Source organism: Streptomyces sp. NPDC051987 (assembly GCF_040680735.1).
Lineage (GTDB): Bacteria > Actinomycetota > Actinomycetes > Streptomycetales > Streptomycetaceae > Streptomyces.
In genome coordinates, this window is record NZ_JBFAXI010000011.1 from 1 (window position 1) to 54,915 (window position 54,915).

Annotated in this window: 49 protein-coding genes and 6 pseudogenes (1 of these 55 only partly in view); 24 read left to right on the forward strand and 31 right to left on the reverse strand. The window is 72.0% G+C overall.

Translation table 11 applies throughout. The features are described from left to right. The first annotated feature begins 422 nt into the window (after window positions 1-422). Window positions 423-2,786, forward strand: a complete 2,364-nt coding sequence (locus AB0M11_RS08820; RefSeq protein ID WP_365702905.1) for a protein kinase — start codon at window positions 423-425, stop codon at window positions 2,784-2,786. A 305-nt stretch (window positions 2,787-3,091) separates the two neighbouring features. Here AB0M11_RS08820 and AB0M11_RS08825 read toward each other — a convergent pair whose 3' ends face one another. Next, complete coding sequence (locus AB0M11_RS08825) at window positions 3,092-4,720, reverse strand: MFS transporter (RefSeq protein ID WP_365702907.1); 1,629 nt, start codon at window positions 4,718-4,720, stop codon at window positions 3,092-3,094. Window positions 4,721-4,901: 181 nt separating this feature from the next. Here AB0M11_RS08825 and AB0M11_RS08830 point away from each other — a divergent pair, with 181 nt between their 5' ends. Beyond that, on the forward strand, window positions 4,902-5,927 hold the full coding sequence (locus AB0M11_RS08830) for an Lrp/AsnC family transcriptional regulator (protein ID WP_365702909.1): 1,026 nt from the start codon (window positions 4,902-4,904) through the stop codon (window positions 5,925-5,927). Between the two features lie 77 nt (window positions 5,928-6,004). Here AB0M11_RS08830 and AB0M11_RS08835 read toward each other — a convergent pair whose 3' ends face one another. From AB0M11_RS08835 to AB0M11_RS08845, 3 genes and pseudogenes are all read right to left on the reverse strand, one after another. Continuing rightward, on the reverse strand, window positions 6,005-6,553 hold the full coding sequence (locus AB0M11_RS08835; RefSeq protein WP_365702911.1) for a MarR family transcriptional regulator: 549 nt from the start codon (window positions 6,551-6,553) through the stop codon (window positions 6,005-6,007). A gap of 254 nt (window positions 6,554-6,807) precedes the next feature. Continuing rightward, a complete protein-coding gene (locus tag AB0M11_RS08840) occupies window positions 6,808-7,602 on the reverse strand; it encodes a maleylpyruvate isomerase family mycothiol-dependent enzyme (protein ID WP_365702913.1) in 795 nt (264 codons plus the stop codon). A gap of 374 nt (window positions 7,603-7,976) precedes the next feature. Then, window positions 7,977-8,216: pseudogene (locus AB0M11_RS08845) on the reverse strand (aldo/keto reductase); the annotation flags it as partial. 319 nt (window positions 8,217-8,535) lie between these two features. On the opposite strand from AB0M11_RS08845, the gene AB0M11_RS08850 reads away from it, so the two are divergent. Then, the gene (locus AB0M11_RS08850; RefSeq protein ID WP_365702915.1) at window positions 8,536-9,438 is read left to right on the forward strand and encodes an aminoglycoside phosphotransferase family protein; all 903 of its coding nucleotides are present in this window, start codon (window positions 8,536-8,538) and stop codon (window positions 9,436-9,438) included. 33 nt (window positions 9,439-9,471) lie between these two features. Here the strand turns inward: AB0M11_RS08850 and AB0M11_RS08855 are convergent. The 7 genes and pseudogenes from AB0M11_RS08855 to AB0M11_RS08885 form a co-directional block, all read right to left on the reverse strand. Further along, window positions 9,472-9,588, reverse strand: a pseudogene (locus tag AB0M11_RS08855) (hypothetical protein); the annotation flags it as partial. 165 nt (window positions 9,589-9,753) lie between these two features. Then, entirely contained in the window at window positions 9,754-11,121 is a 1,368-nt protein-coding gene (locus tag AB0M11_RS08860; RefSeq protein WP_365702917.1) for a nucleotide pyrophosphatase/phosphodiesterase family protein, read from the reverse strand. Next, complete coding sequence (gene eboE, locus AB0M11_RS08865; protein ID WP_365702919.1) at window positions 11,118-12,275, reverse strand: metabolite traffic protein EboE; 1,158 nt, start codon at window positions 12,273-12,275, stop codon at window positions 11,118-11,120. The genes AB0M11_RS08860 and eboE overlap by 4 nt, the downstream gene beginning before the upstream one ends. A gap of 2 nt (window positions 12,276-12,277) precedes the next feature. Beyond that, a complete protein-coding gene (locus AB0M11_RS08870) occupies window positions 12,278-13,132 on the reverse strand; it encodes a TatD family hydrolase (protein ID WP_365702921.1) in 855 nt (284 codons plus the stop codon). A gap of 2 nt (window positions 13,133-13,134) precedes the next feature. Beyond that, the gene (locus tag AB0M11_RS08875; protein WP_365702924.1) at window positions 13,135-13,902 is read right to left on the reverse strand and encodes an EboA domain-containing protein; all 768 of its coding nucleotides are present in this window, start codon (window positions 13,900-13,902) and stop codon (window positions 13,135-13,137) included. A 52-nt stretch (window positions 13,903-13,954) separates the two neighbouring features. Beyond that, window positions 13,955-14,800 carry a sugar phosphate isomerase/epimerase family protein gene (locus AB0M11_RS08880; protein WP_365702927.1) on the reverse strand — a complete coding sequence of 282 codons (846 nt, stop codon included), beginning with the start codon at window positions 14,798-14,800 and terminating at the stop codon, window positions 13,955-13,957. Between the two features lie 22 nt (window positions 14,801-14,822). After that, window positions 14,823-15,845, reverse strand: a complete 1,023-nt coding sequence (locus AB0M11_RS08885) for an SCO3242 family prenyltransferase (protein ID WP_365702929.1) — start codon at window positions 15,843-15,845, stop codon at window positions 14,823-14,825. 212 nt (window positions 15,846-16,057) lie between these two features. Here AB0M11_RS08885 and AB0M11_RS08890 point away from each other — a divergent pair, with 212 nt between their 5' ends. Continuing rightward, a complete protein-coding gene (locus AB0M11_RS08890) occupies window positions 16,058-16,180 on the forward strand; it encodes a hypothetical protein (RefSeq protein WP_365702931.1) in 123 nt (40 codons plus the stop codon). 76 nt (window positions 16,181-16,256) lie between these two features. Next, window positions 16,257-16,859 carry a hypothetical protein gene (locus tag AB0M11_RS08895; RefSeq protein WP_365702933.1) on the forward strand — a complete coding sequence of 201 codons (603 nt, stop codon included), beginning with the start codon at window positions 16,257-16,259 and terminating at the stop codon, window positions 16,857-16,859. Window positions 16,860-17,017: 158 nt separating this feature from the next. On the opposite strand, the pseudogene AB0M11_RS08900 reads toward AB0M11_RS08895, so the two are convergent. The 3 genes and pseudogenes from AB0M11_RS08900 to AB0M11_RS08910 form a co-directional block, all read right to left on the reverse strand. Further along, window positions 17,018-17,176, reverse strand: a pseudogene (locus tag AB0M11_RS08900) (NAD-dependent epimerase); the annotation flags it as partial. 213 nt (window positions 17,177-17,389) lie between these two features. Beyond that, window positions 17,390-18,628: a 4-hydroxybenzoate 3-monooxygenase gene (locus tag AB0M11_RS08905; protein ID WP_365702934.1), complete on the reverse strand. Its 1,239-nt coding sequence runs from the start codon at window positions 18,626-18,628 to the stop codon at window positions 17,390-17,392. A 506-nt stretch (window positions 18,629-19,134) separates the two neighbouring features. After that, window positions 19,135-21,939: a lectin gene (locus tag AB0M11_RS08910; protein ID WP_365702936.1), complete on the reverse strand. Its 2,805-nt coding sequence runs from the start codon at window positions 21,937-21,939 to the stop codon at window positions 19,135-19,137. A 451-nt stretch (window positions 21,940-22,390) separates the two neighbouring features. Here AB0M11_RS08910 and AB0M11_RS08915 point away from each other — a divergent pair, with 451 nt between their 5' ends. After that, window positions 22,391-23,527: an acyl-CoA dehydrogenase family protein gene (locus AB0M11_RS08915; protein WP_365702938.1), complete on the forward strand. Its 1,137-nt coding sequence runs from the start codon at window positions 22,391-22,393 to the stop codon at window positions 23,525-23,527. 61 nt (window positions 23,528-23,588) lie between these two features. Here AB0M11_RS08915 and AB0M11_RS08920 read toward each other — a convergent pair whose 3' ends face one another. Continuing rightward, window positions 23,589-24,176 (reverse strand): helix-turn-helix domain-containing protein, encoded by a 588-nt coding sequence (locus AB0M11_RS08920; protein ID WP_365702940.1) that lies wholly within the window; start codon window positions 24,174-24,176, stop codon window positions 23,589-23,591. A gap of 121 nt (window positions 24,177-24,297) precedes the next feature. On the opposite strand from AB0M11_RS08920, the gene AB0M11_RS08925 reads away from it, so the two are divergent. Continuing rightward, window positions 24,298-25,251: an NADP-dependent oxidoreductase gene (locus AB0M11_RS08925; RefSeq protein WP_365702942.1), complete on the forward strand. Its 954-nt coding sequence runs from the start codon at window positions 24,298-24,300 to the stop codon at window positions 25,249-25,251. Window positions 25,252-25,616: 365 nt separating this feature from the next. Here AB0M11_RS08925 and AB0M11_RS08930 read toward each other — a convergent pair whose 3' ends face one another. After that, a complete protein-coding gene (locus AB0M11_RS08930) occupies window positions 25,617-26,015 on the reverse strand; it encodes a VOC family protein (RefSeq protein WP_365702944.1) in 399 nt (132 codons plus the stop codon). 93 nt (window positions 26,016-26,108) lie between these two features. Here AB0M11_RS08930 and AB0M11_RS08935 point away from each other — a divergent pair, with 93 nt between their 5' ends. Continuing rightward, on the forward strand, window positions 26,109-27,098 hold the full coding sequence (locus AB0M11_RS08935; RefSeq protein ID WP_365702946.1) for a YafY family protein: 990 nt from the start codon (window positions 26,109-26,111) through the stop codon (window positions 27,096-27,098). 120 nt (window positions 27,099-27,218) lie between these two features. Here the strand turns inward: AB0M11_RS08935 and AB0M11_RS08940 are convergent, their stop codons facing one another. Beyond that, complete coding sequence (locus AB0M11_RS08940; protein WP_365702948.1) at window positions 27,219-27,962, reverse strand: helix-turn-helix domain-containing protein; 744 nt, start codon at window positions 27,960-27,962, stop codon at window positions 27,219-27,221. A 309-nt stretch (window positions 27,963-28,271) separates the two neighbouring features. Between AB0M11_RS08940 and AB0M11_RS08945 the strand changes: the two genes are divergently transcribed. Both AB0M11_RS08945 and AB0M11_RS08950 read left to right on the forward strand, forming a co-directional pair. Next, window positions 28,272-28,934 carry a Tat pathway signal sequence domain protein gene (locus AB0M11_RS08945; RefSeq protein ID WP_365702950.1) on the forward strand — a complete coding sequence of 221 codons (663 nt, stop codon included), beginning with the start codon at window positions 28,272-28,274 and terminating at the stop codon, window positions 28,932-28,934. Between the two features lie 284 nt (window positions 28,935-29,218). Next, the gene (locus tag AB0M11_RS08950; protein ID WP_365702952.1) at window positions 29,219-29,701 is read left to right on the forward strand and encodes an MSMEG_6728 family protein; all 483 of its coding nucleotides are present in this window, start codon (window positions 29,219-29,221) and stop codon (window positions 29,699-29,701) included. 184 nt (window positions 29,702-29,885) lie between these two features. Here AB0M11_RS08950 and AB0M11_RS08955 read toward each other — a convergent pair whose 3' ends face one another. After that, on the reverse strand, window positions 29,886-31,076 hold the full coding sequence (locus tag AB0M11_RS08955; RefSeq protein ID WP_365702953.1) for an amidohydrolase: 1,191 nt from the start codon (window positions 31,074-31,076) through the stop codon (window positions 29,886-29,888). Window positions 31,077-31,268: 192 nt separating this feature from the next. Here AB0M11_RS08955 and AB0M11_RS08960 point away from each other — a divergent pair, with 192 nt between their 5' ends. The 5 genes from AB0M11_RS08960 (at window position 31,269) to AB0M11_RS08980 (ending at window position 34,031) form a co-directional block, all read left to right on the forward strand. Further along, window positions 31,269-32,351, forward strand: coding sequence for a YihY/virulence factor BrkB family protein (locus AB0M11_RS08960; protein WP_365702955.1), 1,083 nt, complete (start codon window positions 31,269-31,271; stop codon window positions 32,349-32,351). A gap of 255 nt (window positions 32,352-32,606) precedes the next feature. Beyond that, window positions 32,607-32,993: a phage holin family protein gene (locus AB0M11_RS08965; protein ID WP_365702957.1), complete on the forward strand. Its 387-nt coding sequence runs from the start codon at window positions 32,607-32,609 to the stop codon at window positions 32,991-32,993. Beyond that, window positions 32,990-33,361, forward strand: a complete 372-nt coding sequence (locus AB0M11_RS08970) for a DUF3618 domain-containing protein (protein WP_365702959.1) — start codon at window positions 32,990-32,992, stop codon at window positions 33,359-33,361. Before AB0M11_RS08965 ends, AB0M11_RS08970 begins: the two co-directional genes overlap by 4 nt. Before the next feature lie 5 nt (window positions 33,362-33,366). Further along, window positions 33,367-33,633, forward strand: a complete 267-nt coding sequence (locus tag AB0M11_RS08975) for a DUF4235 domain-containing protein (RefSeq protein ID WP_365702961.1) — start codon at window positions 33,367-33,369, stop codon at window positions 33,631-33,633. Between the two features lie 224 nt (window positions 33,634-33,857). Beyond that, a complete protein-coding gene (locus AB0M11_RS08980; protein ID WP_365702963.1) occupies window positions 33,858-34,031 on the forward strand; it encodes a hypothetical protein in 174 nt (57 codons plus the stop codon). A gap of 10 nt (window positions 34,032-34,041) precedes the next feature. On the opposite strand, the gene AB0M11_RS08985 is transcribed toward AB0M11_RS08980, so the two are convergent. Together AB0M11_RS08985 and AB0M11_RS08990 are read right to left on the reverse strand one after the other, a co-directional pair. Then, complete coding sequence (locus AB0M11_RS08985) at window positions 34,042-35,160, reverse strand: Gfo/Idh/MocA family oxidoreductase (RefSeq protein ID WP_365702965.1); 1,119 nt, start codon at window positions 35,158-35,160, stop codon at window positions 34,042-34,044. Then, a complete protein-coding gene (locus AB0M11_RS08990; protein WP_365702967.1) occupies window positions 35,160-35,960 on the reverse strand; it encodes a sugar phosphate isomerase/epimerase in 801 nt (266 codons plus the stop codon). The genes AB0M11_RS08985 and AB0M11_RS08990 overlap by 1 nt, the downstream gene beginning before the upstream one ends. An 82-nt stretch (window positions 35,961-36,042) precedes the next feature. Here AB0M11_RS08990 and AB0M11_RS08995 point away from each other — a divergent pair, with 82 nt between their 5' ends. Further along, window positions 36,043-36,672, forward strand: a complete 630-nt coding sequence (locus tag AB0M11_RS08995) for a TetR/AcrR family transcriptional regulator (protein ID WP_365702969.1) — start codon at window positions 36,043-36,045, stop codon at window positions 36,670-36,672. Between the two features lie 88 nt (window positions 36,673-36,760). Here AB0M11_RS08995 and AB0M11_RS09000 read toward each other — a convergent pair. From AB0M11_RS09000 to AB0M11_RS09015, 4 genes and pseudogenes are all read right to left on the reverse strand, one after another. Beyond that, a pseudogene (locus AB0M11_RS09000) lies at window positions 36,761-37,211 on the reverse strand (hypothetical protein); the annotation flags it as partial. 72 nt (window positions 37,212-37,283) lie between these two features. Then, the gene (locus tag AB0M11_RS09005; RefSeq protein WP_365702971.1) at window positions 37,284-37,541 is read right to left on the reverse strand and encodes a DUF2630 family protein; all 258 of its coding nucleotides are present in this window, start codon (window positions 37,539-37,541) and stop codon (window positions 37,284-37,286) included. A 559-nt stretch (window positions 37,542-38,100) separates the two neighbouring features. After that, entirely contained in the window at window positions 38,101-40,182 is a 2,082-nt protein-coding gene (locus AB0M11_RS09010; protein ID WP_365702973.1) for an NAD-binding lipoprotein, read from the reverse strand. Between the two features lie 156 nt (window positions 40,183-40,338). After that, window positions 40,339-40,539, reverse strand: a pseudogene (locus AB0M11_RS09015) (TetR family transcriptional regulator); the annotation flags it as partial. Window positions 40,540-40,609: 70 nt separating this feature from the next. Here AB0M11_RS09015 and AB0M11_RS09020 point away from each other — a divergent pair. Beyond that, a pseudogene (locus AB0M11_RS09020) lies at window positions 40,610-40,879 on the forward strand (MFS transporter); the annotation flags it as partial. 12 nt (window positions 40,880-40,891) lie between these two features. Here AB0M11_RS09020 and AB0M11_RS09025 read toward each other — a convergent pair. After that, window positions 40,892-42,205, reverse strand: coding sequence for an amidohydrolase family protein (locus tag AB0M11_RS09025; RefSeq protein WP_365702975.1), 1,314 nt, complete (start codon window positions 42,203-42,205; stop codon window positions 40,892-40,894). A gap of 349 nt (window positions 42,206-42,554) precedes the next feature. On the opposite strand from AB0M11_RS09025, the gene AB0M11_RS09030 reads away from it, so the two are divergent. Next, on the forward strand, window positions 42,555-42,899 hold the full coding sequence (locus tag AB0M11_RS09030) for a hypothetical protein (RefSeq protein ID WP_365702977.1): 345 nt from the start codon (window positions 42,555-42,557) through the stop codon (window positions 42,897-42,899). A gap of 577 nt (window positions 42,900-43,476) precedes the next feature. On the opposite strand, the gene AB0M11_RS09035 is transcribed toward AB0M11_RS09030, so the two are convergent. The 4 genes from AB0M11_RS09035 to AB0M11_RS09050 form a co-directional block, all read right to left on the reverse strand. Beyond that, window positions 43,477-43,932 carry a carboxymuconolactone decarboxylase family protein gene (locus AB0M11_RS09035; protein ID WP_365702979.1) on the reverse strand — a complete coding sequence of 152 codons (456 nt, stop codon included), beginning with the start codon at window positions 43,930-43,932 and terminating at the stop codon, window positions 43,477-43,479. Window positions 43,933-44,053: 121 nt separating this feature from the next. Next, entirely contained in the window at window positions 44,054-44,536 is a 483-nt protein-coding gene (locus AB0M11_RS09040; protein ID WP_365702980.1) for a cupin domain-containing protein, read from the reverse strand. Continuing rightward, window positions 44,533-45,471, reverse strand: coding sequence for an NADP-dependent oxidoreductase (locus AB0M11_RS09045; RefSeq protein ID WP_365702982.1), 939 nt, complete (start codon window positions 45,469-45,471; stop codon window positions 44,533-44,535). The genes AB0M11_RS09040 and AB0M11_RS09045 overlap by 4 nt, the downstream gene beginning before the upstream one ends. Before the next feature lie 170 nt (window positions 45,472-45,641). After that, a complete protein-coding gene (locus AB0M11_RS09050) occupies window positions 45,642-46,280 on the reverse strand; it encodes an HD domain-containing protein (RefSeq protein WP_365702984.1) in 639 nt (212 codons plus the stop codon). 137 nt (window positions 46,281-46,417) lie between these two features. Here AB0M11_RS09050 and AB0M11_RS09055 point away from each other — a divergent pair, with 137 nt between their 5' ends. After that, window positions 46,418-47,395 (forward strand): DJ-1/PfpI family protein, encoded by a 978-nt coding sequence (locus AB0M11_RS09055; RefSeq protein ID WP_365702986.1) that lies wholly within the window; start codon window positions 46,418-46,420, stop codon window positions 47,393-47,395. A 128-nt stretch (window positions 47,396-47,523) separates the two neighbouring features. Here AB0M11_RS09055 and AB0M11_RS09060 read toward each other — a convergent pair whose 3' ends face one another. Further along, window positions 47,524-48,087 (reverse strand): helix-turn-helix domain-containing protein, encoded by a 564-nt coding sequence (locus AB0M11_RS09060; protein WP_365702988.1) that lies wholly within the window; start codon window positions 48,085-48,087, stop codon window positions 47,524-47,526. 85 nt (window positions 48,088-48,172) lie between these two features. Between AB0M11_RS09060 and AB0M11_RS09065 the strand changes: the two genes are divergently transcribed. Then, on the forward strand, window positions 48,173-49,087 hold the full coding sequence (locus AB0M11_RS09065; protein WP_365702990.1) for an SDR family oxidoreductase: 915 nt from the start codon (window positions 48,173-48,175) through the stop codon (window positions 49,085-49,087). A gap of 176 nt (window positions 49,088-49,263) precedes the next feature. Here AB0M11_RS09065 and AB0M11_RS09070 read toward each other — a convergent pair whose 3' ends face one another. Continuing rightward, window positions 49,264-50,508: an MFS transporter gene (locus tag AB0M11_RS09070; protein ID WP_365702992.1), complete on the reverse strand. Its 1,245-nt coding sequence runs from the start codon at window positions 50,506-50,508 to the stop codon at window positions 49,264-49,266. Window positions 50,509-50,943: 435 nt separating this feature from the next. Between AB0M11_RS09070 and AB0M11_RS09075 the strand changes: the two genes are divergently transcribed. The 4 genes from AB0M11_RS09075 to AB0M11_RS09090 all read left to right on the forward strand — a co-directional run. Continuing rightward, on the forward strand, window positions 50,944-52,299 hold the full coding sequence (locus AB0M11_RS09075) for an RICIN domain-containing protein (RefSeq protein WP_365703119.1): 1,356 nt from the start codon (window positions 50,944-50,946) through the stop codon (window positions 52,297-52,299). Between the two features lie 144 nt (window positions 52,300-52,443). After that, entirely contained in the window at window positions 52,444-53,361 is a 918-nt protein-coding gene (locus AB0M11_RS09080; protein ID WP_365702995.1) for an NADP-dependent oxidoreductase, read from the forward strand. A 119-nt stretch (window positions 53,362-53,480) separates the two neighbouring features. Next, entirely contained in the window at window positions 53,481-54,338 is an 858-nt protein-coding gene (locus AB0M11_RS09085) for a DMT family transporter (protein WP_365702997.1), read from the forward strand. Between the two features lie 213 nt (window positions 54,339-54,551). After that, a protein-coding gene (locus AB0M11_RS09090; RefSeq protein ID WP_365703121.1) for a universal stress protein crosses the window boundary here: on the forward strand, window positions 54,552-54,915 show its 5' portion. It continues 68 nt past the right edge of the window; 364 of the gene's 432 nt are visible here — the first part of the coding sequence; it begins with the start codon at window positions 54,552-54,554; its stop codon lies off the right edge, out of view.

Genomic DNA, 54,915 nt, shown 5'->3' on the forward strand with positions numbered 1-54,915 from the left:
GGCCGGTCGTCAGGTGGGGCCGGTCGTCAGGTGACCGGCCCCGGTTCAGGCGCCAAGGGAGCCGATGTGCTTGTACGCCGCCGACCCCCTGGAGCTGGGGTGTGACGCGGACGGAATGGGTGAGCTTCAACACATCGGGGGTCTTTGGCGTATACAGGCAATCCCCACCGGCGCTGTTGCGTATCGCGCACTGTTCCCGCAGTACAAGCACGTGTCACCAACGACATGACGTCCCGTCATACAGCGCTCAGGGAAAGAGAGAAGGGCTGGTCAACTACTTCCGCGTAGCGGAGAGCGGCTGTCGATGTGAACCTCAGCTGTCACTCCAGCCTCTACTGTGTTGCCAGACCCGTCCCGGGCCTCTCCCCCACTCAGCGGGCGGGACTCCCGTCTGCCACCACTCAGAACAGGCAGCCGCGGGTATGAAGCCACTGCGCCCAGAAGATCCCCAACGCCTGGGCCCCTACCGCCTCGTGGCCCGGCTGGGAGCAGGCGGAATGGGACGGGTGTATCTGGCCACCTCACCAGCAGGTCAGACCGTCGCGGTCAAGGTCATCCGCCCGGAGATGGCCGAGGACAAGAACTTCCGCATCCGCTTCCGGCGCGAAGTGGCGGCCGCTGCGGCCGTCGGCGGCACCTACACCGCATCCGTTGTCGACGCCGCTCCGGACGCGGAGACCCCGTGGCTCGCCACCACCTACATACCCGGCCCCACCTTGGCCGAGTCGATCGCCGAACACGGGCCGCTGCCGGTGGAGTCGGTTCTGGCCCTCGGCGCGGGCATGGCTGAGGCGCTCATCGCGGTGCACGCCCAGGGACTGGTGCACCGCGACCTCAAACCCTCCAACGTGCTGCTCGCCGCCGACGGACCACGCGTCATCGACTTCGGCATCGTCCGCGCCCGCGACGGCTATCAACTCACCGCCACCGGGGGCGTGTTCGGCTCCCTTGAATACATGTGCCCGGAACAGGCCACCGGCGATCCGATGGGGGCGGAGGGGGACGTGTTCTGTCTCGGCTCGGTGCTGGTGTTCGCCGCCTGCGGGCGCCCACCCTTCAGCGGCGCCGCGGCAGCGACTCTCCTCTACCAGGTGGTCCACGGGTGGCCCGACCTGACGGGAGTGCCCGAGCCGCTCGACAAGATCATCGGTCTCTGTCTGGTCAAAGACCCCACCTTGCGCATCAGCCCCGAGCGGCTGTCCGCGGCGTGCGCCCCGGGCGGCGTCGAACAACTGCTGACCGCGGCCTGGCTGCCCGCTCCGGTGGCGGCGACCGTCGCCCGCTATCAGGCCGCCGTCATGGATCTCGTGCCGCGACCCGCCGCAGCCCTGCCGTTCGCTGCCGACACGGACACGGACACGGAGACGGACACCGACATCGCCACCGAGAGCGAGGACGGGTCGAGCGGCACCCACCTACTCGAAGACGACTCCGACAGCAGCGGCAGCGGCAGCGGCAGCGGCAGCGGGGAAGCGTGCGACAGTGCAGGGTCCGCCCTCTCCGTCGCGCCCCGGGCCGATGCGAACTTCCTCGGCGCCCCGGCACCGGAGAGGTCCCCCACCTCGGAGTCGACAGGCCGAGAGACGGCGTCTTCGCGTGTGCACCGTCGCTCCCCCGCGTACTCCGGTCCCTCCCGACGCTCCGTCCTCGCCGCCGGCACGGGGCTGGCGGTGGTCGGCGGTGCCGCCGCACTCGTCGCCGTACGAAGGAAGCCCCGCGCCCGCCCCACGACGTCCACCGCCTCGGCGCCCGAACCCAACTGGGTATACCGCAGCGCCCCGTTGCTGCAGACCCCGGCGGTCTTCAACGACGGCACCGCCCTGCTCAAGGCTCGTCCGGGCACGATGATCTGCCTCGGCCTCGCCGACGGCTCCCGTCCTCAGTGGATCTACGAGGGCATCAGCCTCTCCCCCACTCCCGTCCTGCTGACCGACGGCGCGGCCGTCGCGCTCGGTACGGGCGCCACGGTGATCGGCGTCGATCCGGGCAGCGGGGCCGAGCGGTTCACCCTCGACTTCGGCACCGGCTTCCAGTTCACCCAACTGCTGGGCGCCTACGACGGCTTCGCCGTCTCCGTGCTCGGCGCTCGGTTGGAGCGCCAGTCGTCGGAACAGGGCGTCGCAACATCCACCGACGCGATCTTCGGCGTCGATCTCCGGGCCCGCCGAGCCGAGGTCATCCCGGTCAGCCCGGAAGACGTCGGGATACCCCTGCAACCGGTCGTCACGTCCGAGTACTTCGTCTACGCCGACGGCCTGCGCAACGTCTCCGTCCGCAGCATCCACGACGCCGGCTCCCTGCGGTGGAGACACCCGGTCGGCTACGACCTCCGGCCAGGTCTCGCCGTACTCGGTCAGACCGTTTTCGCCATCGGCTCCGAACTCATCGCCCTGGATCTCGGCACCGGCACGCTCCGCTGGCGGGCCAAGCCGGAACACGGCCTGTTCGCATCCCTCGGAGCGGGCGGCGACACCGTCTACGCGGTCGGCAACGACCCGTACGGCATCTACGCCTTCAACGCGGCGAACGGCGCACGGCGCTGGTTCTGCGCAACGCCCCAGCTCGACGGCGACCGTCCCATCACCGTCGGACCGCACGCCGTCTACGCCGCCGCCCTCCAGAACAAGGACGGCTTCTTCGCCATCGACGCCGCCACCGGCCGCCTGCGCTGGAACTTCACGGACGGCCGGGACACCGGCCTCAACGGCTGGCAGATCTCCTGCGACCCCGCCGGACATCTGGTGGCCCACCACTACGACCGGGTCTACGGGTTGCCGAGCATCTGATGCGCGGCGTGTCTTCGTGGGGGAACGCCGGCTGCCGGTCCGGCAGGGAGAAGCGGACGGCAGCGTCGTCACACACAGCGGCTTGCCCGGCTCGGCCCTGGGTACCCCCATAGCCGGTTCGAGCCGGACATGAACTCCCCCATCGCCCTTCGCCGCCGCGGCGGCCATGGTGCCGGGCCTCCGCACCGCGTCCGGTCTGCAGGCTCCCGCATCGCTCGCGGAGGGGATGGCCGGAGCGGCAGCCTGCACCGTGCGCAGGCCACCCGCGTCCGCGGGCGGCCCGGCAGGGTCCTCGGTCTGACGGGCTACGCCGTGCGGCCGCCAGGATCGGCGGTGGCCTGGCTCTGGGCACGGTCCGGTGCGGGTACGGCCGGGGCACCGTCGCCGTGTGCCGTCGCCGTACGGGGCTGCGGGCGTAGCAGGATCAGGACGATCAGACCGCCGAGCGTCGCCGCGGTCGCCGCCAGCAGGAACACCCGGTCCAGGCCTGCCGCGAAGGCCTGGTGCACCAGATGGCGTGCCGCGTCACGGTGTGCGGGCGGTGCCGCCTGGACCAGGCGCTGCGCCTGGCCGCCGGCCAGCGCGGAGGCGGCCCGGTCGGTGTCCGGCACCGTGCCGGGACCGGCCAGTACCGCGGCCGTCCGGCTGGTGAAGACCGCGCCGAAGACGGCGATGGCCAACGTCATGCCGAGTTGGCGGAACGTGTTGACCGCCCCGCCGGCCACACCCGCCTGACGTGGGGGCACGGCGGAGGTGGCGGCCGACACCAGTACCGGTGTGGCAAGGCCGACACCCACACCGCTGACCACGAGGCCCCACATGAGCGCGGCTCGTCCCGCGTCGGCCGTCATCCCCGCGCGCAGCAGCAGCATGCCCGCCGCGACGAGCAGCAGCCCCACGCCGATCGGAAGGCGCGGGGCGAGTCGCTGGATGTGGCGGCCGGCCACGGCGGACACCAGGAACGACGCCCCCGCCAAGGGGGTCAGCGCGAGGCCGGCCGCGACCGGGCTGAGGTCGAGGACGGACTGCAGCCACAGGGAGACCAGGACGAGCCAGCCGAACGCACCGGCCTGCAGCAGCAGCGCACCGCTCATCAGGCCCGCGAAGGACGGGCGGCGCAGCAGCGCGGGATCCAGCATCGGGGCGCCGCCGTGCCGCGCCGTGCGGTGCTCGATCACCACGAAGGCGGCGAGAGCGAGAGCGGCGACGGCGAAGGCCGCCACTATCCCGGACGAGGTCCAGCCCGCGTCCGTGCCGCGGATGAGCCCGTAGGTGAGCGCGCCCGCGACGGTGGTGAAGGCCGCCGCGCCGGGGACGTCGACACGCCCCGGTGTACCGGTGCCGGACGCCTTGCCGGTGCCGGACGCCTTGCGGGTGCGGGGCCGGTCCGGGCCCACCGCACGCAGCGTCAGGGCGATGGCCACGGCGGCGATCGGCAGGTTGACGAAGAAGATCGCGGGCCAGCCGATGTGTTCGGTGAGCAGGCCGCCGAGCAGGGGGCCCGCTGCCGCGGCGGCTCCGTTGACCGCGCCCCACACGCCGAAGGCCGTGCCCCGGTCCTTGCCCTGGTAGGTGGTGATCAGGAGAGCGGGCGAGGTGGCGAACATGGCCGCGCCGCCCACGCCCTGCACCACACGGGCGCCGATCAGCACCCCGGCGTCGGGGGCCAGGCCGCACACGAGGGAGGACAGGGCGAACAGGACCAGACCGTAGACGTAGAACCGCCGGTGGCCGAACCGGTCCGCCAGGGAACCGGAGGCCAGCAGCAGGGCCGCGAGGGCCAGGGCGTAGCCGTCGATCACCCACTGAAGCGAGGTGAAGGAGGCCTGGAGGCCGTCGGCGATGCTGGGCAGTGCCACGTTCACGATGGTCACGTCCACCAGCAGGATGAAGGCGCCCAGGCAGACCGCCGTCAGGGGCCACCACTTGCGCATGTCGGGTCTCCGTTCGGAGTGCGGGATTCGGAATTCGGAGTGCGAGAGTCGGCGTGCGGGATTCGTCGTGCGGGAGTGAGTTCGGACCAGACGTGCTGTCCGGCACCGAGCGTTGGCGACGTTCAGGTGTATCTGTTAGCCAGAGCCCGCTCTCTGCGCGGATCCGACAGGATGGAGTGCTGTGAAGACGTATCTCGACATCCCTCGCCGCGCCGACCGCACTCTGTCGGAGGAGGAGGTGGCGCTCGCGCAGGCCCTTCAGATCAACGGACGGGCCTCGTTCCGGGAGATCGCCGACGTCCTCGGCGTCTCCGACCAGACCGCCGCGCGCCGTTGGGCACGGCTGCGGTCCTCCGGGAGGATCCGGGTCCTGGGGCTGACCGACCCCCAGCGGATGGGGGACTCCGGCTGGCTCGTACGCGTACGCTGCACGCCCGACGCGGCCTCTTCCGTCGGGGAGGCGCTGGCGCGGCGTACGGACACCACCTGGGTCCATCTCAGCTCCGGCGGCACCGAGATCAACTGTCTGGTGCGGACCCGCGGATGGGGTCTGGACGACTCACCGCTCCTGCAGAAACTGCCGCGCACGCCCCAGGTGGTGGACGTGTCGGCGCACTGCCTGCTGCACGTCTTCTTCGGCCGGGACCTGAGCCCGATCAACAAGCGCGGACCGCTGACGGCCGCACAGATCGAGGCACTCACCCCACGGGTGACGCCGGAACCGGCGCGGGACGACACGCCTCCGGTGACGCTGGACGACAGCGACCGGCACCTGCTCGACCTGCTGGCCCGGGACGGCAGGGCGGCAGCCGGAGACCTTGCCGCTGCGACGGGTCTGTCCCCGTCGACGGTGCGCCGCCGCATCGCCGAACTCACCGCGTCCGGCGTTCTGTACTTCGACGTCGACCCCCCGGATGTCCTGCGGGAGAACTTCCGGGCCGCCCTGTGGCTGGAGATCGACCCGGCCCACCTCGCCACCGCGGGAGCCGCGCTGGCCGCACACCCCGAGGTGGCCTTTGCCGGCGCCGTGACCGGTACGACGAACCTCTACGCCAGCGTCGACGTCCCGACCGCGCACCTCTTCTACCGCTACCTCACGGAGTCGGTGGCGGCCCTGCCCGGCCTGCGCCACACCGCGACCACCCCCATCCAGCGCACCATGAAGGGCGCGGGCCCCTACCTCCCGGCAGGAACGCCCGCTGCGTGACCCGCAGGCGCGCCGAGAGAGGTCCATCGGCGACTCCGCGCAGGCGAGCGGCCGGGCCGGCGTGACCGCGGCTGCCCTCAGGGCCGGCACTGGGCTCGGGCGGCCCTGACCGCCGCGTCCCGGGACAGCAGAGCCGGGCAGGAGGTGATGAGATCCCGCAGCGCGACGGTCGCCGCCTCGATGACCTCCGCCGGCGCCTGTTCGAAGAGGGCCTCGTGCTCGGTCGAGGTGGCCAGGACCGCACTCTCGGCGAGTGCGACGCCGTCCGGTGTCAGCTTGAGCCAGGTGCTGCGGGCGTCGGCCGGGTCGTCCTCCCGCTCGACGGCGCCGCGGGCCACCAGGCGGTGGGTGACGTTGGTGGTGCCCCCGGTGGAGAGCATCAGGGAGCGCGCCAGCTGATTCGGCTTCAGTCGATACGGCTCACCGGCCCTGCGCAGGGCCACGATGACGTCGAACTCGGCCACCGTGAGCCCGAGTTCGCCCAGTTCGCGCCGGGTACCGCGCTCCAGGGCCGCGGCGAGGAACATGATCCGCCTGCTCAGCTCGGAAGAGGCGACGATGACCTCGGGCAGTTCCGCACGCCAGGTCTGCAGCACTGCGTCCACGGGATCTGAGGGAGCTGTCACGCCGTACACCATAGGTCACTAGATGGATAGCTTCATGGAAAGCTTTATTGGGCCGGCCGCCGCCGGTGCAGGGGCCGCGGCGTTGGCTGTAGCCGTCCCCGGTCAGGTCCAGCGCGTTGACACGGTGATCGCGGCGCCGGCCTCCGAAGGCCGGAGTTCGGCCGGCACGCCCTGCAGTTCGGCATCCACGTCGATGTCCTGTCCGTCCCCCGTCGGCGGTCCGACGACTCCTCTCGGCGCCGTGACGCCCCGGCTCAGAACCCGGGGAAGACGCGTCGCAGGTCGTCCAGGGTCACCGCGTCCCCGGTGAGGGTCACGCTCGTCGGTGTGTACGCGGGCGCGTGACGGCCTGTCGTGAGGCGCAGCCACCACTCGGCGGGCGCGCTCAGCACCGCGTCGGGCCGGGCCGGCTCGTCGCCGAGCGCGACCGCCTCACCGACGACGAGTCCGAAGGACCTCTCGGGCGCCGTGGTACGGATCGCGAGGTGGACCGGACGGCCGTCCAGGGCGTCAGCCCTGGCGATGCGTCCGAGGAGCAGACCGGACTGGTCGAGCAGCGGACCGGTCGCGTCCGGCGCGAGGGCGGCCGCCGGATCGAAGGCGACCTCGACGTCCCAGGTGTGGAAGGTGAACTCGCTCAGCCGCAGGCCCGCCAAGGTGGGCACGTCCACGGGCATCGGCAGGAAGCCGAGGTCGATCCGCAGATCCTCACGGGTCTGCGCATCGAGGCCTTCGTAGCGGGAGACCAGCGCCTCGTCTGCGGCGACGAAGCCCTCGGCCCGCTCCTTCGGGGACATGGCGTCCCAGCGCGCCCAGACGGACTTGTTGAAGTCCCCGTCCTTGGGGCCGGTGCCGTCCAGCGCTCCTTCGAGAGCGGCCAGGCCGATCTCCGCGCCGCTGCCCAGGTGGCTGAGCACCTGCGACACGTCCCATTCCGCCGCCCCCGACTGCCGGCCGAGGTCGGCGGCGTCCAGGCCGCGCACCAGCGAGGTGAGGTGGTCGTGTCCGCTGCGCAGGGCGGCGATGATCCGGTCGGCGCGTTCGCTCATGAGCGTCTCCAAGGTGGTGGGCAGGCAGCCCGGCGGCGATGGCGTGTCCAGCGCATCCAGACAGCTTTTCGTAAAGCTATACGGGAAGTGGTTGGGGTGCAATCAAGGTACGAGCCGGGTGCAACCAAGGAGGCGTGATGACTCGGCCGCCGCCGGCAGCAGGGTGCCAAGGCATGGCCGGCGCTCGGCGGAGCCGTGAAAGCTGGGGGGTGCGCGCGCCGAGTCCGCCCGCTCCCCGAGGAGCCGCGTGGCTCGATCAGGGATTCCTTGTGCAGTGATGCCCGGCACCGGGCAAGTCGTCCACACGGCGGCCGGGCACCCGCGACGTGCTACGCCACCTGCAGCTGCGCCCCCTGCGCAGGCCGTGTGCCGTGTCAGCCCAGGTTTCCCAGTCGGGCGTCGCGCCACAGATCCACCCCGCCGTCAGTGGCGTCGAGGTGGTGGAGGGCGGCGACGTTCTGCTCCAACTGCTCGGTGCTGGACGCGCCGATGACGAGGGAGGTGACCCGCGGGTCGCGCAGGGCCCAGGCCAGGGCCATCTGGGCCAGGGTCTGGCCGCGGCGGGCGGCGATGGCGTTGAGGGCGTTGAGGCGGTCGCGCATGTCGTCGGTCAGACCCCGGCGCCCGGACCGGCTTCAGGCCGCCCCCGCACGCCACTTGGGCGGCGTACCGGGTGGCGGTGGTCGGCGTGCCGGCCGCCACCATGGCGAGCCTCGTCGCGGGGACACCGCTGCCGAACCACCCCGGGCCTGCGCGGACCCCGTCCGCATGGCTCGACCGCCCCTGACTGAGGTCGCCCGGCGGGGTGACCGACCTGCCGGGCAGCGTCACGGTAGGCAGGGACCGCCGTCACCCTCAATGGACATGTTCGTTGGACGAACAAGCCGCCTCCGGCAGACCCGAGGCACCACCTGGCCGAGTACGGTGACGTCGATGACCGACGTGGAGATCGAGATCACCGCAGACCTGGTCCGCGAGTTGCTGCGGGAGCAGCATCCGGACCTGGCAGGACTGGCCCTGCGCGAAGTAGCGGGCGGCTGGGGCAACCAGATGTGGCGTCTCGGGGAGAAGTTGGCCGTGCGCATGCCGCGCCGGGAAGGCGCCCAGGATCTGCTGCGCAAGGAGTGCCGGTGGTTGCCTGCCCTGGCCCCGCGTCTTCCGCTTCCGGTTCCGACTCCGGTGCGGATCGGCGAACCGTCCGCGCGCTTTCCGAGGTCCTGGAGCGTCATGACGTGGGTGCACGGCGAGCCGCTGGACGTCAGCTCGATCAGCCGCGGCGTCCACGCGGCCGACGCCCTGGCGGGCTTCCTCCGCGCGCTCCATGTCGAGGCGCCCGCCGAGGCGCCCACCATGTGGGACCGCGGCGCTCACCCCAGGGAGTGCACGGACGGCTTCGAGGGGTTCTTGCAGGGCATCGCCCCCGGCGGCATCGCCGCCGATGTCCGGGCCGTCCGGGAGGTCTGGGACGATGCCGTCTCGGCCCCCGAGTGGGACGGCCCGCCGGTATGGCTGCACGGTGACCTCCACCCCGCGAATGTCGTCGTCTCGGACGGGACGCTTGCGGGTGTGATCGATTTCGACGCCATGTTCGCCGACGATCCGGCGTGGGACCTGGCGGCCGCGTGGTTGCTGCTTCCCGAGGGCGCGGGTGCACGGTTCTTCGAGGGGTACGCGCATGCGGACGAGGCGACGGTCCGGCGGGCCCGCGGACTGGCCGCCATGAAGAGCCTCTTCCTCATCCTCATGGGCCAGGCGGGAGACCGGGGCCTTCCGGGCGGCAAGCCTGCCTGGGGTCCCGCGGGCCGGGCAGCGCTCGGCCGTGTGCTGGCAGCGTGATGTCGCTGTCTCGCGGGCCGGGGAAGGCAGCGGTCAGTCGGTGACCGCCGGGTGCTGGAACCGGCCCGGACATGCGGTCAGTTCCCGTCCGTCGGGCAGGACGACGGTGGCGGTGCAGGTGGGCGGTACGTCGACCGTGAGGTGCAGCGTGTCGCCCTCGGTGCGTCAGTCGACGGCGATGGTGCCGCGCGGGCTGTCGAAGGCGCCGCGGGCCCAGCCGATCGACGGGCGGTTCGGCCGCGGGCCCGCCGTGTCGACGGCCGCACTGCCCGCATCGAGTGGGACGCCACGACCTGGGCCGCAGGCGCGGCCGCCTCATCTCCCTGCCAGCTGCAGGAGCAGCGACTTCACCTCGGCGGCCGCGTAAGCCTCCTGCTTCAGCTCCGGTTCCGAGCAGAGGAGTACGGGGGCGTGGTCGGGGTTCGTCGGCAGGAGCCCGTGGCTTCCGCTGACGCCCGAGGGGTCCAGCGGTACCGTGCGGATCCGGTAGCGGAAGCCGGCCTTCTTGCGCAGCACGGAGCCGACGGCACGCAGTTTCACCGCGGGGACCGTGTCGTCGTAGAGCAGCTCGGCCGGGTCGTAGCCGGGTTTGCGGTGGATCTCGACCTGGCGGGCGAAGTCCGGGGCGCGGGCGTCGTCGAGCCAGTAGTAGTACGTGAACCAGGCGTCGGGGTCGGCGAGTGCGACGAGGTCGCCGGAACGCTCGTGGTCGAGGCCGTGGGCTGCCTTGCCGTCGGCGTCCAGCAGGTGCTCGACGCCGTCGAGTTCGCCGAGGAGCTTGGCGACGGCGGCGGTGTCGGCGCGGTCCTTCACGTACACGTGGGCGATCTGGTGGTCGGCGACGGCGAAGGCGCGGGAGGTCCAGGGGTCGAGGTACTCCATGCCGTCCTGGGTGTGCACGTGCAGCAGGCCGGCTCGGCGCAGGGCGCGGTTGACGTCGACGGGGCGGGAGGCGGGGGCGATGCCGTACTCGCTGAGCGCGACGACGGTGGCGCCGGCGCGCTGGAAGTGGTCGATCAGCGGGCCGAGCGCGGCGTCCAGTTGGCGGGCGGCGCGGAGGGTCTCGGGTGAGTCGGGGCCGCTGCGCTGGGGTTCGTAGTCGAGGTGGGGGACGTAGACGAGGGTGAGGTCGGGATGCTTCTCGTCGAAGATCTGGCGGGCGGCGCCGAGGATCCACTGGGTCGACGGCAGCCCGGCGTTCGGGCCCCAGTAGGTGAAGAGGGGGAACGGGCCCAGGCGGTCGGTGAGTTCGTCGTGCAGTGTGGGCGGCCAGGTGTAGCAGTCGGGCTCCTTCGCCCCGTCCGAGTAGTAGATGGGGCGCGGGGTGACGGTCCAGTCGACGTCCGCGCCCATGGCGTACCACCAGCAGACGTTGGCGACGGTGTATCCGGGGTCGGTCCTGCGCGCCGTCTCCCAGAGCTTCTCGCCGCCGACGAGTGCGTTGTGCTGCCGCCACAGCATCACCTCGCCGAGGTCGCGGAAGTACCAGCCGTTGCCCACCACGCCGTGCACCGAGGGGAGTTCGCCGGTGAGCAGGGTGGACTGGACGGTGCAGGTGACTGCGGGAAGCACGGTGTCGAGTCGGGCCCGGGAGCCTCGTTCGCCGAGCGCGGCGACGGACGGCATGTGCCGGAGCAGATGTGGGGTGAGACCCACGATGTCGAGGACGACGAGGCGTTTCACGAGTGGTCCTCCTTGAGACCGAGTCCGGTCAACCGCTCGCGTGCCCAGGCGAGTTCGGTGGCGATGCCGCCGGTGAGGTCGGCGGGGGGTTCGGGGAGGACGGACCATGTGTAGGTCTCGACCTCGATGTGGTCGCAGCGGGCGGTGAGTCCGCCCAGCAGTCCGGTGAGCACGTCGGTGAGATGGCCGGCGGTGGTGCGCAGCGGCGGTTCGGGGTCGGCGTGCAGCGGTGCGTGGAAGTGGGTACGCCAGGGGCCGGAGCCGGTGGGCAGCCCGCCGTCCAGGGCGTCACCCAGGTCGTCCACGCCGAGCACCGCACCCAGGTGGGTGGTGCGCGTCTGGTGCAGGAAGCGGGGTTCGGCGAGTCTGCGCAGAGCCTTGCGGGCCACGGGGTCCGCCGGGTCGGCCGCCTCGACGGCGCAGGATGCCTGGAGCTTCACCACGGGGAGGCCGGCGGCGGACAGCCGGTCGAGCGCGGCCCTCGGGTCCTCGAACTGCACGGCGAGGTGACAGGCGTCCAGGCAGACTCCGAGCCGCTCCGGGTCGAGCCCGCCCAGCTCCCGTACCGCCTGTGCGGTGGTTTCCACGACGCAGCCGGGCTCGGGCTCGAAGCCGACCCTGATACGGCGGCCGGTGTCGGACTCGATGGCGGCGAGCCCGTCGGCCAGCAGGTCCAGGGCGCGTCGGGCGGTGTCGGCGCGCTCTCTCGGCCAGGGCTCTCGCCAGGCCAGGGGCAGTGTGGACACGCTGCCCCGCTCGGCGTCCTGGGGCAGCAGTCCCGCGAGCACGCGGGCGCAGTCGAGGGTGTGCCGCAGCCGGGTCTCGTCGGCCCAGTCGGGGAGGTAGACGTCCTTCTTGACGACGTCGTCGTGGAAGCCGGCGTAGGGAAAGGCGTTGAGGGTGACGGTCTCCAGGCCACGGAGGTGCAGCTCGCGCTTGAGCCGCTCCACCGTCGCGTCGTCCGTGCTGAGCCGGGTGACGACGTCCCGGGCCAGCCACAGCCCGATGCCGAGCAGGTCGACGCCGAGACGCTCGCGCACCGGCTCCGCGTACTCGGCGAGTTGGGAGATGACGCCCTCCAGGTCTTCGGCCTGGTGGACGTTGCTGCAGTAGCCGAGGTGGACGGTGGTGCCGTCCGGGTGGCGCAGGCGCACGGTCACTCTCCCCCACGGCGGATGGAGTTGCCGCGGAACGTCGAGCCGTCGTCCGGTTTGGGTTCTTCGAGGTCGAGGCGGCCGCTCTGCCCGTAGAAGGTGACGGGGTTGCGCCACATGACCTGGTCGACGGTGTCGTCGCCGAAGCCGGCGGCCAGCATCGCGTCGGCGGTCTTCCGGGTCTTGAGCGGATCCGAACTTCCCCAGTCGGCGGCGGAGTTGACCAGAACTCTTGCGGTGCCGTGCTTCTTGAGGATCTCGACCATGCGGTCCTCGCTCATCTTGGTCTTCGGATAGATCGAGAACCCGGCCCAGCAGCCGCTGTCGAGAGCCATGCGGACGGTGAGTTCGTTGAGGTGGTCGAGGAGGACGAGGCCGGGGTCGATGCCCGACTCCCGTACGACGTCGAGCGTCCGCTTCGTGCCGGCCGCCTTGTCGCGGTGCGGGGTGTGGACCAGGGCGGGCAGGCCGTGGTCGAGGGCGAGCTGCAGCTGCCGGGCGAGCGCCTCGTCCTCCTCGGGAGTCATGGAGTCGTAGCCGATCTCTCCGACGGCCACGACCCGGTCCTTGGCGAGGTAGCGGTCGAGCTGGTCCAGCACCGGTGTGCAGCGCGGGTCGTTGGCCTCTTTGGGGTTGAGCGCGATCGTGCAGAAGTGCTGGATGCCGAACTGGGCGGCACGGTAGGGCTCCCAGCCGAGCAGCGTGTCGAAGTAGTCGTAGAAGCTCTCCGGGGAGGTACGGGGCTGGCCCAGCCAGAAGGCGGGTTCGACGACGGCGCGCACCCCGGCGGCGTGCATGGCCTCGTAGTCGTCGGTGGTGCGGGACGTCATGTGGATGTGCGGGTCGAAGATGCGCATGGTCAGACTCCTTCCTGGGACGGTGTGCCTGCCGGGCCCTCGCCGAGCGCGGTCAGGGCGCGGGCGACGGCTTCGGGGCGGGTGGGTGCCAGTAAGCGGGCCTGGGTGGCGAGGGTGTCCGCGAGGTCGGGGAAGCGGCGGACGAGGGGCCAGACGTCCGTGGGGACGGTGCGTCCGGCGGCGATGCGTTCATGAGCGAAGTCCGCGAGCATGCGCGCGAGTTCGTGGTCGGCGCGGGCGTCGATGCCGGTCACCCGGTCGAGCGGTAGGCCGAGGAAGACGCACTTGAGGACGGCCTGGCGGTACTCGGATTGCGGGAGGCTGACGGCGGCGTAGGGGCCGAGGGCGGCCTCGATGACGCGGGGGTCGTTGGCGCGCAGGGCCTCGCGGACCAGGGACAGGGCGAGGTCGCCGTGGGAGCCGTCCGCGGCGAGGCCGTCGAGGAGAGGCAACGCGCGCAGCACCGCGCGCTGTTCGGCGGGGTCGCCGTGCCGGTACAGGCCGGCCACCTCGTCGGCGAGGGCCGTGCCCCGCAGGGGCAGGGCCCTGATCAGGATGACCCGGACGGCCTCGTCCGTGCTCCAGTGCTCGTCCAGCGGCGCCCGACCGCAGTGTCGTCGAGCCGCGGGTAACAGGGTCCGGATGGCGGTGGGTTCCACGGCGACGCGCGCCACGGCTTCGTCGAGCCACGCTCGTGCTGCCGGGGTCAGGACGTCGAGGGAGAGGCGGGGGTCTGGGGGTACCGGGGGCAGCGGTGGTGCGGAAGGCATGAGGGACCGAGCCTCCTGTGGGGTCTGAGGAGTGGAGTGCCGAACGGGAGCGCTACGCCGCCGCGGTGCGCAGGAAGTCGAGACAGCGCCGGGCGACTTCGGGGGCGTCCAGGGCACCGCCCTGGATCTCCACCGAGACCAGCCCGCGATGCCCGAGGGCACGCAGTTCCGCGAGGACGGGCGGGAAGTCGATCTCACCGGAGCCGAGTTCGAGATGTTCGTGGACACCGCGCCGCATGTCCTCGATCTGCACGTTCAGCAGCCGCGGCGCGGCCTGCCGTACGCATTCCAGCACGGGCCGCTCCTCCGTGCAGTGGGCGTGCCCGACATCCAGGGTGATCCCGAACAGCTCGTGCCCGCCGAGCAGTTCGGCGAGACGCAGGCAGCGCTCCACGGAGTCGACGAACATGTACGGTTCCGGCTCGAAGGCCAGCGCCACTCCGTGCTGCTCGGCCGTCTCGAGCACCGGCCCGAGCCCGTGGGCCAGTTGCTTGAAGGCGTCCGCTTCGGACCACCCGTCCGGCGCGGGGCCGCTGCACAGGTGCACCGTGGGCGAGCCGAGGTCGGCGGCGATGCGAACCGCCCGGCGCAGCAGGTCCGTTCTTCGCCCGTGCTCGTCCGCCATCAGTGTGGGGAGGTGCTTGCCGGTGGGGTGGAGCAGATACGGCGCGCCGGTCTCGACGGTCACGGCGAGGTCGTACCGGTCCAGCGCCCGGGCGAGGCCGGCGACGCGGCGGGGCAGGTCGTCGGCGTACGGGTCGAGGTGGATGTGGTCCAGGGTGAGGGCGACGCCGTCGTAACCGAGGTCGGCGAGGATGCCGAGCACGGCGTCGAGCCGGTGGTGGGTGAAGCCGTTGGTGCCGTAGCCGAACTTGAGGGGGGTGGAGGGTAATTCCATGAGGTGGTTCCTCACACAGCGTTCAGGTGGGGGATATACGGCGGGTGAGCCGTCGCGCGAGGGGGTGGGCGGCACCGAGGGCGGTGGCCGCGGCCGGTGACCCGGCCCGTGCGGTGAGCGCCGCCTGCAGGGGCATGAGGGCGAGGATCCCGGCCCCCACGGCGCGCCGCACGTTCTCACCGGAGGGCTTGGACACGGCCTTCACCTGGGCGGCGCCGTAGGTGCCGAGGTAGGCGAGGGCGGCGCCGGCCGTGGCGAGTGCGGTGTACCGACCGGCGCCGACGAAGCCGGGACGTGCGGGAGTCGGAGGTGGTACGTCGCCGACGGCGGGCGTGGAGACGGACGTCGAGCGCTGTGTCGGTTGCCCGGTGCCCACGGGCCTGGGACGCCGCAGGACGGCCGCCACGGCCGGGGCCGCGGCCGCCAGGGCGGTGGCGGTGGAGGCCGCGAGGGTCATGGCGGGCAGCCGGGCCGAAGCGCCCTGGACCTCGTGCCGGCTCAACTCGGTGAGGGTGTAGGTGTGCGCGCCGATCAGCGCGGCCGGAACCGCTCCTCTCAGGAGTGCCGTGCCGGTCCTCTCGCCCCGGCTCGCCACCAGTGCGCCCGCGAGGACGTCCAGCGCACGTGCGCCCGCCATGGCGGCCGGGCCCGCCGGGGTGGCCTTCAGCCCGAGGTCGTACGCCCAGACAGCGCCCGCCAGGGCACCCGCCCCGACGAGGCCGCGGCGTCCGCCCGCCACGGCGGCCAGGCCCAGGCCCGCTGCGGTCAGGCCGCCGGCGACGGCGAGGGCGGTACGTCGGGGCACGCGGCCCGACGGCACGGGCCGTTCGGGGCGCTCGACGGCGTCGACGGTGGCGTCGGCGTAGTCGTTCAGGGCCATGCCCGCCCAGTAGAGGCAGACGGACGATCCCATGATGCCGAAGGTCCGGATGTTCGCGGGGGTTCCTGCGGCGGCCGCTCCTGCGAGCACATCTCCGGGGACGCTCAGCGCGGCTGGGGCCCGGACGAGAAGCGCGAGGTCGGCGAGGCGCCTCCGTTCTGTCATGACCGCACACTAGTCCAAATTTGGAACTCATACGTGTGCCACACCTCGTCGACCGACGTGACAAAGAAGACACAGGAAGCACTTCCCAAATCTTCAACTCTGTGACTACTAAGGCGAGTTGACGGCGCGATCCCTGGCTGCCCCCGCACACCTGACTCACGTGACCGTGACCTTGATCGCGCGCCAGCGGTGGCACCGCCGGGAAGCGGCTCGTGTTCCTGGCCGGACCCCGCCTCACCCGCCCCCGTGCCGACCACCTGCCCGCGGCCGGCGTGTCGATCCGTGACCGTGTCCTCACGGGAGCCTTCTCCGCGCAGCCCCGCCCCGACCTGTGAGACGCCTTGACTCACAACCCATCTATAAGACATGCTGTCTCACAGATTCGACGCAGGAATCCCGAGGAGGGACACCATGTCCATGAGCGAGAACGCCGTCGTCCTTCGCTTCGCCGACCGCTCCGCCGCCTACCGGGCACTCAGCGACCTCAAGCACCTCATGTCCACCATGGTCGAGGTCCGCGGCGCCGTTCTCCTCGAACGCCTGGAGGACGGCACGGTGCGCATCCCGGAGGGCCTGGAGACCGAGGCCGGACGCAACACGGCCGTCGGCGGACTGGTGGGTTCGCTCGTCGGTATCCTCGGCGGCCCCCTCGGCGTCCTGACAGGCTGGGGCATCGGCGCGGTGATCGGCAGCGGCTACGACTACAAGCGGGCCGAGGAGGCCACCGGCACCGTCGCCATCGTCACCGCGCACATGCCGCCCGGGGGCACCGCGATCCTCGCGGAGGTCCGCGAGGCCGACCCCCAGCCCCTGGACCTGCTGGCCATGCGCTACGACGCCGTCCTGGAACGCCGCCCGTCGGACACGGTCCGCTCCGAACTCAAGGCCATGGAGAAGGCCGCCGAACAGCTCAAGAAGGACGAGGCGAAGGAGAGGCGCGACCGCAAGCGCGCCGAGGCCGAGAAGAAGATCAAGGACGGGGCCGCGCAGCTGAAGCAGAAGATCGCCAGGTAGCCGGCCACGACCGCGGGGTGACAGCCTCCCGGCCCCGCACGGCGGGGGTGAGCCGGTTCGGCCCGCCCCCGCCGGAGTCACGGTCCTGCCGACGCCGCCGCCTCGGTGCCCCGATCCGGGTGGCTCGGCCGCCGGTCGGGAGCCGGTCCCGGCCGGGATCACTGGGCGACGGTGAAGCGGGTCCGGTGGTGGGCCGGCTTGTCGATCTCGTCGACGAGGGCGATGGCGTAGTCGGCACCGGAGATGAAGGACTTGCCGTCGGCGTCGGAGAGGAGCACGTCGTCGCCGAGGCGGAAGGTGCCGGTGCGCTCGCCGGGGGCCCAGGAACCGAACCCGGCGGCGAGGCCCGCGAACTCGGCACCCCGCACGAGATCGCCGGCACGGTGCCGCGCCTGCGCCGGCGGGCCCTGGAGCGCTCCGGACCCGTCGACGGCGAACTTCTCGCCGTGGCCCTGCTGGAGGAGGCCGCCGGCATCTGGCTCCGCCCGTGACCGGCCGGACGAGGCGTGGTGCGTCCGCTGTCGTGCCGGTCAGCGGTCCGTGGGCACGGCGTGGTCCTGGGCCGGGTCCAGGCCTGCCATCAGTTCCGCGAAGGCCTGCGCGGCCCCGGGGGCGGTGAAGAGGCGGTCGAGGCGGGCGCGGGCCATATGACGCAGGAAGGGTCCGGAGTGGGTGTCGTCGCCGGCGTCGTGGACGGTCCGGGTGAGCCAGTGGGAGAACTCCTGGTCGCTCCAGACGCGCCGCAGGCAGCGTGCCGAGTAGGTGCGCAGGGCCGTGTCGTCCTGCTCTCGGACGTGGTCACGGACGGCGCGGGCGAAGACGTCGGCGTCGTGCAGGGCGAGGTTCATGCCCTTGCCGCCCATCGGGGACAGGATGTGGGCGGCGTCGCCGACCAGGAACAACCGGCCGTACTGCATGGGGTCGTGGACGAGGCTGCGCAGCGGGAAGGTCTCGCGGTCGGTGATGGGGCCCGCGGTCAGCGCGGGGTCGCCGAGTCTCGTGCGCAGCGCGTCCCAGACCCGGTCGTCGGGCCAGGCGTCGGGACGGTCGCCGGGCGGGCACTGCAGGTAGTAGCGGCTGCTGTGCGGGCCGCGGGGGAAGTGCGCGGCGAAGCCCTGCGGGCTGACGGCGAGCAGCGGGTGGGCGGGGGGCGGGGCGTCGGCGAGGACGGTGAGCCAGCCGATGCCGTGGTCGAAGGCGTGGGCGGTGAGGACGCCGTCGGGAACGGCGGAGCGGGCGACGCCGTGATCGCCGTCGCAGCCGGCGACGAAGGCGCAGGAGATGGCGTGCCGGGTGCCGTCGGCGGAGCGGTAGCGGACGGTGGGGCGGTCGCCGGTCAGGTCGTGCAGGGAGACGTCGGCCGCCTCGTAGCGCAGGTCGCCGCCGTCGGCGAGATGGGCGGCGGTGAGCTTCTCGACCAGGACCTGCTGGGGACACAGCCGCGCCCCGGAGCCCGCGGAGCCGTCGCTGTCGTCGACGAGGTGGCTCTCGCCGTCCACCCGGAACTCCAGGATGCCGTCGTGCGGTGGGCCGGCCAGCACCAGGTCGGCCAGCCCCCAGGCCTCGAACATCCGCACCGCGCGGCTTTCCACGATGCCCGCGCGCTGTCGCTTCGTCACGTACTCGCGGCTGCGGCGCTCCAGGACGACGCAGTCGATGCCGCATCTGCGCAGCAGGTTCGCGACGGTCAGCCCGGCCGGGCCCGCGCCGATGACCACGACCGTCGTGGACTCCCCCGCCACCTCCACGTCCCGTTCGTCCACCGTCACTCGGCACCTCCTGGAGCAGCCTAGCCGAGCGCGGACGAAGGTGCGGCGGCACGCAGCGGGCACGAGCGGCGGGCCGGAAACGGGGCTCGGCCGCCCCGAGCGGGACGGCCGAGCCGTGATGCGCCGGGGGGTGGTGAGGCGTCACGGCTTCACGCGGACGATCTGCGGGTCGTGGTCGCTGGTCTGCGCGGCGAACTCGCTGTTGGTGTGCACCGCGTCGTACTCGGCGTGGCGGCTCAGCGACGGGCTGGTCACTGGTAGTCGTTCAGGTCGCCCAGGACAATCAGGTCGGCCTTCGGGTCCGCCTTCTCCAGTGCTGCGAGGAAGTCCCGCTCCCCCGGCTGGAAACGGCTGTCGATCGACTGGTCGCCGCCCTTGCTGTGGGTCGCAGCAGGCGGGAGATGAACTCTGGGACACGAACGGAGGTCCGGGATTCCGGCTGGCGTATGCGAGGCCGACGGCGCTGCGGGGGTGCCGTCGAGGCCGCCGGCACTCCCGCCGCCGCCTCAGCCCGGCAGCCTCCAGTTCTGGGCCGCCGTACCGTTGCAGGTGTACAGCTGGAGCTGGGTGCCGTTCGCCGTCGAGGAGTTGGGGTCGTCCAGGCACAGCTTCGACTCGGGGTTGACCAGCGACCCGGCCGCTCCGGCGGTCCACTGCTGGGCGCCGGTGCCGTTGCAGGTCCACAGCTGGATCAGCGTGCCGTTGGTGGTCCCGCTGTGATCGGCGTCCAGGCACTTGCCGAGGGCCCGGATCGTCCCGTCGCCGGCGACGATCCAGTCCTGGGCGTAGGTGTCGTCGCAGCCCCAGATCTGGACGTGGGTGCCGTCGGAGGTACCGGAGGACGCGTCGTCCACGCAGAGGCCGGAGCCCACCGCGGAGGCGAGGGTTCCGATCCGTGGTGAGGCCGGTGCCGTGGTGTCCCCCGCGTACGAGGGCGGGGCGGCGGAGGAGGCGGACGCCCATGACGTGTCGGCCGTGCTGCCGAGCGTGAAGTCCAGCGTGCCGCCGGCGGTGATCGCTGTGGTGGGAGCGTAGGCGTTGTTCCACGCGGCGCCGTTCCACGCCGCGGACTGGACATAGGGAGCGTTGTCGGCTGCGCCGGACCCGTTGACCGTCAGCGTCCCGCCCGAGGGAAGGGTGACCACGGCCTGGGTGAACAGCGGTGAGCCCAGGGCGAGATCGGAGGTCCCGGGCGTCTCGGGGAACATCCCGAGCGCCGACCACACGTACCAGGCGCTCATCGCGCCGAGATCGTCGTTGCCGTCGGCGAGGCCGCCCGGGGTGTTCGACCAGATCTGGTCCTGGATGGCGCGCACGGTGCCCTGCGTCTCGTAGGGCCGGCCCGTGTAGTCGTACTCCCACGGCAGTTCGATGCTGGGTTCGTTGCCGACCCAGGCGTAGCCGTCGGCGCCGGTGTAGCTGCGCAGCACGGTGTCCAGGTAGTGGTTCATCGCGGTGTTGCCGCCCTTGGCGTGCGCCAGGCCGCCGATGTCGAACGGGACCATCCCGGTGTAGATCCACGAGTCGGCCTCGACCATGTCGGTGCCACTGGTCGGGTCGAAGCCGCCGGTCCACGAGCCGCTCGCGTTGCGGGGTTCCACGAACCCGGATGCCGGGTTGATGACGTTGCGCCAGTCCTGTGCCCGGTTGGCGTACGTTTTCTGGTCCGCGGTGTCGCCGAGCGCCCCGGCCAGCGCGGAGATCGCGAAGTCGGCGGTGTCGTACTCCAGGGTGGTGGCGACCGGGCCGTAGAAGTTGCAGCAGCCGTAGCTGCCGTCGTGCGGCAGGTATCCGGGCGAGTTCAGGTAGCCGAGGCCGGGACGGTCGTTGTTGGCCGTGCTCGCCTGTCGGACCATGTCGGCCAGGGCGGTCGTGGCGTCGAAGGCCCGGGCACCGAAGGCGTAGTAGTCGGCGAGGACGGCGTCCGCCGGGTCACCGACCATGACGTACGACTCGCCGTTGTTCTCGGACCACTTGGGGAAGATTCCGGTCTGCGCGTAGTCGTCGACCATCGACTGTGCGGTGTCGGAGGCGACCTGGGGAGCGACCAGGGCTTCGAGCTGGGCCTGCGAACGGTAGATGTCCCAGCCGGAGTAGTTCGCGTACACGGCGCCGTGTCCGGCGTCCACGGTGTGCGTCTTCCCGTCGAAGCCGGCGTACTGGCCGTTGGAGTCGCTGATCACGTTCGGGTGCAGCAGCGAGTGGTAGAGCGCGGTGTAGAACGTCTGCTGCTGCGCGGCGGTCCCGCCGCCGATCCGCACCTTGCCGAGCGCGCCGTTCCACGCGTTCTGCGCCGCGGTGCGCGTCGCGTCGAAGTCCCAGCCGGGGTTCTCCGCGGCGCGGTTGGCGACCGCGTTCGCGACCGACACGTAGGAGATGCCGACCTTGGCCTGCACGACCGGGTTGACGGTGGTGTTGAAGGTGACGTAGCCGTTCGAGGCGGCGACGGCCGGGGAGGCACCGTCCTCCGGGGACCGCGAGGACCGGGTGGACGTCGAGGACCGGGTGGACCGGGTGACCGGGGCGGGTCCGTGCAGCACCGGCCTGTTCGGCTTCTCGGCGGCGTTCTTCGACGCCCCGGCGGGCGCCGGGGTGGGGGCGGCCGACGCCTTGACGGCCGAGCTGCCCTGCGCGGCGAACGGCTGGTCGAAGACCATGTCGAAGTACACGGTGTACGTGTTGGCGGCGCCGCAGAAGTGCCCGCTGGTCACCTGACCGCTCACCTCGGTGCTCGACACCTTGGTGAACTGCGTCGCGGTGGCACCGTTCTGGCTGCCCGTCAACTTGAAGATCAGGTTGGCCTGGGCGGTCGGGGGGAAGGTGAAGCGCGCCATGCCGCTGCGCGTGGTGGTGGTCAGCTCGGTGGTCACCTGGTTGGCCAGCGCGACCTTGTACGACCCGGCGGTCGCCGACTCGTTCGCGTGCGAGAACGCGTCCGTGGCGGCGGTGTTCACGGCACCCACCGTGGGCAGCACCGGTATGTCACCGGCCGCACCACAGCCGGGGCCGGCGATGTGGGTGAGGCTGAAGCCGGTGATCGAGGAGTCGTTGTACTCGTAGCCACCGCCGTCCGGACGCGAAGGGGTGTCCGGGCTCCACTGCACCATGCCGAACGGGACATCGGCCCCCGGGAAGTCGTCGGCCTGGTTCGACGTGCCGATGAGCGGGTTGACCAGAGTCGCCGGCGCGGTGACGAGTGCGGCCTTTCCGGCCGCCCACGCGGGCGTGCACAGCCCGGCCGCGGCCAGCGCCGCGGCGGCGAGAAGACCGATCGCCACGGTTCCGGGAGGTCTCGACTGACGTGTCGTCACGGGTTTTCTCCTCTCCAGGAGACGACGTGGACAACGTTGTCTACGTGGGACGGGCGCGTACGGGCGACGTACGGACCGACGGATGACCGACCGCACAGGGCGCGGCGAACCCGATCGTGACAACGTTGTCCACCATGAAGACGAGGAGCTTGGGAGGAACTGCCCGTGAAGCTAGCTACGAGGCAGGGACATGTCAACGCCGCCGGCCCGTGAACCATCCCCGACCGTCGGGAACAGGCCCGACTCGCACCTGGGGCGCGGCGGGCCCGCCGCTGTCATTCGCAGCGTGCGGTATCTCCGCCTGCGGGTGGATCAACTGCCTTGTGCTGGGGGCGCGTTGACAGTGGACGCTATCGGCGCGACGGTGAGGGCTGCTGCTGGACCCCGGAGCGGAGGTCGTCCCTTGGCCGGTTCGTCGGTACCTCGCTCGGACACCGATCTCGTCGAACGCGTGCGTGCGCTGCACCCCCTCATCCGCGCGCACGCCTTGCGTGCGGAACAGGACGGGAGGGTGACCGGGGAGGTCGTCGAGGCTCTCACGGGTGCCGGGATCCACCGCATGAACGTCCCCAGGCGTCACGGGGGTTACCAGAGCTCGCTGCGGACGCAGGTCGACGCGCTGAGCGAGGTCTCCGCCGCGTGCGGTTCGGCCGGGTTCATGGCGTTGATCCAGGCCGGATGCGCGTTCATCGCGGCACTGTTCCCGGACCAGGCCCAGGACGAGATCTTCACCCGTCCCGATGTGCGGGTGGGCGGCACGCTCATCCCGGGCTCGAAGGCCGCTGCGGTGGACGGCGGTTACCTGGTGAACGGCAACTCCCCTTTCGCGACCGGCTGTCAGGACGCCGACTGGCATCTGCTGACCGCGTCGTGCGACACCGGACAGGGGCCGCCGGAGTTGCTGTGGCTGGCGATCCCCATGAGCGATCTCAAGGTGCTTGACGACTGGAACGTCTCCGGCCTGGCCGGGAGCGGCAGCAACACCGTCGTCGCGCAGGACGTTCACGTACCCGCTCATCGTGTCCTGCCGGTCGGGCCGTTGCTGGCGGGCACGTCTCCGTCGCGGCGCGCCGGGGCCGATCCCTTCTACCGCATGCCGGTGCTGCTGCTGTTCTGCGCCTGGACGGCCGCGAACGCCCTCGGTCTGGCACGGGCGGCTCTGCAGGAGTTCAGCGAGCGCATCCATCAACGCGGGATCACCTACACCCTCTACGAACGTCAGCACGAAGCCGCGGTGACTCACCTCCAGTTCGCCGAGGCGGCGATGAAGGTCTCCTCCGCGGAACTGCTCGCCGCCGACTTCGTGGGCCTGATCGAGTCCCGGGTGACCGACGGAACGCCCTGGACCACGCGGGAGCGGGCCCGGATCAGGGCGCAGTGCGGGTATGTGGCGCGGTTGTGCAAGGAGGCCGCGGACCTGGTCGGGTCCGCGTCGGGTGCGTCGTCCCTGCGCCGCGAGGTGCCGATCCAACGGATCGTGCGGGACCTCAACGCCCTGAACCTGCACTCGTTCGTCAACCCCGCCGCCAACCTGGAGCTGTACGGAAGGGTGCTGTCAGGGCTCGACGCCGGGACCCCGTTCTTCTAGAGATCTTCAACGGCGCGGGTGACGCGGAGGCGTGACGGTTGTCGTGGGCCGCGCGGGACGGTCAAACGAGTCGACGTGCACGGAGAAGTCGTGCGCTGATCTCGGGGGATGTACTGTCGTCCGCTGCCAGACCGATCAGGAGGAGTTCGACGAGTCGCTGAAGGTCTGTGGCGGAGTGCGCCAGACGGAACGAGGCAATGGCGCCGAGGCATACGCGTACGTCCTCCACTGTTACGTCCGGACGCACTGCACCGGCCTCGCGGGCACGGTCTACGAGCTGCTCCATTGCCCGTGCCTGTTCGCGGCGGTCGACAGCGAAGGCGGCCGCCGCCGGGTGGGAACCGAACAGAGCCTCGTTCAGCCCGCGGTCCTGCAACCGGTGCTCCGCGAAGCTGTGTATGACGCCGCTGAGCGCGCGCCAGGGATCGGGCTCGTCCAGAGACGCCTGCATGTCCCCACGGCATTCCGCGACGAGCTCAGCGAGCGCCGCCGTGACGAGGTCGGTGCGTGCGGGGAAGTGCCGATGGACCGTGGCAATGCCCAGACCGGCACGGCGGGCGATCTCCCGCATCGGCAGGTCGAGCCCTTCGTCGGCGAAGGCGGCGCGGGCGACGGCGATGATACGGCGGCGGTTGAGCTCCGCGTCCATGCGTGGTTTCCGAGTCACTTCGATCTCCGCGATTCTCACTTCAGCCTGATACGGAACACCTGCTCCACATCCATGTCTACCGTAAGGCGGCGCCCGGAAGTTCCGGGCCGGAGAGGTGATCATGCAAGCCGTACAGTTCGACCGTTTCGGTTCTCCCGACGTACTCGGCGTCCGCTCCGCGCCCGAGCCGCACGCAGGCCCGGGCGAGGTGCGCATCGCGGTCCGCACCAGCGCGGTGGCGCCGGTCGACCTCGCGCTGCGGGCCGGTGAATCACCCTCACGTGACAGCCTTCCCCTGCCCCACATCCCTGGCGTGGACGCGGCCGGCGTGATCGACGAGGTCGGCGAAGGCGTCGAAGGCTTTGCCATCGGGGACGAAGTGTTCGGCGCCGTCGATGTCGCCCGACTGGGCGGGGCCAGCGCGCAGTTCGCCGTCCTGGCCTTCTGGGCGGTGAAGCCGGCCGCTTTGTCCTGGGAGGAGGCAGGTGCCGCCGGGACCAGCGTGGAAACGGCCACCCGTGCTCTGGACCTGCTCGGCGTGCGCGAGGAGACGGACACGACACTGCTGATCGACGGCGCGACGGGTGGAGTCGGGAGCATCGCCGTGCAACTGGCCGTGGCTCGCGGAGCCCGTGTCGTCGGAACCGGCAGCCCCGGCAGCGAAGAATTCCTCTCCGGTCTCGGCGCGACCCCCCTGCCCTACGGGCCTGGCCTGCCCCAGCGGGTTCGCGCGCTGGGCATCTCACGCATCGACCGCGCGCTCGACGTGGCCGGAGCCGGCTCGCTCGATGAACTCATCCATCTCACCAACGGACCTCAGTCGGTGGTCACCCTGGCGGATTTCACCGGCCCCAGCCGTGAGGTGCGCCTCTCCCTCGGCCAGTTCGGCGGCCAGGCCGACGGGCGTCACGGACTCGCCGTCGCCGCAGATCTCGCCGAAAAGGGACTGTTCCACGTGCCGATCCAGGCGGTCTTCCCTGCCAGCCGGGCGGCCGAAGCACACGCGGCGGCGGGGACAGGCCCCCGCCGCGGGAAGACCGTCATCGATCTCACGACACTCACGCCTGGCCTCTGACGCCGGTCAGGCGGGACCAACCGCCGTAATTCCCGCCAGCAAGGATCTCGGTCGACATGGACATTGCTCTCGTCGACCTCGGTCGGCCAGTGTGTCCGGGGTACGTGCTGATCTTGTTCCTGACGACCTGCGGCAGCGGGTTGCTCCGCTGCTGCCGCCCGCTCCCGGACCGAGGCCGGTGTATGGCCTCGTCTGCACGCCGCCCTGCTCAGCGAGTTGTCGGCTCCTCCTCGTAGGTCTCGTTCTCGTGGTCCAGTCCGGCCGCCGTGATGAGGGAGGCCGGCTGGCGCACAGAGCCGCCACTCGCACCGATACGGGCTGGACGGCGTTCGCGATGCGCGCGACCGGGTCAGTGCCCGACCAGGTCAGCGTGCGAATTTTTCGATGGCTGCTGGGGTGACGGGGGTGAAGAAGTTGACGAGGTGGCCGTCGGGGTCGCGGAAGAGCAGGGATCGGTTGCCCCAGGGCATCGTGGTGGGCTCGGTGACGAAGTCGGTGACGAACTCGGTCAGGTTCTGATGCACGCGGTCCACGTCCTCGACGAGGAACTCGGTGATCACACTGTGGTTGTCCGCCGGGCGGGCAGAGCCCGGGGCGAACAGCGGGACGGTGCGGGTGCCGGCGATGGCGAGAGTGGCGCCCCCGATCCTGAGTTCGGCGAAGTCCTCGGTGGCCCACGTCGCGCGCGCCCCGGTGGCCCGCTCGTAGAAGTCGACGAGGCGCGCCACGTCGCCGGTGATGATGCGGATCGAGACGAAGTCCATGGGGATCTCCTTGGCTGAGCTGAGCAGGTGCACGTCGCAGGCTAGGAGAAATAGTGGACAGAATCGGTCCTGTATTCGCGTTAGGCTGCGGACATGCCTCGACCCACCGGCCGCGTGTTGACACTCCTGGAGCTGCTGCAGTCGGGTGGCACCCGGACGGTGGCCGAGCTCGCCGACCGGCTGGGCGTCGAAGGGCGAACCGTGCGGCGGTACGTGGACCAGCTGATCGACCTGGACGTGCCCGTGGAGTCGGTGCGCGGCCGCTACGGCGGGTACCGGCTGGCTCCCGGATACCGCCTGCCCCCGCTGATGCTGAGCGACGACGAGGCGCTGGCCGTGCTGCTCGGCCTGATCGCCGGCCGACGGGCGGGGCTGACGACGTCGGAGCGCACGGCGAACGAGACGGCGTCGGCGAAGATCCGGCGGGTGCTGCCCAAGCACATCGCCCGGCGGCTCGACACCCTCCTGGAAGCTCTCTCCTTCACGGACCGGTCCGGCGCGTGGGACCACCCGGACGCCGGGCTCCTGCTCACCGTCGCCGATGCGGTGCACCACCGCCGGCCGGTCTCGATCCGCTACACCGACCGCGGCGGACGGCGCAGCGAACGCACGCTGCACGCGTACGGGATCGTCGCCCATGAGGGTCGCTGGTACGTCACGGGCAAGGACGCGGGGATCGGCGAGGACCGGACCTTCCGGCTCGACCGCATCGCGGACGCGAGGACCCTGCCCGGCTCGTTCGAAGCGCCCGTGGGGCCTGATCCGGCGGAGCGTGTGCTGTCGGGATTCGCCACGGCCGAGTACCGGCATCAGGTGACCTTGCGGATCCACGGGACGGTCGATCAGATCCGCGCCCGCCTTCCGGCCGGCGTCGCGAGCCTGGAGGAGCACGAGCCCGCGGGCGGCGCGGACCGGACGGCCGGACCATGGCTGCGCGTCGAGCTGCGGGCGGAGCGGCTGGACTGGCTGCCGCCGCTGCTCGCCTCGCTCGACCGGCCGTTCGTCATCGAGCGTCCCGCTGAACTCCGCGACCTGGTCATCGAGTTCGCCGATCGCCTGGCGTCCCGTGCCCGTGGGGTTTGAGCCGTCCTGTGAGGTCTTGCGTCGTCCCACAACTGGTCAGGCACCGTGCCATCGCGCCCTCTCGCCCTACCGGCCGCAGCCGTCTTTCCCGGCGGCCCGGTCACCGTGGGCGGGTCCGGCTCAGGGCTCCGGGTTGAGGCAGGACGGGAGGGGGCCCGCGGCAGGGGGTGGGGCGGCCAGGCTGGCGGCGGCGCGTTCCGGGCCCAGGAACGGGGCGAGTACGGAGAAGGCCAGGCCGGGCAGGAGCGCGGGCAGTTCGGCGGTCCGGCCGGTGGCGATGCGGCGGTAGATGGCGGAGTACACGCCGCCCACCACTGTGTCGACCAACTCCTGCTCCGGAACAGGGAGTTCCAGGTCGGGCAGGTCGGTGAAGTAGTCCCGGAAGCGAGTCAGCAGGTGTTCGCGCGCCGCTCGTCCGGCGGGGCCCACGGCGTCGATCTCGACGATCGCCATCGCCGCGAACGCGGGTGCCTCGGCGAGGATCACGAGCAGCGCGCCGAGACCGGCGCGCACCTGTCCCGGCCAGTCGGAGGCCTGGGCACGGGCCTCCTCCATCGCGGCGAAGACAAGGGAGGTGCCGTGCTGATGGGCGGCGAGGAAGGCGTCCTCCTTGCCCTTGAAGAGCTCGTAGAAGACCGGCCTGGTCACCCCGGCGGCCTGGCAGATGTCGCTGACCCGGGTGCCGGCGTAGCCGACCTGGGCGACGGTGCGGACGAACCCGTCCAGCAGGCGGTCCCGTTGGTTGGCGGCGACGGCCTCCGGCGAGGTACGGCGCGGCCCCCGCCGCAGCGAGCGCTCCGGGTCGCGCCCCGTGCGGGTACCGGGCAGCACCAGCGGAGGCGGAACCGGCGAACCTGCTGCCATTCCAGGCCCCTTCTCACGACGTCACGTGCCATGCCTTGACGTTGAATACTCGTCAGGTTTACAACCTTCACAGGTTTTCTTCTCACGCGGACCTGCGGTGGACGACCTGCTGGAGCCGTCAGTGTCACGCACCCGCAAGGCGGCAACAAGTGCACCGGCGTCCCTGACGCCCAGTCAGCCATGAGCACCACGCACCGGTCCGGCAGCCCGCCACCCGGGACCGCCATGTTCGGGCCGCCCGTCCTTCTCCACGTCCAGGACGGACGCCCCTTCCCCACACCACCCGCACGCCCGAAAGAGGACTCCCGCATGCGCAGAATCGGTGTCTCCGCCTTAGCCGTCACCGCCGCCCTGTCCGCCCTGACCCTTCTCCCGGCCGCCTCGGTGTCGGCGGCCGGTTCCGTGCTCACCTACGGCAGCGCCGGCGGCAACGCGGTCTCCGTGGGCGACGTGGTCACCGCATCGCTGGCGAGCGGCACCAAGGCCACCCTCGCCACGACCAGCGGCGGCTCCACCGGCATCACCTGCACCGGCTCGTCACTGTCCGCCAAGGTGACGTCGAACCCCGCCGCCCCGGGCACCGCGACGGAGTCCGCGACCTCGCAGACCTTCAGCGGCTGCACCAGCAACGTCCTCGGCGTCACCGGCGTGCAGAGCGTCACCGTCAACAACCTGCCCTACACCACGTCCGCAGCCTCGGGCGGCGCCGTGACCGTGACCCCGGCCTCGGGCAGCACCATCCAGACCACGGTGGTCCTCTCCACCCTGTTGGGCACCGTCAACTGCGTCTACCGGGCGACCGGTCTCTCCGCGGTGAGCTCCAACACCGCCAACAGCCTGACCTTCACCAACCAGGCCTTCACCAAGGCGTCCGGTTCCTCGCTGTGCGCGGCGAGCGGATTCTTCACGGCCTCCTACGCGCCGGTCGTCGACAGCAGCGTCAGCGGCTCCCCTGCCGTGTACACCAACTGACCGCCGGCCGGCAGAAGGACTGACGCCCTGCCCGGAGGTCCGGCCGACCGCCCCCACGACGGCCGGCCGGACCTCCCGCGTGCTGACCTCGCCCGCGATGGCGGAGGACACGGGGCGCGCGGAGAATGCGAAGGGCGTGAGGAGGGCGGGCGCGGCGGACGGCGGACGGCGCCCTGAGGAACCGCCGTACCGGGTGCGCGGCGCCGAGACCGGCAGCAGGTCGGACGGCAGCAGGTCGGACGTCCACGAGGCGTCCGTGCCGCGCGGGAGACGGACGGTGACTGATGCAGACGTTCCTGCCCGACCCCGACTTCCGGCAGACGGCTCTCCTGCTGGACCGGCGCCGGCTGGGCAAGCAGCGCGTCGAGGCACTGCAGGTCCTCCGCGGCCTGACCGTCCCCGGGTACGGCTGGCGCCGCCACCCGGCCGTACGGATGTGGACCGGTTACGAGGAGGCGCTGGTCCGCTACGGCCTGGAGATCTGCCGGGTCTGGCGGGAGCAGGGACACCAGGACAGCTGCGCCGCCTCCCTGGTCGCCGACTTCGCCGCGTACCGTCCGGGCGTCCAGGTGCGTGACCAGGCGGAACTGGCGGCCGCCGGGGAACTCCCGCCCTGGCTCGGCGACGAGGCGTTCCACGAGAGCCACCGTTCGGCACTGGTCCGCAAGGACCACGACGTGTACGCCGGCCTGTTCTCCGGGGTGCGCGACGACCTGCCGTACGTGTGGCCGTCGTCGGATCGCGCGGAGGACCCCACCGACCGGTGAACCGCGTGCCGCCGCTCACGGCCAGGGCGTACGGCGCCCCGGAGGGGCGAGGGGAGCCAGCGGACCCCGGGGGTCGGGCCGGGTTCGGCACAGGGCGTCCGGCAGAGCCTTCCCCGTGCGACCGACAACCGGCCGGCAACCGGACCAGCGGACCGGGGCGAACCGCCCGGACACACGGCGGATCTCAGCGGTCGCGGGCGCCGGCCGGCGCGTGCGCGTGCCAGGCCGCCTCCCGCAGCCGCGCGTCGCCGAGGATGTCGGCGGCTGTGCAGGCCAGAGCCTCCGTGGCCGCGAGAAGGACGTCCCGGGCACGCGCGGAGACCGCCGCGGCGGCGAACTCGGGGGTGTGGTCGGAGCCGCCCTCGTCCATGATCGCCACGAAGGGGTGGATGGCGGGAACCCGCCCGCTGACGTTGCCGATGTCGGAGGAGCCCAGGTACACGCCGGGCCTGGGCGGCGAAAGACGGATGCCCGACCGCTCCAGGTGCGCCGCGAAGCGGTCGGAGAGCGGCCGGCTGTCGCGGAAGTGCTCGTAGCGGACCGTGGCCCGTTCGACGGTGACGGTCGTGCCGGTGGCCTGGGCCACTCCGGTCGCGCACGTGCCCAGCTGCTCGGCCAGGCTGTCCAGCGCGGTGGTCGTGGCCGCGCGGAGACCGAACAGGCCCTCCGCGTAGGCGGGGACGAGGTTCGTGGCCGTGCCGCCCTGCGTGACGATGCCCTGGATGTGGGAGGCCTCCGGCAGCCGGCGTCCCAGCGCGGACAGCACGTTGAACAACTCGATGAGAGCCGCGAGTGCGTCGACGCCCTCCGTGGGGTTTCCGGTGGGGTGGGCGGCCCGCCCGTGGAAGCCGACCCGGTACTGCTCCTGCGCGGTGAGCGGCGCGCGGCTCCAGTCGTACACGCCCGGGTGGAACATGAGCGCGGCGTCGACGTCGTCGAACACGCCGGCCTCGGCCTCCAGAACCTTCCCGCCACCGCCTTCCTCGGCCGGGGTGCCCACGGCCAGCACGGTGCCGGCTCCGCCGGGCAGTGCGGCGCGGACGGCGAGGGCGGCTCCCAGACCGGCGGCGGCGATCAGGTTGTGGCCACAGGCATGGCCGAGGCCGGGGAGGGCGTCGTACTCCAGCAGCAGTGCCACCGACGGCCGGCTCTCCCCCGAGCGCGCCACGAACGCCGTGGGCATGCCTGCCGTGCCCGGCTGCACCCGGAAACCGGCGCGGTCCAGTTCCTCGCCCAGCAGTGCGGCGGCGCGCCGTTCGGCGAAGGCGGGCTCCGGATCGGCGTGCAGCGTCGTCGCCACCCGCCAGAGGTCCTCGGCCCGGTCGGTGACCTCGGCACGGATACGCCGGTGCACGGCTTCGGCTGTCTGGGACACGTGTCCTCCGCGTGGTGATGGACGCAGGCCGCCTTCCGCGACGGCTCCGGGCATCCGGGTTTCGCCGCACGCGCGGACGACACCCCGGCCTGACAGCCGGTCGTCGCGGCGGAAGCCCTGTCACCTTCGACCGCCGCCGGTTTCTGCCCGTCCGGCGGCGTGGGACGGGTGCCGGAGGGTTACCCGGTGTCCATGCAGAGGCTTCGTATTCCATGGCGGACGGCACACCGGGACGGCGGCGAGGACGCGGAGGGACAGGGGGCACCGGCGCCCGCGGTGCCGACCCCCGAGGAGGCGGGACCCGGGCCCGACGTCGAACGGCGCGCGCCGGACACGCCGACGAAGCTCCCGAAGCGGGCCTGGGTCGCCGTCCTCAAGGGCGCCCTGCACGAGTTCAAGGACGACGAACTGACCGATCGGGCGGCGGCGCTCACCTACTACGGGGTGCTGTCGCTGTTCCCGGCCCTGCTGGTGCTGGTCTCCCTGCTGGGCATCGCCGGGAAGTCGGCCATCGACGCGGTGCTGCGCAACATCCGGCAGCTGGCGCCGGGGGCCGCCCGGGACATCATCACCCGGGCCGTCGAGCAGTTGCAGGGCAGGGCCGGTGCCGGGTCCGTCATGGCGGTCGTCGGCCTGTTGCTCGCGCTCTGGTCGGCCTCCGGCTACGTCGGGGCGTTCATCCGCGCCGCGAACACGGTGTACGACATCCCGGAGGGCCGCCCGCTGTGGAAGATCCTCCCGCTGCGCGTCCTGCTCACCGCCGCCCTGATGGTGATGGCGGTGATCAGCGCACTGATCGTGGTCTTCACCGGCGGCATCGCCCGTCAGGCCGGCGCCGCGCTCGGGATCGGGGACGGCGCCCTGGCGGTGTGGTCGGTCGCCAAGTGGCCGGTCCTCGTTCTCCTGGTCACGCTGATGATCGCCGTCCTGTACTGGGCCAGCCCGAACGCGAGGGTCAGGGGGTTCCGGTGGATCACTCCGGGCAGCTTCGTCGCCCTGCTGATCTGGATGATCGCCTCCGCCGGGTTCGCGTTCTACGTCGCCGGCTTCGCCTCGTACAACAAGACGTACGGCACCATGGCCGGCGTGGTCGTGTTCCTGGTCTGGCTGTGGATCACCAACCTGGCCGTCCTGCTCGGTCTGGAGTTCGACGCCGAGACCGCCCGCCAGCGGGCCGTCGCGGGCGGTCTGCCGCCCGAGGCGGAGCCGTACGCCGAGCCCCGCTCCACCCGGACGTGGGACGAGGAGGACGTGCGCAGGCTGGACGACGCATGAGCCTTGGGCGCACGGCACGCACGGCTGTCCCCGCGCCGTGCCCGCGCTGTCGCCGTGCTGCCCCCGCGCGTCCACGGCGGGCGCGGGCCGGTCGCTGGCATCGGTGTCCTGAACTCGGCTGTCCGGGGTACTCGCGCGTTCGTCGGACCGCCGGGCGGGACACGACCGGCGGGCAGGAACGGACATGGACGGGAGGTGAGCGCCGTGCCGAGTACACAGCCGCCCCGGGTCTCATCCGGCCGGAGCACGGACCGCTTGGACCAGGAGCCGGTGGGTGAGCTGGTCCAGCGGGCCTCGCAGCAGCTGACCGAGCTGGTGCGCGGCGAGCTGAGGCTGGCGCAGGCGGAGTTGAAGGAGAAGGGCAGGCACTACGGCAAGGGGGGCGGCCTGTTCGGCGGCGCCGGTGTCGTCGGCTTCCTGATGCTGCAGGCGCTGGTGGCCAGTGCGATCGCCGCACTGTCGGTGGTGCTGCCGGTGTGGGCGGCGGGGCTGATCGTCACAGCGGTGCTCGGGGTGATCGCCGCGGTGCTGGCCGGCAACGGAAAGAAGCAGATCGGGCAGGCGGCGCCGCCCACGCCCGAGCAGACCGTCGAGAACGTGAAGGCCGACGTGGCCACGATCAAGGAGAGTGCGCACCGATGACCCAGCCGCCGCACGACGAATCCGTCGCCGCCGACCCCGCGGAACTGCGTGAGCAGGTCGAGCGGACCCGTGCCGAACTCGGGGAGACCGTCGAGGCCCTCTCGGCGAAGACCGATGTCAAGGCGCGCGCCCGGCAGAAGGGTGCCCAGGTCCGGGAACAGGTTGCCGTGAAGGGCGGGCGGCTGAAGGAGCAGGCGGCCATCAAGGCCGGGGAACTGAAGGGCAAGGCCGCCGTCGTGGCCCACCAGGCGCAGGGGGCACGGCTGGCGCAGGGGGCACGGCTGGCGCAGGACAACCGCACGGCGCTGCTGGCGGTGGCGGCCGCGGCCGTGGTGGTGTGGGCGGCCTGCCGCCGCTCGAAGGGGTGAGCCGGGTGAAGGCGGTGAAGATCGCTTACAAGCCGGTGGGGCTGGCTCTCGGCGCCGTGGCCGGCCTGGCCGCGGGCGCGCTGTTCAAACAGACGTGGAAGGTGCTCGGCCACGACGAGGACGCCCCGGACGCCACCGACGAGGACCGGTCCTGGGGCGAGGTGCTGCTCGCCGCCACGGTGCAGGGCGCCGTCTTCGCGGTGGTGAGGGCGGCGGTCGAACGCGCGGGCGCCACCGGTGTCCGCGGACTGACCGGGACGTGGCCCGGCTGACGGGCCACGTCCAGTCCGCGCAGGAGCGCGGTTGTGGAGGCGTCGGCCCCGCACGGGGGCGACGCCTCCACGGCTGTCTGGCGGCGGGGCGGCTGTGCGCGTGGGCCGTGTCCGGCGGGTGGTGAACGTCGACGCGTCGCCGTGGCGGGCGGTGCGCCGGTCCGTGGGCTTGTGAAGGGAATGCGCGGGCAGACGGGAGGCAAGCTGCTGAAGGGAGACTGACCATGCTCGGCCTGGTGGGAGCGGCGTTGTTCTTCATCGCCTTCCTGATCAATGCCGCGAACATCGGCACCAACGATGTGTTCACGTCCACGAACGTGATGCTGCTGGGGCTGACGGCCCTGGCGCTGCACGTGTCGGGCGTCGGCACGGGCTGGAGGTACCGCGGCCGACGCTGACGGCGCTCGGTCACAGGGTGGTTGCGCGGGGGTCCCGGTCCTCGGGGACGAGCGGTATCGCGGGGGCCGTGCTGGTGAGGTGGACGGTCTCGCCGGAGGTGACGGCGTCGTCGATGGCCAGCATGGTGTCCAGGACGTGGTAGCCGAGCTCTCCGCTGGCGATGTGCGGGTGGCCGCCGCGGACCGCCCGTGCCATGTCCAGGACGCCGAGGCCCCGGCCGCCCTCGACGCCGACGAGGGGGACGCTCTCCCACTCCGCGTCCCGGCCGCCCTGGGGCACCCGTGTGATCCTGACCTCGCCGGCGAAGGTGTTGGGGTCGGGCAGGACCAGTGTGCCCTCGGTGCCGGTGATCTCGACGAACCCGGTGCGGGTGAGCGGGGAGTCGAAGCTGAACACGCTCTGCCCGACGCCGCCGCCCTCGAACTGGGTCAGCGCCGAGACATGGGTGGGTACGGCGACGGTGAACTCGGTGCCCGCGCGTTCGCCGCTGCGTATCGTGCGGACCGTGCGGGCGGTCGAACCGAGCGCGGCGACCCGGGAGACCGACCCGAACAGGCAGACCAGGGCGGTGAGGTAGTAGGGCCCCATGTCGAAGAGGGGGCCGGCGCCCTTGGCGAACAGGAACTCGGGGTTCGGGTGCCACTGATCGGGGCCCGCGTACTGCATGACGGTCTGCGCGGACAGCGGAATGCCGATGTCGCCGCGGGCGACGGCCCGCAGGGCGGTCTGGAGACCGGGGCCGAGGATCGTGTCGGGGGCGACTCCGACCCGCAGGCCGGTCTCGGCGGCCTGGTCGAGCAGGGCTCGCGCCTCGGCCCGGTCCACGGCGAGGGGTTTCTCGGACCAGACGTGCCTGCCCGCGGTGAGGATCGCCGAACTCACCTCGGCGTGCACGGCGGGCACGGTCAGGTTGACGACGATCTCGGTGTCGGGGTGGGCGAGGACGTCCGCGGCCGTTCCCCACTGGGCGACGCCGTACTTGCGGGCCTGGGTCTCGGCGCGGGCGGTGTCGAGGTCGCCCACCACAACCACGCGCAGGTCGGGGAAGCTGGTGAGGCTGGTCAGGTACTGGTCGCTGATGTTGCCGGCGCCGATGATGCCGACGCCGACCGGGTGCTGAGCCGTCATCAGGCGACGCCCTTCGCGTTCAGGTAGGAGAGGCCCGTCGCGATGCCCTCGAAGATGTCGCCGTCGTAGTGGTCGAACTCGATGACGGCGTACTCGGCGTGGGACGCCGCGTCCAGCGCGGCGGCGAGCGGGATCCGTCCCCGGCCCGCCGCGACCTGGCGGGTGTCCGCGGGGTCGAAGGGGGCGCCCGAGGTGAACGGGTCGTCGATGACGGGTCCGTCCTTCACGTGCAGGGCGCGCACCCGGGAGCCCAGCCGGCCGAGGAGGGCGACGACGTCGTTGCCGCCGGCCGCGGCCCAGAACAGGTCGATCTCCAGGGCGACTTCGGGATTCAGGAGGTCTGCGAAGCGGTCGAAGGCGTTGACGCCGTCGACGGTGTGCACGAACTCCTGGGAGTGGTTGTGGTAGCCGACCCGCAGTCCGTGCTCGGCGGCGCGGTCGGCGGCTTCGTTCAGGAGGGCGGCGGTGCGGGCGATCTCCTTCTCGTCGGCCCACCGGGAGGCGGGCACGAACGGGTCGAAGAGGATGTCGACACCCAGGCGCCGGGCTGCCCGGAACGTGTCGTCGAGGTCGGGGGCGGACGAGCCGCCGTCGGGAGAGAGGAAACTGGCATGTCCGGTCGGCGCGGACAGGCCGTGCCGGGCGAGCGCGTCGGCGAGTTCGGCCGCGCGGTGCACGAAGCCGAAGGCCTCGACGTTGGTCAGTCCCAGGGCGGCGAGACGGCCGAGGGTGGCGTCTTCGTCGGCCTCCAGGGCCTGGCGGACGGAGTAGAGCTGAACCGACAACTGTGGTGTCGACAAAGGGAACTCCTCTCGTGGCGGACGGCCGGGAACAGAATACCGACAGGGGTGACGGTTTCCAGGGGTCGTTAGCATCTTGGTCATGGCAAGGGAAACGGCTCGGCCGGAGGCGGCCACCCGGAACTACCCCAAGGGGGAGCGCCGGCGCGCCCAGATCATCGAGGCCGCGGTCGCCGCGTTCGGGCAGGTGGGCTACCGCAACGCGAGCATGGTGCAACTCGCCGCCGCCTGCGGTGTCTCACGCGCGGGGCTGCTGCACCACTTCCCGACCAAGGAGTCGCTGCTGGAGGCGGTCCTGGAGGCACGCGACCGGCAGGACGGCGAGCACTTCCTGGAGTCGGGCGCGCTCAGCCACGACGGCCTCGCGTACTTCGCCGGCATGATCAGGCTCGTCGCACACAACCAGGACAACCCGCTCATCGTGAGTCTCTTCGCGGTGCTGTCCAGCGAGGCCACCGCGGCGGACCACCCGGCCCGCCCGTACTTCGTCGCACGCTACGAACGAACCCGCCGGGAGATGCAGTCGGCCGTCGACGACCTGGCACGGCGCGGGCTGCTGCGCCCCCACACGGACGCGTCGCGGCTGGCGGCGGATCTGGTCGCCTTCATCGACGGACTCCAGATCCAGTGGCTGCTCAGCCCGGACCGGATCGACATGCCCGATCACCTGAGGACGGTGCTGCGCGGCTTCGTCAGCGCCGAAATCCCTTGACCGTCACCCGCCCGCACCTCTCCGGAGGGTGTGTTTGAATGCCGCGCATGGACGGCTCCCCCGGCATCGGTTAAGGCGTTCCAGGCGAGCGGTCGCCCAGGGCGGCGATACGGGGCAGGGCGCGGCGTGGGAACGGCAGGAACCGCTCGGTGAAGTCGGTGAAGGCCATGGTCGTGTCCAGCCGCACTTCCGCGTACCGTTCGGCGAGGCCGAGGAAATCCTCGCCGGGCTCGGGGAAGAGTGTCGCCGTGTGCAATCGGTCCGGGGTTCGGCCGGCGAAGTCGGCGGCCCAGGCGTTCAGCCAGGTCGCCATGGCGGGCGTGTGCGGGCAGAGCATCGAGGTGAAGGCACGCACCCCGAACTCCCGGAGGAGGGCGGCCCGTTCCTCTTGTGCCTTCCGGTAGGTGATCGGCCACTCCAGGCCGCCGACCAGTGGTCCGTTGGCGTCGAAGCAGTTCCAGACCTTGTGCAGCACCCGCTCGGGCATGAAGTGCGTGTGCCAGGGCCGCCCGCCCGAGCCGCTCCCGGAAACGGCGGATCTCCGCGGCCTCCTCCCGCCGAGCCGCGTCGCCCGCGGGAGCGGGCCGGGCGGCGTCGGGCGGTGCTGGCCCTCAGGACAGGTAGCCCTCCACCTCCGACGCGGGACGCACGTTCGCCTCGGCGGGGTCCTGCCCCGCCTCGATCCTGGCCCGGCGCTGCCGGAGCAGGTCCCAGCACCGGTCCAGCTCGGTCTCCAGGTGGGCCAGGCGGGCGTGCTCGGTCGGCTCGTCGATCTCCTTCCGCGCCAGCCGGTCCCGCAGGTCCTTCTCCTGGCTGATCATTTCCGTGATGTGACCGAGGATCTCCCTCTCGGCCTCGGACCCTGTCATGGCTGCCCCTCTCCGGAAGACGCGACGAACCCCCGTTCCCTCCCCTACCTTCTCTCACCCCGGCCGCAAACGCATCGGCCGGTGGCGGCGGCACGGCGTGCGGTGCCCCGCACCCGAAGGGAAAGCGGTTGCCAACGGCACCCGTGTCGGTCCCGTCGACCGCCTCAACCCCGAGGTGGACCTCGGCGGCGCCTGCTCGGACCGGGCGCCAACGCGCTCGAAGGGGAGGTCGCCACCCCGCTGTTCAACCGGATGCGGGTCGGCAACCCCGCGGTGTTCGGGACGGCGGCCCGCCGGGCGTACGGTCTCCTCGGCCCGGTCCGGCTCGTCCCCTCCGCGCAGCGGACGGTGTCCCGAACCGGCGCGGGCCGGTGCGGGAACACGGCAAAGGGCCCGTCCGCTCGCGGACGGGCCCTCTCACCGAGCGCCGGGCAGGCCTTGCACCTGCATCTCCCCACAGGAAGCGGGGCGTCTTTCCTTGGACCACCAACGCGACACCGGGCGCCGGGACTTCACGGCGACCAGCTCGTGATCAACTGTACCGCATCCACGGGACTGCTCAGTCCGCCGCCTTGTTGTGGGCCTGCCGGTCCGCTGTGCTCCTCGGACGGCGCCCCGCGCTCCGGGCGGGCAGGGCAGCAGCGGTGTCGCCCGCGCCGTCGGGGGTGTCGCGCCGGACCGGTCCCGCCGTCAGCACCAGGATCCGGTCCTCGGCGTCCCATACGCGGCGTTCGGCTTTGCCGGGGCAGAGCAGGACGCCGTCGTGCGGGCGGGGCCGGTGCGGATCGTGCGCGTGGTACCCGATCGCGCACTCGCCGCGTTCCAGCGCCGCGGCGACCACTGTGGCGAACGCGGCCTCGTGGCCGGGCAGTACGTAGTGGGCGGCCGGGCGCAGGGCGAGTGCTCCGCCACGGGTGGTGAAGATCTCCTCGTAGACGGCGGCCAGTTCGGGGTGGTGCACGATCTGCGCCATCAGCAGGGCGGTGAGTTCGCCCCGGACCACCGCATGGGAGGCGGGGCCGAGCGGGGCGACGGTGCGGCTGCGGTGATCGCTCAGCTCGGCCACCACGGGCAGCGAGCGCCCGGTGCGCTGCTCCCAGGAGCACAGGGTCAGCAGCGCCAGGAGGGTGCGCTCGTCGGGGCGTTCGGGTCCCGCCGTACGGTCCGCGCCCAGGGCGATGACGCTGTCGTAGGCGGTGACGTCCAGGCCGTCCAGGGCCTCGGGAGCGGCCAGGTCCCGGGAGTGGTGGGTGACGGCGAGCGGCGCGTTGCGGGGGCGGGGGAAGCCGGACTCAGCGGGGCCGGACGCCGGGTCGGTGACCACGTCGAGGACCGAGCCCGGCCGCGCGGTCCTGCGCAGGGTGTCCACGACGATCGGGGCGCGGCGGTTCCACCCGAGCAGCAGCACCCGGGCCGGCGCGTCCGGCAGCGGTGCGGGCGGTGCGAGGGCCGTGGAGTCGACCCGTGCCCAGCGGTCCGTGAGGACGGTGGCGCGATCGTCATGGGCGACGGTGACCAACCGGTCCCCCGGTACCAGCACGGTGTGCGGCGCGGGTGTGAGCAGCGGACGGCCGTCCGGGCGCAGCAGACCGACGGCGCAGGACGTCTCCAGGCGCAGCGCCACCTCCTGGAAGGAGAGTCCCACCGCCTCCGGGACCTCGGCCACGTGGAACTCGGCTCCGGAGAAGTCCAGCAGGTCCCGCAGTGCCGCCGGCATCACGGGGCACCGCGCCGCCTGGACGAGGAGCCGTGCCGCCGTCCGGTCGGTCTCCAGGACCGTTCCGCGCGGTCCGGCGGCGAGCCGTGCGGCGGGCAGGTAGCGGTCGTCGTGCACGGCGGCGACGACACGGGGAGCGTGCGGTCCGACGTTGGCGCCGAGCAGGGCACGCAGCGCCAGCAGGGTCCGTACGACGGTGAGATCGCCGTCGCAGTCGTCGGCGGGCAGCACCACCACGGCTCTGGCCGCACCCGGGCTGACCAGGGCCAGGGCGTCGGGATCGGTGGGGGTGCCGGTGCGGCAGACCAGCCGGACGCGGTCGGCGCCTCCCAGGGCGGCCGCGAGCGCGGTGTCCATGTGGGCGGGGTCGCGGTCGGCGAGGACGGTGATGACATGGCGCCCGCCCCCGGACCTCCCGGCTGCAGGCCGCCCGCCCCCGGACCTCCCTGCTGCAGGCCGCCCGCCTCCGGACCGCCCGGCGATCAGCTCGGACACGACGGTGAAGAGCTGGTCGGTCCAGCCGAGCACCACGTCGTGATCGCGCTCCAGGACCCGCGAACGGCCGCGCCGCAGTTCGGTCAGCCGGTCACCGAGCCCGGTGGTGACGACCCCGACGAGCGTGGACACGCACAGCAGGGCGATGAGGCCCAGCAGGACCGACAGGAGCATCCGCGCCGGGGTGCCCGCCACCGCGCCGAGCCGGAGCGTCTGCGCGCTGGTGCGCCAGACCTGGGCGAGCCGGCCGGAGAAGGAGCGCGGCGCGGCGGGGTCCGTCCACACCAGGAGGGTGCTGACCGGCACGACGACCGCCAGACAGCACACGGCGAGCCAGCCGAGCAGCGTTCCGGTGCTGCGGGCGAGCGTCCTGTCGAACAGGTACCGCGCCCGGTGCCGTAACGGGGTACGTTCCTGAGCTCGTTCCACGACTGCCCCCTGAGTTCCGCATATGCCTCGGCGACTTGGAGAGTGCCGGGTGCGCGGGGTGCGACACGCCGTCCGACCGGGACGTTCATCCTTTCGGGCAGCGGGTCCGTGGGGCGTCGCGCAGACGCTCGACGATCTCGGTGGACGCCGGTGGGTTCAGGCGGTGTCCGCGGACAGGCGCGGGTCGGCGGCGACGATGGCGCGGACCGTCTCGGTGACCAGCCGGCGGTCCAGGGGGGCGTCGGCGAAGGCGCGGTGCATCGGCCAGCCCTCGATCAGCGCGTCCAGGGCGCGGGAGACCCCGGGCGTGAAGTGCAGGGCGAGGCTGTCCCGGCTGCGTTCGAGCCAGGTGCGGGTGGTGGCGGACACCGCCTCGTTGTGGTTGGCGTACGCGTACCAGGCGGTCGCGGCCGCCGCGGCCGCGCCGTGGGGACTCGGGGCGTCCCTAGGGTTACCCGTGGCGCTCTCCGCGGCGGGCGACTCCGGTGCCGACTCCGCCGCCCGCGTCGCGCCGGCCGCGACCGTCGGCTATGTCGCCTTCCTGGTGGGCCCGCCCTCCCTCGGCTGCCTCGGGGAGCACTTCGGCCTGCGGCACGCCCTGATCCCGGTCCTCGCCCTGGTGCCGGCGGCCGTCTTCGCCACCCCTGCCGCCCGCACGCCCCGGGAGGCCGGCGACCCCGAACCGGCGGGCGCCTGACGGCGGTGCCGGTCACCGGGGGTCCTTCTCGAACTCGGCGCGCTCGAATCGGCGTCCACGTCTGACGGTGAACCTGAGGGTGCGCAGGTTGCGGATGTCCTGGAGGGGGTTCTCGTCCAGGACGGCGAAGTCGGCGAGCTTGCCCGGTTCGACGCTGCCCATGTGCGCCTCGGTGCCGGCGGCCCGCGCGCCGACGAGGGTGGCCGAGCGCAGGACGTCGGCGGCGGGCATGCCGCAGCGGTCGGCGAGGAAGGCGAGTTCGCCGTAGAGGGCGGGGAAGGGGTCCCCGGGGGCGGTCTCGAAGTCGGTGCCGGTGCAGACGTCGACCCCGGCGCGGTGCGCCTGCGCGGTGACGGCGGCGGCCAACTCGGTGTTGCCGGCGGCACGTTCGGCGGACTCGGTGGTGTCGCCCCGGAGTTCGCCGGTGGTCCACATGGACGCGGTGGCGTCCAGGACGGTGCCGCGGCGGCGCATCTCGGCGAAGAGGGCGGTCAGTTCCGGGGCGTCACCGGCGGCGAAACGGTCGTAGCCGATGGGTGGTTTGGTCTTGTACCTGGTCAGCGGCTCGGTGGCGCCCTCGTAGGCGAGCAGGGTGACGTGCGAGACGCTGTCGACGCCCGCGGCGACGACCTCGCCGGGCGCGGCCGGGAAGACGGTGGCGTGCGCCCAGACGGCGATGCCCTGGCGGTGCGCCTCAGCGGTGACGGCGGCGACGGTCGCGGCGTCCAGGTCGGCGTAGACCTTGATCGCGGCGGCGTGGGTGCCGCGGGCGAGGGCGACGGCGACCGGCAGGTCGGTGTCGGGGGTGACGGCCTGCATCCAGGGGACGGCACCCGGCACGGCACCGCGGGACACCTCGTGGGTGCGGGGGTCGTCGAAGAAGGAGGGCCCGGCCATGAGGGCGGCGTAGCGGATCTCGGGTCCCGGGATCTCGCCGACCAGGGTGGCGCGGGCCAGGTCGCCGATGTGGCGCAGGTCATCGGCCATGTCGCGGACGGCGGTGACCCCGCTGTACACCAGGCGCCGGAGCACCGCCTCGGCGGCGGGCCGGTCGGGCGGGGTGGCCAGGTGCTGGTGGGTGTCGATGAGGCCGGGGACGACGAAGCGGCCGTCCAGGTCGACGCGGGGTGCGTCGGCGGCGTGCGGGGGCAGCGGATCTCCGTCGCCGATGACGGCGTGCAGGCGGGAGCCGTCGGTGACGATCGTGGTGTCGGGGCGGAGCGGGGCGCCGGTGCCGTCGAACAGGGTGGCGCCGCGGTAGACCGTGACGGTTCCGACGGGTGGGGCGGCCCAGGGGGTCGGGGCGCCCGGGGGGAGGTCGGTCATGGTCACCTTCGATCCACTGGGAGGTTGTCACGCCGTATGTACCACGCGTGGCCGGGTACCTCGCCCGGTCCGGCCGGCCGCCAGGCCGGTGACCGTGACCGCCGACCCGCAGCAGGCCGGCCGGAGTTCCGACCGGGGAGCTCGTGGTGCAGTTCGGCGAGCGCGACGGGCGGCCACTCGCGCTCGTGGACGCCGGGTTCGCTGACCGGGGGCCTTGACGGTCCTCAGCCCGAACGGCACTCCGCCGTCACCCGAACGGCTGCACCCGAATGGCGGTATCGCACCCGGCGTCCTTACGGTCGGTTCGGATCTCAATTCCCAGACAGGTGGCCAGCAAGGGAGGTCAACCATGAACCGACTTCGCACCCTCGCCATCGCGGCCGCGCCCACGGCCCTGCTGATCGGCATGGCGATTCCGGCCCCCGCCGCACCGGCGCCCAAGGCGCCGACGACGCCGAACGCCGGCTGCTACATGCCTCGCACCGACCAGGTCCTCACCGCCCAGGAAGGCATCAAGCTCGCCAGCGCCTGCAAGGCCCAGAAATCCGACCCCTCGTGGCACTGGATGGGCAACTACGGCTCGGTCTACGACGTGGTCAACGTCGCCAACAGCAGGGGCGTCGGCGCCGGCGGGCTGGTGACGGTCCCCAATGCCAGCGGCGGCGGCCTGATCCCGACGTTCATGTACTACTGAGCAGTCGGCCGTGAGGGTTCGGTCGTAGGTGACGGGCACGTGCGCGTGACGGCACGGCGGGCAGTCTTCCGCCGGTCACCGAGTTCCTTGCGGTCGGCGATCCGACGAGAAGACTCGTGCCCGCCGTGCCCGCGCCCGTCATCGGCGCGAACAGGCCTGGACGGCAGCCAAGTCGATGCCTAATCTGAAAGTGCCTTACCTCATCAGTGGGCTGGGCCGGGTTGCTCCGAGGGATCCGCCGTCCTGGGGGTCGCCGGATCAACCGGTCGACCCGGCCCAAATCAAGATGAGGTGAGGTGGCCACATGGTGGACAGGAAGCGGTCCCGGTCTCGGAAGGGGCGGGTCCGTGAGGTTGCGGAACGGCTGGGCTTAGCTCTCGGAGCCAGGGCGCTCTGGGAACTGGCCGCAAAGCTCCTCAGCCACCACTGACGGACAGGCGCCGCTGGGTGGAACCCCCAGTCGTCCAGCGTCGCAGTCCGTGAGGGTCCCTGGTGCGTGGCGCCAGGGACCCTTTCCCCTTCCCGCGGCGTCACTGAGCCTGCTGCACGTCTGCGACGGCCGGTGCCGTCGTCGAAGTCAGCTGCCGACGGGGTACCGGCTGGTGATCGCGACGCGGTTGAAGGCGTTCATCACCGTTGCCAGCCAGGCGACTGCGGAGATCTGGTCCGCGGTGAGCACGGCCGCGGCGGCGTTGAAGTCCTCGTCGCTGACGTGTCCGTCCGGCACGCGTGTGATCGCCTCGGTCAGGCGGAGGGCGGCGCGATCCGTCTCGGAGAAGTAGCCGGTCTCCGCCCACGCCGGCAGCACGGCGATCCGGTCGGGGTTCTCGCCCTTCTTGAGGGCGTCGCGGGTGTGCATGCGCAGGCAGAAGGAGCAGCCGTTGATCTGCGAGGTGCGGATCCTCAGCAGTTCGACCAGGAGCGGGTCGAGGCCTGCCGCGGCGGTGGCCTCTTCCACCTGCGACGAGAGGGCGATGAGGGTCTTGTAGGGGGCCGGGTGCTGCCGGCCGATGTTGACGCGGGGGTCGGTCATGATTCCTTCGATTCGTCGGGGTGTCCTGCGCCGCGCACCGGGCGTGGGGGCGGCCGGTCGGGTGTGTTCGGCAGGGGGCCGAGTGGTGGGCGGGGCATTGCCGCCCGTTGCGTGCTCCGGGCTACGACGCCGGGTCGTCGACCTTGAGCTTTTCTCCGGTGTCGGAGACGAAGACGACCAGGAGCCTGGCCCGTTCGGTCGGGCTGGTGTTCTCGGTGAGGACGTGGTGGGCACCTGGCGGCTCGACCCAGTTGTCGCCCTGGTGGTAGGTGGTCACCGGCTTGCCGGCCAGCTGGCTGCGCACAGTGCCTTCGAGCACGTAGGCGTAGACGAACGCCTGGCCGTGCCGGTGCGGCATCGCGCGCGCGTCGGGCGGGAAGTCGACGATCACCGAGGTGAACGTCTTGCCCTTCACATTCGGCAGCGCCTGCTGGAGCAGCGGCTTGAGGGTTTCGGTGGGGCGTGCCGATGACCTGACCGCAGGCGATGCCACGGCCACGGTCGTCCCCTTGGGCTGGGCGGGCCGGTCCGCGGTCGAGCAGGCAGTGGCCGCGGTCAGCGCGGCCAGGACCAGCAGGCCACCGGCGATCCGCGGTCCCCTCATGATCGGTCTCCTGTCGAGTCTTCGGTGACGCGGATGATCGTCCTGCCCGGGGCGTGCCGGCCGGGCGCGAAGGCGGAGGGTGCTTCGGCGAGCGGCCGCACCGCGCCGACGACGGGCTTGAGGCGGCCGTCCCTCAGTCGCGTGGCGAGATCGGCGAGCCGCGCCCGGTCGGGTTCGACGACGAAGAAGACGGCCCGCCCGTCCTTGGGCCGGACCTTGGGCGGCATGGCGATGCTGACCAGCGTGCCACCGGCCCGGACCAGGGCGGCCGAGCGGTCGAGGACGTCGCCGCCGATCACGTCGAACACCACGTCGGCCTCGCCGGCGTCCTCCAGCTTGTCGTTCTGCAGGTCGATGTAGGTGTCGACGCCGAGGGCGAGTGCCCTGTCCCGGCCGGACGCCCGGCCGGTGCCGATGACGCGGGCGCCGGCCTCGCGGGCGAGCTGTACCGCGATCGAGCCGACGCCACCCGCGGCACCATGGATCAGGACGGTCTGGCCCGTGGTGAGGCGGCCGTGGTCGAACAGGCCCTGCCAGGCGGTCAGTCCGGAGATCGGCAGCGCGGCGGCCACGGTGTCGTCGATGTCCGCCGGCAGCGGGGCCAGGTTGCGGGCTTCCACCGCGGTGTACTCGGCGAGTGTGCCGTCACGGGTCCAGTCGGTCAGGCCGAACACCCGCTGTCCGACGCTGAGGCCGGTGGTGCCGTACCCCAGTTCCACGACGACACCGGCCAGCTCGTGACCGGGCACGCTCGGGGTCCGATCGCGTCCGGCGCGATCGGTCCACGTCGCCGGCCAGTCCAGCTCGCCAGGGGTGAACCCGGCGGCGTGCACCTGGACGATGACGTCGTTCTCGGAAGCATGGGGGTAGGGCATGTCCGTCAGGGACATCCCGGCTAGGCCGGCGTCCCGGTTTCGCACAGTGATGGCTTGCATACGGTTCCTTACTGGGCAAGGGCGACCCGAGCACACAGTCCGCGCGCCGTCCTCGTGGCGGCTGCAGGTGGATGTATGCCGTGCCGCATGATCGATCTCACCTGTTCCGGCGTCGTCCGTCGTCGCCCGTTACGCGGTGGCACCAGGCGTCGAGGGCTCTGCGGCAGGCCTCAGCTCGGCCAGGGAGCGCCCAGCATGCGCTCGACCGTGGTGGTGCGGCGGAAACCGGGAACGAAGTGCTCCAGCACGTCCGAATTCACGGTCCCGTTCGTCGTCTCGGGGCGGTGCTTGAGTCCGTCGACGTAGGCCTGCAGGAACTCGTTCTTGAAGTCGCCCCGCGGATGGGCGGCGGTGATCTCGTCCACCTGGCCGCGATCCAGCTCTTCCAGACCGAAGCCGAGCACGTCGGTCAGAACTCCGAAGTATGTGATGGCGATCTCCGGGCCCATCCGGTCGGGTATTCCCGGGGTCGTGTGCAGCGCGATCGCCGTCCACACCACGTCGGCGGCCGTGGCCGGGAATCCGCGGTCGAGCATGAACGTGCGTGCGTGGTCGGCTCCGTCGACCTCGAAGCGCTGCTCGACGTCGGAGAACGGCGTCAGAAGACCCGTGTCGTGAAACATGGCGGACAGGTAGAGAAGCTCAGGGTCGGGCTTCAGGCCGAGCCGGTGAGCGTGCAGGGCGCCGAAGGCGAAAACGCGCCGGGAATGGTGGTAGACGAGGGGTCTGGTCATCTCCCGCACAAGGCGGGTGGCTTCCGCGACCGCCGCCGTTTCAGGTATCTCCACCCCTGCGATCATCTCGTTCATGATCTCTGCTCCTTGCGATATCGGTGTGTTACGAATGGACGGTGCGTACGTCTTCCACACTGCCGACCACCCGGCGTCCGGCGCTCCCTCGGTCCGGCCATGAGTCACCCGAATCCGGACACGCGGGCAGCGGGATCGTGGGATCGGCCACGCATCGGGTCGCGGTCCTCGTCTACGACGGGGTCAAAATGCTGGACGTCGTCGGCCCGGCGGAGGTGTTCGGCGAAGCGAACCGGCTCGGTGCCGACTACACGATCACGCTCGTGTCTCCGACCGGTGCCGATGTCACGTCGTCCATCGGGATCCGGATCGCGGTCGACGGCGCCGCCACGGAGCTCGCTGCTGACACGTTCCTGGTGGCCGGCGCGGACCTCTACCCGCGCACACCTGTGCCGCGAGATCTGATCGAGGCCACGCGAACGCTGGCGGTCCGGGCCGGCCGGGTCGCGTCCATCTGCACCGGAGCGTTCATCCTCGGCGCCGCCGGTCTCCTGGACGGCAAGCGCGCGACCACGCACTGGAAGGTCGCGCACGAACTCGCCGCCCGCTGCCGGGCCAGCCGCGTCGAACCCGACGCGATCTACGTCCGCGACGGCACCACCTACACCTCGGCGGGGGTGACCGCGGGCATCGACCTGGCACTGGCACTCGTCGAGGAGGACCACGGCCCCGACCTGACCCGCGATGTCGCCCGCGCCCTGGTGGTCTATCTGCAGCGTTCGGGCGGCCAGTCGCAGTTCTCCGCCCCCCTGCAGGGACCGCCGCCCCGATCTCCGGCCGTCCGCAGAATCACCGACCTGATCACGGCGAATCCCGGGGGAAACCACTCACTCGGCGAACTCGCCCAGCAGCTCAATGTGAGCCCTCGCCACCTCACACGGCTCTTTCGCGAAGAGCTGTCCACCACACCGGCCCGTTACGTGGAAATGATCCGGTTCGACATGGCGAAAGCCCTGCTCGACCAGGGGCATACCGCGACGCAGACGGCGTCCCTCGCCGGATTCCCGAATTACGAGAGCATGCGGAGGGTTTTCGCAAGGGAATTGTCACTGAGCCCCGCCGCGTACCAGCGCCGCTTCAGCACAACACGCCGAGCCGACGAAGGGCGGCAGTAGGACGAAGCTGTCACCGCACGGACACCGATGCGTCTCCGGCAGGTGCACTGCGACCATCCCTGCCTCACCCGCGCCGCCCAGAGTCGTGGACAAACGGGACGCATATGTCCCCCTGGCCCGTACGGCGGTCAGCCCTCGGCCGTGAGCTTGCCGAGTCGGTCCAGCAGGTCGTGCAGGAGGGGGGCCATGTCGGTCTCCTCCGCCGCGGTGATCCACCGCTCGAAGCCGACCTTGAACACGGCCACCCCGGTCTCCGCGGCCAGGGACGCGGTCGGCTCCGGCACGCCGCGGTCCCGGAGGGCGTCCGCGAGGGCGGTCGCGAGCGCGGCGAGTTTGATCAGCTCGCGTTCCCGGAGCTCCGGGTGGGCGGCCACCACCGCCTGCCGGAGCAGGACGTGCTCGCGGCGGCCGGTGAACATCTCCGAGGCCGCGTCGAGTCCGGCGCCGAGCACCTCGGCCAGCGGCGCGGACGGCGGGGCCGTCGCGACGGCGGAGACGACCAGTTCCTGGAGCGGGGAGCCCGCGAAGAGCACCTCGCGCTTGTCGGCGTAGTGCCGGAAGAAGGTGCGTTCGGTCAGGCCCGCCTGCCGGGCGATCTGCGCCACGGTCGTCTGCTCGTACCCCTGCTCGCTGTAGAGCTGCAACGCCGCCGCCGCCAGACGCTCGCGCGCGTTCGGCTCCCATCTGCCCATGGCCGAATCCTACGCGATGACAGTGACTGACATCGAGTGCTACCGTCGATGTCAGTCACTGTCATCGATAGTCAGGGGTTCTCCCATGCGTGTCTTCGTGACCGGCGCGTCCGGCTGGCTCGGCTCCGCCGTCGTTCCCGAACTGCTCGACGCCGGCCATCAGGTGCTCGGGCTGGCCCGGTCGGACGCCTCCGCCGCCGCGCTCACCACCGCGGGGGCGGACGTGGTGCGCGGCACCGTCGACGATCTCGACGTGCTGCGCGAGGCCGCCGCCGCGACGGACGGCGTGATCCACCTGGCCTTCAAGCACGACATCGCCTTCACCGGTGACTTCCGCGGGGCCGCGGAGGCCGACCGCCGTGCCGTGGACGCGTTCGGCGAGGTGCTGGCCGGTTCCGACCGGCCCTTCGTGCTCGCCTCGGGCCTGCTGGGCATCGCCCCCGGGCGGGTGGTGACCGAGCAGGACATGCCCGCGGTCGACGACTCGGCGTTCTCACTGCGCCACGCCACCGCCCTCGCCGCGCTGCGACTGGCCTCGCGCGGTGTGCGCTCCTCGGTGGTGCGGCTCGCCCCCACCTGCCACGGGGAGGGGGACAACGGGTTCATGGCGGCGCTGGTCGCCATCGCCCGGGAGCGGGGCGTCTCCGGGTACGTCGGGGACGGCGCGAACCGCTGGCCCGCCGCGCACCGGCTCGACATCGGGCGGCTGTTCCGGCTGGCCGTGGAGAAGGCTCCGGCGGGTTCGGTGCTGCACGGAGCCGGCGAGGAGGGCGTCCCGATCCGTGACGTCGCCGAGGTGATCGGCCGCCACCTCGGGGTGCCGGTCGTCTCCGTGGCGCCCGCCGACGCGACCGAGCACTTCACCTGGCTCGGCGGTTTCATCGGTCTGGACAACCCGGCCTCCAGCCTCGCGACCCGGGAACTGCTGGACTGGCGCCCCTCGCACCCGGGCCTGGTGGAGGACCTCGACAAGGGCCACTACTTCGGCCCGGCCGCCTGACGCACGGGAGGGCGAACCGTCGCCGGCCGCCCCGCTGCCGCCCTGTGTGCCGCCGGCGAGCAGCGGGGCCGAGCAGCGGGGCGGGGGCCGGCGCGAGTGGCGAGGGCGAGGCGGACCGCCCCGGGAGGCGGGAGCTCCGCGACGGGCTCGAGACTCCGCCTCGCGCCCGGCCGGGCTCAGCCGTGGTTGCGGTCGGTCGCCCCTGCCACGGGGGACGCGCCGCCTGCGACCTGTGCGGAGTCCGGGCCGTCCTGCGCGGTGATCACCTTCGAGGCACGGCTGCCCCGGTCGAGGACACCGCCGGTGACGGCCAGGGCGAGGCCGGCCAGGGCGAGCGCAGCGCCGACCAGGTCGGGGGCCGCCCAGCCCCAGCCCGCCGAGATGACCAGGCCGCCCAGCCAGGCGCCGGCCGCGTTGGCCATGTTGAACGCGGAGTGGTTGGAGGCCGCCGCCATGGTGGGAGCGTCCTTCGCGTTGATCATCAGGAGCATCTGGACGGGTGTGGTGATCAGCGCGCCCATCGCGCCGATGAGGGTGACCGTCACCAGCGCCGGGATCGTGCTGTGCACCGTGAAGTAGAAGGTCACCAGCCCGGCCGCCAGCAGGACGATGCCGGCGTAGAGCGTCGGGCGCAGGGCGCGGTCGGTGAGGGGGCCGGCCACCAGGGTGCCGACGGTCATGCCGACGCCGTAGAGGGCGAGGACCAGGGTGGTGGAGGAGTCGGAGATGCCGGTCAGGTGGGTCAGCATCGGGACGAGGTAGCTGTAGACGGCGAAGAAGCCGCCGAAGCCGACGACCGCGGTGGCCAGTCCGATGAAGACCTGGCGGTTCCCCATCGCCCGCAGTTCCTGACGGATGCCCGCCTGCGGGCCGCGCGGCTGGTGGGGGACGAGGAGGGCGAGCGCGGCGAGGGCGACCAGGCCGATGACGGCGACCGCGCAGTAGGCGTAGCGCCAGCCCAGATGCTGGCCGAGGGCCGTACCCGCGGGGACTCCGACGATGTTCGCGATGGTGAGGCCCAGGAAGACCCGGGAGACGGCGCGTGCGGCGCGGTCCGGGGCGACCAGCCTGGAGGCGACGACGGCGCCCACGCCGAAGAGCGCGCCGTGCGGGAGTCCGGCCAGGAAGCGGGCGGCGAAGAGCAGACCGAAGTTCGGGGCGAGCGCGGACGCCGTGTTGCCGATCACGAAGAGCCCGGTCAGCAGGAGCAGCAGCCGTTTGTGGGGCACGCGCGCGCCGATGCCGGTCAGCACGGGGGCTCCCACGACGACGCCGAGGGCGTAGGCCGAGACGAGGTTGCCGGCGTGCGGCACCGACACCCCGACGCCGTCCGCGATCTGGGGCAGCAGCCCCATGGTGGCGAACTCGGTGGTGCCGATGCCGAAGGTGACGACGGCGAGGGCCAGCAGAGCCAAGGGCATGGTGAGCAGGGGCCTTTCGAGGACGGTGGTCCGGGGACGGCAGAGGGCGCGGAACGGGAACGGGCCCGGACGGCTTCTCCACCTCCGGGGCCGACCGCGCCGAGCACCCTTGCCCAGCACACCCCAAGAACGTTGCAGCGCGATGGCGTGCGCGCGCATTCCTGACTCACCGCTCACCACGCGGTGACAAGTGTCACCCCTGCCGTGCCACCCCCGACGTGTCACTCCCGTCGTGTCACCCGGTGGCCGTCTTCAAGGCTCCGCTGGACACCGAACCCGGCCGCCCGCACCCACTTGACGGATCGTCACCTACCGCTCCAGAAAGAGGAATTCACCCCGAGGGACTGGCGCACAACACGTGGCAGCAGGTATGTCATGCCTCTGACAGCGGTTGGCACTCCGTGCCCCGCCAGAGTGAAGGGAATCCCCGTGCGTCTGCGCCCCCTGCGCGTCCTGTGCTGTTCCGCCGTCCTCGCCCTGTCGGCGCCCGTGCTGCTTCCCGGCACCGCGTCGGCGGCGGTGCCCACCTCCTCGGTCTACCTCCAGAACTACGTCACCGGCCTCGACGCGGCCGACAGCGGGGGCACCGTCGTGGCCCACAACCCCAAAGGCAACGAGGACCACCAGCAGTGGACGCCGGTCGCGGTCGGCGGCGGATACCAGCTGCGGAACGCCGACGAGTCCGGCACCTGCCTGGGACGCAGCGGCACCGCCGCGGTGACCGCCGCCTGCGGCGCCGACGGCACCACCTGGACCGTCGCTCCCGGCACCGACGGCACCTACACCGTCACGGTCCCCGGCACCGCGCAGTACCTCACCGGCTCGTCCTCGGACACCGGCGCCGTGCAGCTCGGCTCCTCCGGCGACCTCGCCCGCTGGTACCTCACCCCGGTCTCCTACGCCACCTCGGCGATGCCCTCCGCGGACACCCGTACCCTCGACCAGGTCACCTTCCTCACCGCGCACAACGCCTTCGCCAACGGAGCCGACGGCAACTTCGCCTCGTTCCCTGTCAACCTGTTCCCCAACCAGAACTACGGCATCAGCCGCCAGCTGAACGACGGCGTGCGCGGCTTCATGCTCGACGACTACACCGTCTCCGGACAGGCCGTGCTCTGCCACAACAGCTGCGACGGCGTGAGCAGCCCCGTGCCGCTCGCCACCGACCTCCAGCGCATCGTCGACTTCCTCAAGGCCCACCCGGGTCAGTTCGCCACGGTCTTCCTGGAGGACTACGCCTCGTCCGACGTGCTGAAGTCGTCCCTCGCGTCCGTCAGCGGCCTCTACGACGTGCTGTACCGGCCGGACCAGGAAGGCGTGGCCACCAAGGGCTGGCCCACGATGGCCGATCTCGCCGCCCGCGGCAAACAGCTGCTGATCTTCAGCGACCGCACCCGGGCGAGCGACACCGCGAACGGCTGGACCACCCGCGACACCTTCGGCGTGATGTACCAGCGCGAATGGACCGTGGAGAACTACTGGTCCATGGGCGGCGGAATCGGCGACTCCGACTGGTCCTGCTACAGCCGCTGGGGCACCGGCAGACCCCTCACCACCGACTCGTCCGCCTTCCACCCGCTGTTCGTCATGAACCACTTCCGCGACTACCCCATCGCCTCCACCGCCGCCACCGACAACGGCAAGCTCCTCAACCGCGCCCAGAACTTCTGCACCCCCGCCGCCCGCAAGAAGCCCAACTACCTGGCTGTGGACCGCTATGACACCGGCTCCCCCACCCCGCTGTCGGCCGTGGGCACCCTGAACACCTACATCCTCGCGCCGGGGCAGTGACCGCGCCGGTAGCCGTGCCGCCCCGAGCAGCGTTCATGCGGGTGGGCCGGGAAATGGACCACCGCTCCCGTATCCGGCCTGCCAGCATGTGCGCATGACGACAACATCACACGACCGCACCGTCCCCGGGACGGTGGTGGCGCGATGAGAGCGGTCCGGTTCCACGGCTACGGCGGGATCGAGGTGCTGCGGGTCGAGGAGGTGCCGCGGCCGGCGCCGGGCCCCGGGCAGGTGCTGGTCGAGGTCCGGGCCGCCGGAATCCAGCCCGGTGAGGTGATGATCCGCGAGGGGGCCCGGCACGGGCGGTGGCCGGCCACGTTTCCCTCGGGGCAGGGCAGCGACCTGGCCGGTGTCGTGGTCGAAGCCGGTCCCGAGGTGCGGGGTTTCGCGGTCGGGGACGAGGTCCTGGGCTTCACTCACCAGCGGGCGAGCCATGCGGAGCTCGTCGTGGCGGAGGACGTGAACCTGGTCTCCCGCCCGGAGGGACTCGCCTGGGACGTGGCGGGGTCACTCTATGTGGCGGGCACCACCGCCTACGCCACCGTGTTCGCGGTGGACCCCCTGCCGGGTGACACCGTGGTGGTGTCCGGCGCGGCCGGCGGGGTCGGGTCGCTCGCCGTGCAGCTCGCACGGCGGCGCGGTGCCACCGTCATCGGCCTGGCGAGCGAGCGCAACCACGCCTGGCTGGCGGACCACGGAATCGTTCCGGTCAGCTACGGGGCGGGGGCCGCCGAGCGGGTCCGGCGGGCCGCGGGCGGCAGCGTCGACGCGTTCATCGACACCTTCGGCGACGGCTATGTGGAGATGGCCGTGGAACTCGGGGTGCGGCCCGAGCGGATCAACACCATCCGTGACTGGTCCGCCGCGGGCAAGGTGGGCGCGCGGACCTACGGTGAGGGCTCGGCGGCCTGCGCGGTCGTGGTCGGCGAGCTCGCCCGGCTCGCCGCACGCGGGGAACTGGACGTGCCGATCGCCGGTACCTATCCGCTGGAGCGCGTGCAGGACGCGTTCCGTGACCTGGAAGGGCGGCACGTCCAGGGCAAGATCGTCCTCAGGCCGTAGCGGTCGAGCAGGGCGCCGGATGCGGCAGAAGCACCGGCAGCGCTGATGAGCTGCGGGTTCACCCGGTGGCGGGGAGCGTCGGGGCGCAGGGTGCGGACCCCTCGGGGCATGCTGGAACCATGATGGTGCTCGCCGTGCTCTTCGCCGTGCTGGGTGCCGTCAGCAATGCGACGGGCACGGCCTTCCAGCGCAAGGCCGCGTCCACCCTGCCGGGCCGCACCGGACTGCGCCTGCTGCTCGCGCTGGCCCGGCGTCCCGCCTGGGCCATCGGGATCGCCGGGGTCACGGGGGCCGCGGTCTTCCAGGCGCTCGCCCTGATCAACGGCCCGATGGCGCTGGTGCAGCCGCTGTTCATGCTGGAGCTGCCGTTCGCCCTGCTGATCGCCATGCCGTTGCTGCACCGGCGGCCGAACCCGGCGGGCTGGTGGGCGATCGCGGGTGTGGTGGCCGGTCTCGCGCTGCTGCTGGCCTCGGCCGCGCCGCACGGCGGCCGGCAGCAGGCGTCGATGGTGCGGTGGATTCCGGTCCTCGCCTGCGCCCTGGGCGCCATCGCCGTCACCGTGCTGCTCGTGCGGTCCTCGTCGTCCGCGTTGTTCCGCGCGGCGGCCCTGGCCACGGGCGCCGCCGTCGGCAACGCGCTGGCCGCCGCGTTCATGAAGTCGGCCACGGACCGGCTCGCCGACGCGGGGCTGGTCGCCTTCCTCACCACCTGGCAGACCTACGCCTGCGCGCTGACCGGGATCGCGGCGCTGATGTTCCTGGAGAACGCGCTGCAGGCCGGACCGCTGGTCGCCTCCCAGCCGGCACTGACCATCGGCGACGCCGCGGTGAGCCTGTCACTCGGCGTCATCCTGTTCGGCGAGTCGGTCCGTACCGGCTGGTGGCTGCTGCCCGAGGCGATCGGGGCCGGCCTGATCCTGTGGGGCGTCGTCCGACTGACCCGGGTCGTACCGCACCTCAAGGACGTCACCGGGTGAGGCCGCACCGCGGTCGATGCCGTCCGGCCCCCGGCAGTTCAGTGGGTGTTACACAGACCCGCCGCTCGCGCGTCGCGGGCGCGGTGAGATGATCACCAGGTGGGGTGGAAGAACTCGTTCGGCGCCGGACGCGCCGACCCGACACGCCGTGATCCGGCGTCCCTGATCACCGAGTAGCCCTTCCACTCCCCCGGAAGGGGAACAGAAGTGTCCGTGTTTCAGCGCATCCTGGTGGCCGTCGATCCCAGCCCCGCCCGCCGCTCCGCCGTGAGGCTGGCCGGCGAGCTGGCACAGCTGACGAACGCCGAGGTCCGCGTCGTACACGTCATCACGTCCGCCGTCTCCATGGCCACGGTCGTCGCGCTGGAGGACGACACGGAGGCGCAGGCCGTCCTGGACGAGGCGCTGGCGGATCTGCGCGACCAGGGGGTCAAGGCCGAGGGAACCCTCGTGCGGGGGCTGACGACGCAGGTCGCGGATGCCATCTCGGAGACCGCGGCGGAGTTCGGCGCCGATCTCATCGTGCTCAGCCCCCACCACCGCGGCGCTGTCGAAGCGCTGTTCGACCCTCGGGTCA

What these genes read in the sequence shown, in the direction of transcription:
- AB0M11_RS08820 (WP_365702905.1), top strand. Translation starts at nt 423, where the DNA reads ATGAAGCCACTGCGCCCAGAAGATCCCCAACGCCTGGGCCCCTACCGC.
- AB0M11_RS08825 (WP_365702907.1), bottom strand. Translation starts at nt 4,720, where the DNA reads ATGCGCAAGTGGTGGCCCCTGACGGCGGTCTGCCTGGGCGCCTTCATC.
- AB0M11_RS08840 (WP_365702913.1), bottom strand. Translation starts at nt 7,602, where the DNA reads ATGAGCGAACGCGCCGACCGGATCATCGCCGCCCTGCGCAGCGGACAC.
- AB0M11_RS08850 (WP_365702915.1), top strand. Translation starts at nt 8,536, where the DNA reads ATGACCGACGTGGAGATCGAGATCACCGCAGACCTGGTCCGCGAGTTG.
- AB0M11_RS08870 (WP_365702921.1), bottom strand. Translation starts at nt 13,132, where the DNA reads ATGCGCATCTTCGACCCGCACATCCACATGACGTCCCGCACCACCGAC.
- AB0M11_RS08875 (WP_365702924.1), bottom strand. Translation starts at nt 13,902, where the DNA reads ATGCCTTCCGCACCACCGCTGCCCCCGGTACCCCCAGACCCCCGCCTC.
- AB0M11_RS08880 (WP_365702927.1), bottom strand. Translation starts at nt 14,800, where the DNA reads ATGGAATTACCCTCCACCCCCCTCAAGTTCGGCTACGGCACCAACGGC.
- AB0M11_RS08885 (WP_365702929.1), bottom strand. Translation starts at nt 15,845, where the DNA reads ATGACAGAACGGAGGCGCCTCGCCGACCTCGCGCTTCTCGTCCGGGCC.
- AB0M11_RS08895 (WP_365702933.1), top strand. Translation starts at nt 16,257, where the DNA reads ATGTCCATGAGCGAGAACGCCGTCGTCCTTCGCTTCGCCGACCGCTCC.
- AB0M11_RS08920 (WP_365702940.1), bottom strand. Translation starts at nt 24,176, where the DNA reads ATGGACGCGGAGCTCAACCGCCGCCGTATCATCGCCGTCGCCCGCGCC.
- AB0M11_RS08925 (WP_365702942.1), top strand. Translation starts at nt 24,298, where the DNA reads ATGCAAGCCGTACAGTTCGACCGTTTCGGTTCTCCCGACGTACTCGGC.
- AB0M11_RS08930 (WP_365702944.1), bottom strand. Translation starts at nt 26,015, where the DNA reads ATGGACTTCGTCTCGATCCGCATCATCACCGGCGACGTGGCGCGCCTC.
- AB0M11_RS08935 (WP_365702946.1), top strand. Translation starts at nt 26,109, where the DNA reads ATGCCTCGACCCACCGGCCGCGTGTTGACACTCCTGGAGCTGCTGCAG.
- AB0M11_RS08940 (WP_365702948.1), bottom strand. Translation starts at nt 27,962, where the DNA reads ATGGCAGCAGGTTCGCCGGTTCCGCCTCCGCTGGTGCTGCCCGGTACC.
- AB0M11_RS08945 (WP_365702950.1), top strand. Translation starts at nt 28,272, where the DNA reads ATGCGCAGAATCGGTGTCTCCGCCTTAGCCGTCACCGCCGCCCTGTCC.
- AB0M11_RS08950 (WP_365702952.1), top strand. Translation starts at nt 29,219, where the DNA reads ATGCAGACGTTCCTGCCCGACCCCGACTTCCGGCAGACGGCTCTCCTG.
- AB0M11_RS08960 (WP_365702955.1), top strand. Translation starts at nt 31,269, where the DNA reads ATGCAGAGGCTTCGTATTCCATGGCGGACGGCACACCGGGACGGCGGC.
- AB0M11_RS08970 (WP_365702959.1), top strand. Translation starts at nt 32,990, where the DNA reads ATGACCCAGCCGCCGCACGACGAATCCGTCGCCGCCGACCCCGCGGAA.
- AB0M11_RS08980 (WP_365702963.1), top strand. Translation starts at nt 33,858, where the DNA reads ATGCTCGGCCTGGTGGGAGCGGCGTTGTTCTTCATCGCCTTCCTGATC.
- AB0M11_RS08985 (WP_365702965.1), bottom strand. Translation starts at nt 35,160, where the DNA reads ATGACGGCTCAGCACCCGGTCGGCGTCGGCATCATCGGCGCCGGCAAC.
- AB0M11_RS08995 (WP_365702969.1), top strand. Translation starts at nt 36,043, where the DNA reads ATGGCAAGGGAAACGGCTCGGCCGGAGGCGGCCACCCGGAACTACCCC.
- AB0M11_RS09005 (WP_365702971.1), bottom strand. Translation starts at nt 37,541, where the DNA reads ATGACAGGGTCCGAGGCCGAGAGGGAGATCCTCGGTCACATCACGGAA.
- AB0M11_RS09025 (WP_365702975.1), bottom strand. Translation starts at nt 42,205, where the DNA reads ATGACCGACCTCCCCCCGGGCGCCCCGACCCCCTGGGCCGCCCCACCC.
- AB0M11_RS09030 (WP_365702977.1), top strand. Translation starts at nt 42,555, where the DNA reads ATGAACCGACTTCGCACCCTCGCCATCGCGGCCGCGCCCACGGCCCTG.
- AB0M11_RS09035 (WP_365702979.1), bottom strand. Translation starts at nt 43,932, where the DNA reads ATGACCGACCCCCGCGTCAACATCGGCCGGCAGCACCCGGCCCCCTAC.
- AB0M11_RS09040 (WP_365702980.1), bottom strand. Translation starts at nt 44,536, where the DNA reads ATGAGGGGACCGCGGATCGCCGGTGGCCTGCTGGTCCTGGCCGCGCTG.
- AB0M11_RS09045 (WP_365702982.1), bottom strand. Translation starts at nt 45,471, where the DNA reads ATGCAAGCCATCACTGTGCGAAACCGGGACGCCGGCCTAGCCGGGATG.
- AB0M11_RS09050 (WP_365702984.1), bottom strand. Translation starts at nt 46,280, where the DNA reads ATGAACGAGATGATCGCAGGGGTGGAGATACCTGAAACGGCGGCGGTC.
- AB0M11_RS09060 (WP_365702988.1), bottom strand. Translation starts at nt 48,087, where the DNA reads ATGGGCAGATGGGAGCCGAACGCGCGCGAGCGTCTGGCGGCGGCGGCG.
- AB0M11_RS09065 (WP_365702990.1), top strand. Translation starts at nt 48,173, where the DNA reads ATGCGTGTCTTCGTGACCGGCGCGTCCGGCTGGCTCGGCTCCGCCGTC.
- AB0M11_RS09070 (WP_365702992.1), bottom strand. Translation starts at nt 50,508, where the DNA reads ATGCCCTTGGCTCTGCTGGCCCTCGCCGTCGTCACCTTCGGCATCGGC.
- AB0M11_RS09080 (WP_365702995.1), top strand. Translation starts at nt 52,444, where the DNA reads ATGAGAGCGGTCCGGTTCCACGGCTACGGCGGGATCGAGGTGCTGCGG.
- AB0M11_RS09085 (WP_365702997.1), top strand. Translation starts at nt 53,481, where the DNA reads ATGATGGTGCTCGCCGTGCTCTTCGCCGTGCTGGGTGCCGTCAGCAAT.